The sequence below is a fragment of the Streptomyces shaanxiensis genome (assembly GCF_039537145.1).
In the GTDB taxonomy this organism is placed as follows: domain Bacteria; phylum Actinomycetota; class Actinomycetes; order Streptomycetales; family Streptomycetaceae; genus Streptomyces; species Streptomyces shaanxiensis.
In genome coordinates, this window is record NZ_BAAAZY010000012.1 from 875,814 (window position 1) to 931,684 (window position 55,871).

Genomic DNA, 55,871 nt, shown 5'->3' on the forward strand with positions numbered 1-55,871 from the left:
CACCCCCCGGCACGGCCCCGACCCACAACCCACCCGCAGGCGCTACGCGAACCCCCACCCCACCCGCACAGGCCGCCGCAGGCACCCCACCCTCAACCGCCGGAGGCCACCGCAGGCACCCCACATCCCACCCGCACCCAACCCACCGAAGGCCCGCGCACCGCGGCGAACTGGCGCCCCCGCATGCCTTCGCGAACCCTTGACAGTGCCCCTGTGCGCGTCAAATCTGGGCGCAGAGCCGCTCGTCCCCGGGAGGCGATGATGCCTGCAGCGCGGGAATCTCTGTTGGACGCCGCTTATACGGCGCTGGCGCGTCGGCCGTGGTCCGCCGTGCGGATGGTGGACGTGGCCGCGGCGGCCGGAGTGTCCCGGCAGACGCTGTACAACGAGTTCGGGAGCAAGGAGGGCCTCGCCCGCGCGCTGGTGAGGAGAGAGGCCGACGGCTACCTCGCCGGCATCGACCGCGCCCTCGCCACGCACAGCGACGCCCGCGAGCGACTCACCGCCACCGCGGAGTGGACCGCCGCCCTCGCCCGAGACAACGCCCTCGTCCGCGCGATGCTCACCGGCTGCTGGAACGAGCGCCTGCCCTCACCGACGCTGTCGGCCGTACCGTCCTCCTCGGCCGTGCCGGCCCAGCGGCGGGCCGACGGGCCACTGCCCTCGCCCGGCGACTTCGTGGCCATCGTGCGCGACCGCGCCGTAGCCATCCTCTCCGGCCCCGGCAGCAACAAGTCCGACGCCGCCGACCTCTCCCGCTCCTGCGAGTTGGTCGTCAGGCTGGCCCTGTCCTGCGTCGCCGCCCCACCCGGCGAAGGCGGCGTCTCCGACCTCGTACGCAGCGCCCTGCACCGGCAGTTGACCGCCTGACCTGACCAGGCCATGCCAGGCCAGACCGCACCAGCCGCATCAACCGCACCGCACCGCACCGCACCGCGCCTGGCCAGGTCCGGCCTCCGGAGGAAACCGCCTCAGTGCGCCGCCCCCGACAACTGCAGCCCGACGATCCCCACGATCACCAGCGAGATCGACACGATCTTCAACGTCGACACGACGTCCCCGAGGAAGATCATCCCGTAGATCGCCGTACCCGTCGCCCCGATCCCCGTCCACACCGCATACGCCGGCCCCACGTCCAGCTTCCGCAGCGCCAGCGTCAGCAGTCCGAAACTGCCGAGGGCGAAGATGCAGAAAGCGACGGTCGGCCAGAGCCGGGTGAAGCCGTGCGACAGCTTCAGACAGACGGCGAAGCCGGTTTCGAGCAGCCCCGCCACGATGACCAGCAGCCACGCCATGTGCTGTCCTCCCGTATGCCCACGTTCTGTGACCGCTTCGTCAGGCTTGGATCCGGCTCGGTGCGATTATGCCCTTACCGGACTCGGCGCCGGACAAACAACGCGGAGGTCAGTCGCCTTCCTCGGCCCCTCCTCAGTCGCCGTCCGTGCGCTCGCGCGTGGCCAGGAGCCGCCGCAGTGAGTACAGCCGCGCCTGATCGGCGTGGCCCTCCGCCACCCACGCGTCCAGCGCACAATCGGGCTCGTCATGACTGCACGCACGCGGGCAGCCCTCGGTTCCCGATTCGAGGTCGGGGAACGCTTGGATCACACGGGACGGGTCGACATGAGCCAGGCCGAAGGAGCGCACACCCGGGGTGTCGATCACCCAGCCGTCCACGTCCGGCAGCGGCAGCGCCAGCGCCGACGTCGTCGTGTGACGGCCGCGACCGGTCACCGCGTTCACGTGGCCCGTCAACCGGCGCCGTTCCACCGACACCAGCGCGTTCACCAGCGTCGTCTTGCCCACCCCGGAGTGACCGACGAACGCCGTGACCCTGCCGTCCAGTTGCTCCCGCACGCGACCCGCCGCACCGCCGTTCTCCAGCTCCTCCCGGCTGGTCACGACGTACGGGATGTCCAGATCGCCGTACAGCTCAAGGAGCTTGTCCGGCGGCGCCAGGTCCGACTTCGTCATCACCAGCAGCGGCTCGAGACCCCCGTCGAACGCCGCCACCAGACAGCGGTCGATCAGCCGAGGACGGGGCTCGGGGTCGGCGAGGGCGGTGACGATGGCGAGTTGGTCGGCGTTGGCGACCACCACCCGCTCGTACGGATCGTCGTCGTCGGCCGTCCGTCGGAGCACCGACGTCCGCTCCTCGATCCGTACGATCCGCGCGAGGGTGTCCTTCTTGCCGGACATGTCGCCGACCAGCGCCACCCGGTCACCGACCACCGCGGCCTTGCGGCCCAGCTCGCGGGCCTTCATGGCCATCACGACCCGGTCCTCGACGAGGCAGGTGAGCCGCCCCCGGTCGACGGTGAGGACCATGCCCTCGGAGGCGTCCTCGTGCTTGGGCCGGATGTGTGTCCGCGGCCGGTTGCCCTTGCGGTTCGGGCGGCTGCGGATGTCGTCCTCGTCGGTGTGCTTGCCGTAGCGGCGCATGGCGTGAGTCCCTATGCCCCGAGCATCCCGGTCCACAGCTCGGGGAAGTCCGGCAGGGTCTTCGCCGTCGTCGCCACGTTCTCGATCCGTACGCCTTCGACCGCGAGGCCGATGATCGCTCCGGCCGTCGCCATGCGGTGGTCCTCGTAGGTGTGGAAGACGCCGCCGTGCAGTCGGCGCGGGCGGATGTGCAGGCCGTCGGCGGTCTCGGTGACGTCGCCGCCGAGTTCGTTGATCTCCTTGGTCAGCGCGGCCAGGCGGTCGGTCTCGTGCAGCCGCAGGTGCGCGACACCGCGCAGGGTCGACGGGGAGTCGGCGAGGGCCGCGACCGCCGCGATGCCGGGGGTCAGCTCGCCGACCTCGCTCAGGTCCACGTCGATGCCGTGGACCGCACCCGAACCGGTGAACACGAGCCCGTACTCGGTGAGTTCGCAGGAACCGCCCATCTCGGTGAAGATCTCCCGCAGCCGGTCACCGGGCTGGGTGGTACGGGACGGCCAGTCCGGGACGAGGACCTTGCCGCCGGTCACCAGCGCCGCCGCCAGGAACGGCTGGGCGTTGGACAGATCCGGCTCGATGGTCAGGTCGCGGCCGAGCAGGGCGCCCGGCGTGACCCGCCAGACGTTCGGCTCGCCGCCCGACTCCGGGGTGTCCACCTGGGCGCCGACCGAGCGCAGCATGTCGACGGTCATGCGGATGTGCGGCATCGAGGGGAGCGCGGAGCCGATGTGGCGGACCTCCACGCCCTGGTTGAAGCGTGGTCCGGAGAGCAGCAGGGCCGACACGAACTGGGACGACGACGAGGCGTCGATCTCCACCGGGCCGCCCTCCAGGGCGCCCGAGCCGTGGACCGTCAGCGGCAGCGCGCCCCGGCCGTCGTCGTCGATGCGGGCGCCGAGCACGCGCAGGGCGTCGATCACGCCGTTCAGGGGGCGCTCGTACGACCTCGGGTCGCCGTCGAAGCGGACGGGGCCGTCGGAGAGCGCGGCGACCGGCGGCAGGAAGCGCATCACGGTGCCGGCGTTGCCGACGTCGACCGTGGCCGGGCCCCGCAGACCCGCGGGGAGGACCCGCCACGCCTCGCCGGTGCCCTCGGGGCCCACGCCCTCCTCGATGCCGACGCCCATCGCGCGCAGGGCGCCCGCCATGAGCAGGGTGTCGCGGGAGCGCAGCGGGCGGCGCAACCAGCCGGGCTCGCTCGCCAGGGCGGCGAGGACGAGGGCGCGGTTGGTGACCGACTTGGACCCGGGCACGTGGACCGTCGCGTCGACGGCTCCGCTCGCGTGCGGGGCGGGCCAGAGGGCGGTGTGTGCGTCGTTCGGGGCCATGGGCCCCACTCTATAAGGAGGGGGTTGGGTCGGCCGTCTGTCGTCTGCGGGTCCGTTGTGGCTGGTCGCGCCCACGCGGCGGAGCCGCAGATCGACACAGCCCTGCCCCTTCAGGTTGGCTGTCATACCGCCAGTAGCCAGCGGCCGCCCCCTATCAATGAGCACAACGACACCGCGTGGAACAGGAACAGCCACAAGCCCGCCGGTACGTGTGTCAGCCGCGACAGTTGATCCGCGTCGGAGTCCCCGGCACCCCCACGCGACCTCTTCGCCTGCAGCTCGAACGCCGGCCTGACCCCGCCCAGCAGCAGGAACCACACCACCACGTACGCGAACGCCGCCTGCACCTGAGGCCCGGTGAGCCAGGACACCAACACGAACGTGCCGCCCGTGACGAACACCGTCAGCGCCCCGTACGCGTTCCGGATCATCACCAGCATCGCCACCAGCAGGGCCGTCGCCAGCCACAGCAGCAGGGTGATCCGGCCGGCGCCGAGCAGTGCGGCGCCGCCCAGGCCCAGCAGCGGGGGAGCCGTGTAGCCGGCGGCCGCCGTGAGGATCATGCCGAGGCCGTGCGGCTTGCCGCGGCTGACGGTGAGGCCGCTGGTGTCGGAGTGCAGGCGTATGCCGGTCAGGGTTCGGCCGGTCAGCAGGGCCACCAGGCCGTGGCCGCCCTCGTGGGCGATGGTGATGGCGTTGCGGGAGACGCGCCACAGGGTGTGCGGGACGACCACGGCGAGGGCGACGACCATCGTGGCGAGTACCACCCACAGATCCGGGTCGGGCTGGGTGCCGGAGACCTCGTCCCAGAGGGAGGCGAGCGATGCGGATGCGGTGCTGTCCATGTAAGGCGATGGCTCCCTGTGGTCGGATGGAATCTGGCAGTGTTGCACGTATGTGCGGACGGTATGCAGCGAGTCGTGGACCCGAGGATCTCGCAGGAATCTTTGAGATCGAGAAGTGGGAGCCCGAGGAGACCCTGGAGCCGGACTACAACGTGGCCCCGACCAAGGAGGTCCACGTCGTCCTCGACCGTCCTTTGAAGGACGTGACCACTGCGTCCAACAGTTCCTCCGTCCCGGCTCGGCCGGTTCGGCAGCTGCGGAAGCTGAAGTGGGGGCTGGTGCCGAGCTGGTCCAAGACCCCCGAGAGCGCCTTCAAGATGATCAACGCGCGCGCGGAGACGGTGCACGAGAAGCCGTCGTACCGGAGGGCCTTCACCTCCCGGCGCTGCATCATCCCCGCCGACGGCTACTACGAGTGGGTCACCGGCAGTCAGGAGCGGGACCTGGAGGTCGAGGGGAAGCGGAAACGGCCGCGCAAGCAGCCGTACTTCGTGCTGCCCGCCGACGGGTCGGTGTTCGCGATGGCCGGGCTGTACGAGTTCTGGCGGGACCGCACGCTGCCCGACGACCACCCTCAGGCCTGGTGGGTGACCTGCTCCGTCATCACGACGGAGGCGGAGACGACCCCGCTCGCCGTGGCTCCGGCCGAAGGCCCGAACTCGCTGGCCGACATCCATCCCCGGATGCCGCTGATGCTGACCCCGGACCGCTGGGACACCTGGCTGGACCCGTCCCGCACGGACCCCGAGGAGCTGCGTTCGCTGCTCGACCCGCCGCCTGCCGGACTGATGCGTGCCTACCCCGTCTCCACCCTGGTCAGCAATGTCCGCAACAACGGCCCGGAGCTGCTCAAGGAGCTGGACGGGCCCGAAGAGGGCACACTCTTCTGACGTGACGAACGAGTCCTACGTGAACGAGTCCGACGTGACGACACAGACCATCGGTACGGACGCGGGGGACGCCCGCATCACCTGGCACCCGGCGGAGAAGCCCCGGCTCGTGCTGGCCGTGAGCCACGGCGCCGGCGGGGGCATCGAGGCCCGGGACCTGAAGGCGCTGGCCGCCGTCCTCCCGGCCCACGGCGTCACCGTCGCCCTCGTCGAGCAGCCCTGGCGCGTGGCCGGCAAGAAGGTGGCGCCCGCGCCCAGGACACTGGACGTCGGCTGGCGGGGCGTGTGGCCCGCCCTCGCCGCGCCCGGGCTGCCCGTGATCTCCGGCGGCCGCAGTGCCGGGGCCCGGGTCGCCTGCCGTACGGCCGTCGAACTGGGCGCCCATGCCGTCCTCGCCCTCAGCTTCCCCCTCCATCCGCCGGGCAAGCCCGAGAAGTCCCGCGCAGCCGAACTGCTCGGGGCCGGGGTGCCCACCCTCGTCGTACAGGGCGGGAACGATCCCTTCGGCAAGCCGGAGGAGTTCCCGGACGGGGACCACGAGCTGATCGAGGTGCCGTACGGCGATCACGGGTTCGCCGTCCCCAAGCGGGCGCCCCTCGATCAGGCCGAGGCCGTGGCGATCGTCACCGACAGTGTCGTGAAGTGGGTCGAGTCACTCGGGTAAAGGTTCGGGAATGTGGCGGCCCCGCCCTCTGTTGTGGCGGACAGCGGTGCTGAACGAGCAGCGCAGACGTCGTAGGAGAGGAAGTCCGCCGCATGGGTTCGACCTACTGCCCGAGCCGCAGCAGCCGTGCCGACCTGGACTGGACTGTCCTGCACGCGGCCCGGACCGCTCCTATTCGAGCGGCGGCAGGTACGGCAGGTCGTCTATCCTCCGATTCAGGTGGGACCGGTTTCGGTCCTGCCCGGAATCTTGAGGAGGTGGGTCCGGTTCCCGGTACCGACGCAGGGACCGACAACGGCCAGGCGGAGCAGCCCGAGGGCCTGGGCACGAGCGCGGCGACGTCCACCGAGACGACCGCCGAGCGCAGCGCGCGCTTCGAGCGGGACGCGCTGGAGTACCTCGACCAGATGTACTCGGCCGCGCTGCGCATGACGCGCAACCCGGCCGACGCCGAGGACCTGGTGCAGGAGACCTACGCCAAGGCGTACGCGTCCTTCCACCAGTTCCGCGAGGGCACCAACCTCAAGGCCTGGCTGTACCGGATCCTCACCAACACCTTCATCAACTCGTACCGCAAGAAGCAGCGTGAACCCCAGCGCTCCGCGGCCGAGGAGATCGAGGACTGGCAGCTCGCGCGTGCCGAGTCGCACATGTCGACCGGCCTGCGTTCCGCCGAGTCGCAGGCGCTCGACCACCTGCCCGACTCGGACGTGAAGGAAGCACTCCAGGCGATCCCGGAGGAATTCCGTATCGCCGTGTACCTGGCCGACGTAGAGGGCTTTGCGTACAAGGAGATCGCGGACATCATGGGGACACCCATCGGTACGGTGATGTCCCGGCTGCACCGGGGCCGCCGTCAACTGCGCGGAATGCTGGAGGACTACGCCCGTGAGCGCGGGATGGTTCCGGCCGGCGCCGGAGAGTCGAACGAAGCGAAAGGCTCGGGCTCATGAGCTGCGGAGAGCCGCACGAGACGGATTGCAGTGAGGTACTCGACCATCTGTACGAGTTCCTCGACCGTGAGATGCCCGACGCCGACTGCACCAAGTTCGAGCAACACTTCGAGGAGTGCTCGCCCTGCCTGGAGAAGTACGGGCTGGAGCAGGCCGTGAAGAAGCTGGTCAAGCGGTGCTGCGGACATGACGACGTGCCGACCGACCTGCGCGCCAAGGTGCTGGGCAGGCTCGACCTGATCCGCTCCGGCCAGGCCGTGCCCGAGCACGACGTGACCGCCGCGCCCCAGGAGTCCTGAACTCCCCTCCCTGGAACGGGCTGTCGTCACTCGAACGTGCTAATCGGCGGGTGATAAGCCCACAGCCGCCCCTCTTGCCGACCTAGGCTCCCCTGTTGAGCTGAGCAGGTCATGGTGGGGGAGGGCGTCCAGATGGAGGCGATACCGGCACGGGCGCGCGCGTACGTCGCCTGTGTGGCGCTGTGCGCTCTGGCCCTCCTCCTGCCGCCGCTGCTCGAGAACCCAACGCCCTGGCGGGCGGTCGTTCTGCTCGCGGTGCTGTACGCGGCCGGCGAGCAGGTCGCCGCCCGATGGCGGTTCGGGGGCACCTTCTATCCCGTCCTGCTCGCCGGGGCCCTTCTGCTGTCGCCGTCGGCTGCCGCGCTGGTCGCGGTGCCGGGTGCGCTGCTGTCGCCGGCCGGGCAACGGCCGCTGTGGACCCGGCGGATCTGGCGGGCCGCCCAGCTCGTCGTGGCCGTCTGGGCGGCGGCCCGGGTGCACGGGGAACTGGGCGGGCGGGACGTCGTGGTTTCCGGCGACTTCCCGTACGCGCTGATTCCGGCCGGGGCGGCGGTCCTGGCGTTCTGCCTGGTCCTGACCGTGCTGGACGGCGGGATTCGCGCCTTCGCCGAGCGGGTGCCCCTGCGGCGCGCCTGGCGGGGGCTGTTCCTGCGCTCGCTCGCGCCCCTCGCCGTCCACGGTCTGGCCGGGCTGATGATGGCCGTGCTGTGGCGCAGCCCGTACGGGCCGGTCGCCGCGCTGCTCGTGCTGCTGCCGATGTGCGTGTCCTGGTGGGTGTTCGCCCAGTACCACCGGGAGCGCGCGGCACATCAGGCGACCATCCGGGCACTCGTCCAGGCCGTCGACATCAAGGACGGCTACACCCGCGGGCACAGCGAACGGGTCGGGCTGGCCTCGATGATGATCGCGCGCGAGCTGGGCATGGACGACGACCGCGTCGAGGTGGTGCGGTTCGCCGGGATCCTGCACGACGTGGGGAAGCTGGGCGTGCCCACCCGGCTGCTGCGCAAGGACGGCCCGCTCACGCCCGAGGAGCGGCGGGTGATCGAGCTGCATCCCGAGTACGGGCACGAGATGGTCCGGGGGATCTCCTTCCTGGGCGAGGCCCGGGCCGCCGTACTGCATCACCACGAGCGGCTGGACGGGAGCGGCTACCCCTACGGGCTGATGGGCAGCCAGATCCCGGAGCCGGCGCGGGTGGTGGCGGTCGCGGACGCGTTCGACGCGATGACGTCCACCCGGTCCTACTCGCGGGCCCGACCCGTGTCCGTCGCCCTGCTGGAGCTGGAGAGGTGCGCGGGCTCGCACTTCGACCCCCGGATGGTCACGGCCCTCGCCCGAGCCGTGGACCACCACGGATGGCATCCGGCCGTGACCGCCGACGACGCCCGTACGCCCGTTTCCCGCCCGCCGGTCTCCAGCGCCCCGGGAGCGCACCGATGAGGACCCCGAGGCCACCCCTCCTGCTCACCCTCGTCCACACCTGCGCCGCCCTCCTCGCCGCTGCCTGCCTGCTCGGCACCCTGTGGAGCGGCCTCGATCAACGCGGCACCGCACTCGCCTTCGGGGTTCTCGTCGCTCTGGGCGAGCTCACCCGGTGGACCGGGGCGGAGGGCAGGGAGGCGGCGCCGCTCGGGGCCGCCGCCGCGCTGTCGTACGCACTGCTGGGGGAGATGGGCAAGGAGCCCACCCGGCACGGTGTCGCGCAGGTCGTCGCCGTCGTCCTGGCCGCCTCGCTGCTCGGCAGCGTGCCGCACATCGCGCGCGGGCGCCCCGTCCTCGACCAGCTCGCCCGGCGCGTGCTCACCGTCGGCTTCGCCGCCGTGTGCTTCCAACCCCTGTACAACCAGGGCACGTTCCACGGCTGGGGCACCGCCTACGCGCTGCTCCTGGTCGCCATTCTCGCCCTCACCGCCCTGTGCGACGCCCTGCTCACCGCCGCGCTGGCGCACTCCCGCACCCGGTGGCCCTTCGGGCCGGTGCTGCGCGACGAGCTGCGGGCGACGCTCGGGATCGGGTCGGCCGTCTGCGCGACGGGCGCGGTGATGGCGCTCGCGGTCGCCGTGGTCGGGCTGTGGGCGCTGCCCGTCTTCTCGCTCCCCCTCCTGCTCACCCAGATGTCCCTGCGCCGGTACGCCGGAGTGCGGGCCACCTACCGGCAGACCATCGCCTCGCTCGCCCGGGCCACCGAGATCGCCGGGTACACACCGGCCGGACACGCCCGGCGGGTGGCCGCGCTCAGCCGGGAGGTCGGGCGGGATCTCGGCCTGTCCGAGGCCGAGCTCACCGTGCTGGAGTACGCGGCGCTGATGCACGACATCGGGCAGCTCAGCCTGGTCGACCCGGTGCCGGCCGGGGCCACCGCCGTGCTGCCCGTCGAGGAGCAGCGGCGGATCGCGCTGCTGGGCGGGGCCGTCGTACGGCAGACCGGCGTGAATCCGCAGGTCGCGACAGTCGTGGAGCGGCTGGCCGACCCCTGCCCGGAGCAGCCGGTCGCCGCCCGGATCGTGCGGGCCGTGAACGCGTACGAGGAGAAGGCGCGGGACGCCGGGCCGGGCGGGCCGCTCAAGGCGCTGGAGGAGCTGCGGCTGGGCACGGCCGGGGACTATGCGCCGGAGGTGGTCGGGTCGCTTGCCCGAGTGCTGGCCAGAGACAGTCTGGGTATGCCTGTGGGTGGGTAACCCATGGGTAATGAGCGCCCTTCCAGCCGTACGTGGTTGGATGCGAATGAGAGGGTGTCCGGGGGCGAGCACTAGCCAGCCCACTCCACGGAACTGGCAGGCGGGAATCGTGAGGATCTTCGGCAAGGGACGGCACCGGCCCTCCGCCTCCTGGCGGCAGGCCACCGACCGTGCGTTCACGCTGATCGGTGACGGTCGGTACGAAGACGCGGGGGCACTGCTGACACGTGCCGCCGACCTGGAGCCCTGGCTGTCCGAGTCCTGGTTCAACCTCGCCCTCCTCCACAAGTTCCGGCACGACTGGGAGCAGGCCCGGGCCGCCGGCCTGCGCGCCGTGGCACTGCTGGACCGCGAGACCGGGGCGCCCGACTGGTGGAACGTCGGCATCGCGGCCACCGCCCTGCAGGACTGGCCGCTGGCCCGGCGGGCCTGGCAGGCGTACGGGCTGCGGGTGCCCGGTGGTGCGACCGCGTCCGGTGAGCCGGTCGGGATGGACCTGGGCAGCGCGGCCGTACGACTGTCCCCCGAGGGGGAGGCCGAGGTCGTGTGGGGGCGGCGGCTGGACCCCGCCCGTATCGAGGTGCTGTCGATCCCGCTGCCGTCGTCCGGGCGGCGCTGGGGCGAGGTCGTGCTGCACGACGGGGTGCCGCACGGGGAACGGACCACGTCGGCCGGGCACGCCTACCCCGTCTTCGACGAGATCGAGCTGTGGGCGCCTTCACCGGTGCCGACGTGGGTGGTGCTGCTGGAGGCCGCCACCGAGGCCGACCGGGACGCCCTGGAGCAGCTCGCCGCGGACGCCGGGTTCGCCGCGGAGGACTGGTCGTCGTCCGTGCGGCTGCTGTGCCGGATGTGCTCGGAGTCGCGGATGCCGTCTGACGAGGGCGACGGGGAGCATCTGGATCCGCACGATCACAGCGAACCGGGGCACCCCGGGCCGCTGGGGCACCGGACCGATGGCCAGCTGTGGGTGCCGGAGCGGGAGTGTGGCGTGGCCGCGCCGGCCTCGCTGGTTCGGGGGTTGCTGGACGGGTGGGTCGCGGACAGCCCGGACTCCAGGGACTGGCGGGATCTCGAAGAGGTCTGCTGACCGTTCGCCGTACCCTGTATCAGCGTCACACCCTCTTTTCTTGTGCAGGAAGGCATACGTCGGTCATGGCCCAGCAGGACACCGAGCAGCAGCACGCGGGCGTGCTCCCCGTGGACGACGAGGGGTTCGTCGTCGACACCGAGGACACGGAGGAGCGCGAGAACGCCTGGCGTGAGCGCGGCACCTCGCGGCCGATCACCGTCGTCGGGAACCCGGTGCTCCACAAGGAGTGCAAGGACGTCACCGAGTTCGGCGCGGAGCTGGACCAGCTCGTGGCGGACATGTTCGCCTCACAGCGCACCGCCGAGGGCGTGGGCCTGGCCGCCAACCAGATCGGCGTCGATCTGAAGGTCTTCGTCTACGACTGCCAGGACGACCAGGGCGTCCGGCACGTGGGCGTGGTCTGCAACCCGAAGCTCGTCGAGCTGCCCGCGGACCGGCGCAGCCTGGACGACAGCAACGAGGGCTGCCTGTCCGTGCCGACGGCGTACGCGCCGCTGGCCCGCCCCGACTACGCCGAGGTGACCGGGCAGGACGAGAAGGGCAACCCGATCAAGGTACGCGGTACCGGGTACTTCGCTCGGTGTTTGCAGCACGAGACGGACCACCTCTACGGCTACCTCTACATCGACCGTCTCTCCAAGCGGGAGCGCAAGGACGCGCTCCGTCAGATGGCCGAGAACGAGCCCCGTTACCCTGTCGTCGCGAACGACTGAGGTCTGCCGGAAGGCCCCACAAGCCCCATGCGCACGGCGTCTGTTCAGGTTCACCGTCCTGACCGGGCGCCGTTCGCATGTCCGTCGCACGTTCGATCCCATACCCGCATGTCGTGATCCAGAACCAGTCACATAGGGGGAGATTCTCGGCACTGTGGGGTAGTGAATGAAGCAAATCCGTTCCCAGATCGGTCAGTTGTGGTGCTGAATGGAAGTGCGGGGATACGCAACGGCGCACGCCCGGCACAGCGGGAGGGGCGTGTACAACTGGCGGCTGAGAGGGGTTTGTTCGTGCATGCTTTCTCACACAGCACCACATCGACACCGACGGCGGTTCCAGTACCACCATCGCTCTCTCTCCCGGTGATCGAAGCAGCGTTTCCCAGGCAACTCCATCCATATTGGCCCAGGCTCCAGGAGAAGACCCGAACCTGGCTGCTGGAAAAGCGGCTGATGCCGGCCGACAAGGTCGAAGAATATGCCGACGGCCTTTGCTACACCGACCTCATGGCGGGGTACTACATAGGCGCCCCCGACGAGGTGCTCCAGGCGATTGCGGACTACAGCGCGTGGTTCTTCGTCTGGGACGACCGGCACGACCGCGACATCGTCCACTACCGCCCGGCCGCCTGGCGGCGGCTGAGGTTCCGGCTGCACGCGGCCCTCGACGCACCCGAGGAGCATCTGCACCACGGGGACCCGCTGGTCGCGGGGTTCGCGGACAGCATGGTGCGGCTGTACTCGTTCATGCCCCGCACCTGGAACATCCGGTTCGCCCGTCACTTCCACGCGGTGATCGAGGCGTACGACCGGGAATTCCGCAACCGTACCGAAGGAATCATCCCCACCGTCGAGGAATACCTCGCACTGCGTCGGCTCACCTTCGCGCACTGGATCTGGACCGATCTGCTGGAGCCGAGTGCCGAGCTGGAACTTCCGGACAGTGTGCGAAAACACCCGGCATATCGGCGGGCGGCGTTACTGAGCCAGGAATTCGCCGCCTGGTACAACGACCTCTGCTCGCTTCCGAAGGAAATCGCGGGCGATGAGGTGCACAATCTCGGAATCAGCCTCATAAAGCACGAGGGGCTGACTCTGGAAGAGGCGGTGATCGAGGTAAGGCAACGCGTCGAGACCTGCATATCCGATTTCCTCGACGCCGAGCGGCACGCCCTGGAATTCGCCGACTCCCTGGCCGACGGCACCGTACGCGGAAAAGAACTCAGCGCCGCCGCGCGTGCCTGTGTCTGCAATATGCGCAACTGGTTCAGCTCGGTCTACTGGTTCCACCACGAGTCCGGCCGGTACATGGTCGACAGCTGGGACGACCGGTCCACGCCCCCGTACGTCAACAACGAAGCGGCAGGTGAGAAATGACCGTCGAGTCCGTCCGCCCCGAAGCCCAACCCCGTGAGGCTTCGGAGTTGCGTGAACCGCCCCTCGCGGGCGGAGGAGTTCCACTTCTCGGCCATGGCTGGAAGCTGGTCCGAGATCCCCTGGCCTTCATGGCCGCGCTCCGGGACCACGGAGACGTCGTACGGCTGAAGCTCGGCCCGAAGACGGTGTACGCCGTCACCACCCCGGAGCTCACCGGGGCCATGGCGCTGAGTACCGACTTCAAGATCGACGGGCCGCTGTGGGAGTCCCTGGAAGGCCTGCTCGGCAAGGAGGGCGTGGCCACCGCGAACGGCCCCCGGCACCGGCGTCAGCGGCGCACCATCCAGCCGGCCTTCCGGCTCGACGCGATCCCCGCGTACGGGCCGATCATGGAGGAGGAGGCGCATGCGCTGACCGAGCGCTGGAAGCCCGGCGAGACCGTCGACTGCACCTCCGAGTCGTTCCGGATAGCGGTGCGCATCGCCGCCCGCTGCCTGCTGCGCGGCGAGTACATGGACGAGCGGGCCGAGCGGCTGTGCAACGCGCTCGCGACCGTCTTCCGCGGTATGTACCGGCGGATGGTGGTCCCGCTCGGGCCGCTGTACAAGCTGCCTCTCCCGCCGAACCGCGAATTCAACCGGGCCCTGGCCGATTTGCATCTCCTGGTCGACGAGATCGTCGCCGAACGCCGGGCATCTGGTCAAAGGCCGGACGATTTGCTGACGGCATTGCTGGAGGCAAAGGACGAGAATGGCGACCCCATCGGGGAACAGGAGATCCACGACCAGGTCGTCGCGATTGTCACCCCGGGCAGCGAAACCGTGGCCTCCACGATCATGTGGCTGCTGCATGTGCTCGCGGAACATCCGGAACACGCCGACAAGGTGTGCGCGGAGGTCGAATCCGTCACCGGCGGTCGGCCCGTGGCATTTGCGGATGTCCGTAGCCTCAGGCACACGAACAATGTTGTCGTGGAGGCGATGCGTTTGCGCCCCGCGGTCTGGATTCTCACGCGACGGGCGGTGACCGATACGTCACTCGGTGGCTATCGCATTCCGGCCGGGGCGGACATCGTCTACAGCCCCTACGCGATCCAGCGTGACGGGAAGTCGTACGTGCACAACCTCGAGTTCGACCCCGACCGCTGGCTTCCGGAGCGCGTCAAGGACGTGCCGAAATACGCCATGAGTCCGTTCAGCGTCGGCAACCGCAAGTGCCCGAGCGACCACTTCTCGATGGCGCAGCTGACGCTGATCACCGCGGCGCTGGCCACCAAGTACCGCTTCGAGCAGGTGCCCGGCTCCAACGACGTGACCCGCGTGGGCATCACACTGCGTCCGCACAAGCTGCTGCTGAGGCCGGTGCCGAGGGACTAGTGCCGAGAGGAGGGCCTACGCCGCGTTCGGTCCCTGGAACGTCCTCCGGTACGCGTTCGGGGTCGTCCCCAGGGCCCGTACGAACTGGTGGCGCAGTGCCGCCGCCGTGCCGAACCCCGTTCGACCGGCGATCGCGTCCACCGTCTCGTCCGTCGCCTCCAGCAACTCCTGTGCCAGCAGCACCCGTTGGCGCAGGATCCAGCGGTAGGGGGTCGTGCCGGTCTCCTGCTGGAAGCGGCGGGCGAAGGTGCGCGGGGACATGAGCGCGCGCTCGGCGAGCTGCTCGACGGTGACCTCCTCGTCGAGGTGCCGCTCCATCCAGGCCAGCACCTCGCCGACCGTGTCGCACTGGGAGCGGGGCAGCGGGCGCTCGATGTACTGGGCCTGCCCGCCGTCCCGGTGCGGCGGCACGACCATGCGCCGGGCGATTCTGTTGGCCACCTCGGGACCCTGCTCCTGCCGCACGATGTGGAGGCAGGCGTCGATGCCGGCGGCGGTGCCGGCGCTGGTGATCACCGGCCCCTCGTCGACGTAGAGGACGTCCGGCTCGATGACGGCCCTCGGATTCCTCAGGGCCAGCTCCTCGGCCTGCCGCCAGTGCACACTGCACCGCCGCCCGTCGAGGAGCCCGGCCGCGCCCAGCACGAAGACGCCGGAGCACACGCTGAGCACCCGGGCGCCCCGCTCGACGGCCCTGACCAGGGCGTCCAGCAGCTCGGCCGGATACTCCCGGGTGACGTAGTCGCTCCCCGCCGGCACGGCGATCAGGTCGGCCTCCTCCAGCCGCTCCAGGCCGTACGGCGTGGAGACGCAGAGCCCGCCGACATGGGTGCCCAGCGTCGGCCCTTCCGCCGAGACGACGGCGAAGTCGTACGTGGGCAGGTCCTCGTCGCTGCGGTCGATGCCGAACACCTCGCAGACGACGCCCAGTTCAAAGGGGTGCACACCGTCGAGGAGGACGGCGGCGACGTTTTTGAGCATGCTGCCAGTGTGCCTCGGATGTGGCAGTAAATCGAGGGTGTGCGGCAGTCCTGCCACTGTTCGTAAGGAGTGTCCGGCGTGACAGTGGTGTCATGACTACGGAACAGACACAGACACTGCTCGCGATGATCGCCGTCCTCGGGATGTTCGTGCTCCTGGTCCTCCCGTCACTGATCGGCGCGGCGCGCGACCGGCGCATCGACCGTCAGATCAGGGAGGCCCAGGAACGCGACCGGAGCGAGGCTCAGAAGTCCTCGTCCAGGTCGACGGTGCCCTCCACCGCCACCTGGTACGCCGACGGACGCCGCTCGAAGAAGTTGGTCAGCTCCTGAACGCCCTGCAGCTCCATGAAGGAGAAGGGGTTCTCGGAGCCGTACACCGGAGCGAAGCCGAGCCGCGTCAGACGCTGATCGGCGACGCACTCCAGGTACTGCCGCATCGACTCGGTGTTCATGCCGGGGAGGCCGTCACCGCACAGGTCGCGCCCGAACTGGAGCTCGGCCTCGACGGCCTCCCGCAGCATGTCGGTGACCTGCTGCTGGAGTTCGTCGTCGAAGAGCTCCGGCTCCTCCTTGCGGACGGTGTCGACGACGTCGAAGGCGAAGCTCATGTGCATCGTCTCGTCGCGGAACACCCAGTTGGTGCCGGTGGCCAGGCCGTGCAGCAGGCCCCGGCTGCGGAACCAGTAGACGTACGCGAAGGCGCCGTAGAAGAACAGGCCCTCGATGCACGCCGCGAAGCAGATCAGGTTGAGCAGGAAGCGACGCCGGTCGGCCTTGGTCTCCAGGCGCTCCAGCTTCTCGACTTCGTTGATCCACTTGAAGCAGAACTCGGCCTTCTCCCGGATGGAGGGGATGTTCTCGACGGCGTCGAAGGCCGCCGCCCTGTCCTCCGGGTCGGGCAGATAGGTGTCGAGCAGCGTCAGGTAGAACTGGACGTGCACGGCCTCCTCGAAGAGCTGCCGGCTCAGATACAGCCGCGCCTCGGGGGAGTTGATGTGCTTGTACAGCGTCAGCACCAGGTTGTTCGCCACGATCGAGTCGCCCGTCGCGAAGAACGCGACCAGCCGGCCGATCATGTGCTGCTCGCCCTCGGACAGCTTCGCCAGGTCGGCGACGTCCGAGTGGAGGTCGACCTCCTCGACGGTCCAGGTGTTCTTGATCGCGTCCCGGTAGCGCTCGTAGAAGTCCGGGTAGCGCATGGGGCGCAGGGTCAGCTCGAAGCCCGGGTCGAGGAGATTGGCGTTACGGGTGGTCATTACTGGCAGGCCTCGCAGGACTCGGGGTTTTCCAGGGAGCAGGCGACGGCGTCGGGCTCGGCGACCTGCTGGACGGGGATGGTCTTCTCGGGCTGCGCCTGGCCCTGGGCGGCGCGGGCGATGCGGGTCGCCGGGCGTGAGCGCAGGTAGTACGTCGTCTTCAGGCCCGACTTCCAGGCGTACGCGTACATCGAGGAGAGCTTGCCGATGGTCGGCGTCTCCAGGAAGAGGTTCAGGGACTGGGACTGGTCGAGGAACGGGGTCCGCGCCGCCGCCATGTCGATCAGGCCGCGCTGGGGGATCTCCCACGCCGTGCGGTACAGGGCCCGTACGTCCGCCGGGATCCAGGCGAAGTCCTGCACCGAGCCGTTCGACTCGCGCAGCGCCTCGCGGGTGCGGGCGTCCCAGACGCCCAGGTCCTTCAACTCCTGCACCAGGTAGGAGTTGACCTGGAGGAACTCGCCGGACAGCGTCTCGCGCTTGAACAGGTTGGAGACCTGCGGCTCGATGCACTCGTAGACGCCGGCGATCGAGGCGATGGTGGCGGTGGGCGCGATCGCGAGCAGCAGGGAGTTGCGCATGCCGGTCGTGGCGATACGGCTGCGCAGCGCGGCCCAGCGCTCCGGCCAGGTCAGCTCGACACCGTAGTGGTCGGGGTGCAGGACACCCTTGGCCGTACGGGTCTTCTCCCAGGCCGGGAGCGGGCCGTTGCGCTCGGCGAGGTCGGCGGAGGCCTCGTACGCGGCGAGCATGATGCGCTCGGCGATACGGGTGGAGAGCGCCTTGGCCTCCGGCGAGTCGAAGGGCAGCCGCAGTTTGAAGAAGACGTCCTGCAGGCCCATCGCGCCCAGGCCCACCGGCCGCCACTTCGCGTTCGACCGGCCCGCCTGCTCGGTCGGGTAGAAGTTGATGTCGACGACCCGGTCGAGGAACGTGACGGCCGTGCGGACCGTGGCGTCGAGCCGCTCCCAGTCGATGTCGCCGGTCATCGTGTTCACGAAGGATCCGAGGTTGACCGACCCCAGGTTGCAGACCGCCGTCTCCCCGTCGTCCGTGACCTCCAGGATCTCCGTGCAGAGGTTGGAGGAGTGGACGACATGGCCGGGCAGCGCCGTCTGGTTGGCGGTGCGGTTGGCGGCGTCCTTGAAGGTCATCCAGCCGTTGCCGGTCTGCGCGAGGGTACGCATCATGCGGCCGTACAGGTCACGGGCGGGGATGGTCTTCTTGGCGAGCCCGGCCGCCTCCGCCTTGCGGTAGGCCGCGTCGAACTCCTCGCCCCACAGGTCGACCAGCTCGGGCACGTCCGACGGCGAGAACAGCGACCACGGCTGGTCGGCGTTGACCCGGCGCATGAACTCGTCCGGGATCCAGTGCGCGAGGTTCAGGTTGTGCGTACGCCGGGCGTCCTCACCGGTGTTGTCGCGCAGCTCCAGGAACTCCTCGATGTCGGAGTGCCAGGTCTCCAGGTAGACCGCGGCGGCACCCTTGCGCCGGCCGCCCTGGTTCACGGCGGCGACGGAGGCGTCGAGCGTCTTCAGGAACGGGACGATGCCGTTGGAGTGGCCGTTGGTGCCGCGGATCAGCGAACCGCGGCTGCGGACGCGGGAGTACGCGATGCCGATGCCGCCGGCGTGCTTCGAGAGGCGGGCGACCTGGTGGTAGCGGTCGTAGATGGAGTCCAGCTCGTCGAGCGGGGAGTCGAGGAGGTAGCAGGACGACATCTGGGGGTGCCGGGTGCCGGAGTTGAAGAGGGTGGGGGAGGAGGGGAGGTAGTCGAGGCGGCTCATGAGCCCGTAGAGCGCGGCGACTTCATCGACGGAGCGGACGGTGTCGTCCTCGGCGAGACCGGCGGCGACGCGCAGCATGAAGTGCTGGGGCGTCTCGATGACCTTGCGGGTGATCGGGTGCCGGAGCAGGTACCGGCTGTGCAGGGTGCGCAGGCCGAAGTAGCCGAAGCGGTCGTCGGCGCCGGTGTCGATCAGGGCGTCGAGGCGGGCCGCGTGGATCCGCGCGAACTCGGCGGTCCGGTCGGCGACGAGGCCCTCGCGGTGCCCGACCGCGACCGACTCGGTGAAGGACGTGACGCCCTGCGAGGCGGCCTCGGCGGCGATGGAGATGGTCAGCAACCGGGCGGCCAGCCTGCTGTAGGCGGGGTCCTCGGAGATGAGGCCGGCCGCCGCCTCGGTGGCCAGCTCGCGCAGCTCCGCCTCGTCGGCGCGGGCGGACCGGCCGCGCAGCGCGGCGGCGGCGACCCGGCCGGCGTCGGCGTCGGGGAGGTCGGCGGTCAGCTCGGTCAGGGTCCGCAGCAAGGCGGTTCCCGGGGCGTCCTCGTCGATGGCGACGGTCGGGACGGCTGAGGCCGGATCTGCTGGCGCGATGGTCACGTGGGGGCTCTCCCTCGCTCGGCACGGGGGCCTTGCGGAGGGCAGGGGGCAGCACACGAGCGCACGCGGCGTCGCGTCCACCGACCCACTCCACGAGGCCCGGACGTCAGAGCGCACCGGCCGGGTGGCCGGGCGCGCTGTCGGCAGGTCCTCGGACTGACTCCTGTGCGCGCCGTGTCCCGGGAACCGCGTCCCGGGAGCAGACATGCACAAGTACACCGTTGCGGGACAGTTCCGGATTCGCACCGGATTCCCCTGCGGCGACAGCGAGGACGAGCATACATCTTGTGCTCACCCGCCACGCCACCCCCAGATGTTGTGTCGCGCTGGTTTCAGAGCGTCAACTCATAGGTGAGAAGAGTGATGTCGGTGAGGTGCGGGATCGGATTCCAGTCCCGATCCGGTGTGCGGACGAAGCCCAGACGTTCGTAGATGCGGTGGGCGCCGTGCATGGTGCGCTGGGAGGACAGGACGATGCGTACGCAGCCCTCCGTGGCCCGTGCGCGTTCGACGCAGGCGCGTACGAGGGCCTCGCCGGCTCCGCGTCCCCGCGCCGTGTGATCGACGGCGAGCATCCGGATCTCGGCCTCGCCGGAGCGGGCTATGTCGGCCATGGGGCCGCCGGACGGGACGAAGGTGACGCCGCCCAGGAGCTTGTCGCCGTCGGTGGCCACCAGTACCTCGGCGGCGGCCGCCCGCCTTGCCACGTCCTTCAGTACGCCGAGGTACTCGTCGTGCTCGCCGAAGTCGAGGAGGCCGTCCTGGAGGTAGGCCTGGGCGGTGATCTCGCCGAGTGCCTCGTACTCGGCGGGTCTCGCCTGCCGGATCACGATGTCCATGCGGCCGAGTCTGCCGGACCGGTACGGCGGCGGCCTGGGGTTTTCGCCGAGGGCCGCCGGGTTGCGGGGAGTTCCGGGAGTGCTTCCATGGAGGTAGGTGTCGGCGCCCGCGGTCCCTCCGTTTCGAGAGCCTTCTCGGAAGGAGACGCACGATGACGAGGGTCGTCCGATGACGAGGGTCGTCCGTCACCCGCCCGGCAAGGAGCGGCCGCGCAACGCGCCGATGGCGACACTGGCTCCGAGGCGGGCGGGCAGCTGGGCCAGGCGGGGGTTCGTGGGCCACTGGCACCGGCTGACGATCCGTCTGGAGGCCCGCCGCGGCACCACCCGCCCCAGGAAATGGCGCCGCTGGATCTCCTACACCAACGTCACCCGGGCCGTCTGGATCGTGGCCGCGCTCGCCCTGCTCGCCTGGGCCGTGCAGGGCCTGTACATCGTGATCACGAGTAACACGACCCGCTTCGAGAAATGGCGGCAGGACAGCGAGGGGTTCGACGCCGTCATGCGCTTCGTCGGCCCGGTGCTCGGCGCGTCGATCGCCGCCACCCTCTTTCTGTTCTGGTGGTACCGGTGGACCAAGCGGCGCTATCTCGCGAAGGCGCGGGACGACCCCCACCGGCTGGTGCTCACCGCCGGCCCGGACACCGCCGAGATCGTGGGCCGGGAGGAGATCGCCCAGGTCATCGCCGAACGGCTGCGGGAGCGCGACACACGCCGGCCCTATCTGCTGGTCGGCGGCGTCGGCGTGGGCAAGACCGCCGTCCTGGTACGGCTCACCGAACTGCTGGCCGAGCAGAACGCCGTGCCCGTGCCGATCCGGTTGCGGGACGCGACCGGCGACCTGAACTTCGAGCGCATGGCCAGGCAGCGCTTCGCCGAGGAGGCGCCCCGGGGCATCCTCGCGCGCAGCAAGACCGACCGGGTCTGGCAGCAACTGCTCGCCGACGACAAGCCGGTCGTCATCGCCGACGGGCTGGAGGAGGCCCTCCTCGGCGACGGCCTCCAGCAGAACCGGGACAACATCATCCGGCGGGCCATCGAGCGGGCCCACGCCGAGAAACTCCCCCTCGTCATCGCCTCCCGGCCGCACAGCCCGCTGGAGAGCACTCCGGCCGCGATCGTGGAGTTGGAACCGCTCAGCGAGGAGGAAGCCCTGCGCTTCGTCCAGGCGCGGGTCCCGGAGACGGACGAGCGCCGCGTGGACTGGATCGTGGAGACGGCCGAGGTCACCGAGTCACCCGTCTACCTGCAGATAGCCCGTGAACTGCACCGCCACGGAGCCCTGGAGCACGATCGGCCGGACGACGACCCGCAGCACATGAACACCCGCAGCCGTGACCGCGGCACACTGCGGCTCTGGCTGCTGCAGACCTGGGACGAGGCGCTGTGCGAGGGCCGGCTGCGCGAGGATGTCACCCTGTCCCGGCAGGAGCGCCGCGACACCCTCGAAGTGGTCTCCGCGCTGGCCTGCGTAGGACTGCTCCAGGACCGTCTGGAGGTCGGCTTCGGGGAGCTGCTCGACACGGACGTCCACCCCGGTCCGGTGCGGCGCGCGCAGGCCCGGGCCGAGCACCTGTGGTCCAGCGGACGCGGCTTCGACCGGTACGGCAGGCGGGGCAACGTCTTCTCCGAGTGGCACCGGCAGCAGATCTGGGACGTGCTCTGCCGGCGGCTCGGCCCGGAGGAGCGCAGGAGGCTGCGACGGGGCAACATGGACCAGTGCCGTGCCGCCCTCGCCCGGATCGCGCGCAACGCGGACAAGCTCGGGCTGGTGGAGGGCTTCGAACGCAGGGTCCGTTTCCCGCACAGCATCATCCAGGCCTACTTCGGCTACCGCGTCCTGAACCACCTGGGCGAGCGGGGCGCCGGAGAACTCGTCGAGCAGGCACTGCAGCCCCCCGGCCCCAGCCGCGAACTCCTCATGGCCCTGGTGCTGTTGTCACGTCGGCGGACGGGGGCGCTCAGGGCCCCGCGGGACGGTGTCCGGGCCGAGGCGAAGTCGGAGATCGAGGAGTTGCTCCGCCGGTCGCCCGTGGGCGGACACAGCCTCGCCCGCCGGCTCTGCACGGCCGCGCGCCGCCGCACCGACGACTCCAAGGCCCTCGATCTCTACACGGCGGCCGTGGAGATCGAGAGCGTGGAGGAGGTCCCCAGGCTGCTCGACGACATCGTCGGCGAAGTCCGCAAGAGGTGGACCGGTTTCAAGGGGGACCGGCGCACCCTCGACGACGCCAAGCTGAGGCTGCTCAGGCAACTGGGAGCCGCACTGCGGAGCGTCTCCGCCAGGATCGACACCACTCCGCTCTACGAGGACCTCGTCGAGATCGGCATCAAGGAACCCTCCTACTCCATACGCCTGGCCGCGGCCCAGGAGTTCGGCACCGGCGGCAACGCGGCGTTCGCCGTGATCCGCGGGCGGGTCGGGCTGAACAGCGACCCCGTGAAGGAGTACAACGACAGACTCGCCGAACTGAAGGCCTGGAAGCGGCAGGAGTACGAGCGATGGGCCGAGCGCATGTCCAGGGCGAGGGCCGCCGGCGCGCCCTCACGGGCCAGGTCCGCGCGCATCGGCCGACTGCAGCAGGACCGGCGCCGACTCAACCAGGACTACCGCCGCAAACGGGTCGACCTCTTCCGGGAGTTCGTGATGCGTGCCTGGATGATCCCCATGCTGCTGGGCTCGGTCGACGAGGCGCACCGAGACGAGGTCCGGGAACGCCTCACCAAGTGGCTGCGCCACCTCGACCCGAACGCCACCGACGGCGCCCCCGACCTGCCGCTCGCCCTGGAGGCCGCGCTCGCCCAGGGCTTCAAGTACGCGGCCAACCGTCGCAAACGGCACCCGGACGTCTACCCGGCCGGCCGCGCCGACCTGATCCGGCAGGCGGAGACCGTGCTGCAGCAGTCCCGGTGCTGGTACGCGCAGCTCATCCTGCTCCAGGCGCTGTGCCTGTGGGAGCTCCCGGACACCGTGGGCGCCCACGAGCGGGGCGCGCACGCGAGGTCCGGCAAGGACGGCAGCGACGGCACGCGTGAGCCGTCCCGGGCGATGGGCGGGACGAGCGCCATACAGACCGTGCAGCGGTGGCTGTCGATGGCCGGCACGGTGAACCGGGCGCCCGGGCCTTCCGGGGGGAACGGTGACGCGCCCCGGCGGCTCCTGCATCCGTTCGTCGCCGAGGCGGGAGACCTGGTGGCCCTCGCGCTGGAGACCGGGCAGCCTGAGCGGTTCCTCTGGATCGACGAGAAGGGCGTCGCCGACAACATCGGCGCGCGCACCGGCAACTCCGAGGCGTACCGCAAGCACAACCTGTGGATTCCGCCCTCGGTCGGATGGAGCACCCTCGACGCGCGCGCCCAGCGCCTGGTCGCCGACGTGCTGGTGATGCTGAACCTCATCGACCGGGACGGACATCCGGACGAGGTCGAGGAGCGGATGGCCCGCGTGGAGCAGCCGGGAATGCCGCTCCCACCGTGCATCCGCAGCGACCGCGGCCCGCTGCGGCCCGGTCTGCGGGCCGGGATGTCGGACCCGCCCACACCCGGCTCGACCTGTCTGCCCGACTGCAAGTTCCAGCTCTGCCCGTACCCGCCCCGGGGCTGTGTGCCCAGGGGAGAGATCCGGGAGCCGTTCTGCCGCCAGCAGCAGGCCCTGCTGCCGGGACGCGTGCGGCGCCACCTGCCCAGGGGCCTGCGCAGGAAGACACCGCACTGGGTCAGCATGCGGGTGACGGAACTCGACGGCTTCTGGCAGCAAATGGCCGGGCGTACGCGCAGCTAGTGCTGCCGCGGTACGCCCGGCCTCCGAGCAGGTGAACTAGTGCTTCGCCACCGGAAGTTCCACCTTTACTCCGGGGTCGCCCGCGTCCGCCGTGTAGTCCTCCGGCTTCGTCTCGTCGACGCCCTCCGGGGCCTTCACGGCCTTCAGGACGAAGGTCAGAACCACGGTGACCACCACGTTCAGCACGAACGCCGTCAGGCCGATGTAGCCGATCTCCCCGATGCCCGGGATCTCCTTCGCCGAGCCGCCGAAGTGCTTCTGCGTCGGGGAGGCGACACCGTACGCGGCGATCGTGCCGTAGAGCATGCCGACCGCCCAGCCGGCCAGCAGGGCCCAGCGGTGGAACCAGCGCGTGAACAGGCCGCCGACCAGGGCCGGGAAGGTCTGCAGGATCCAGATGCCGCCGAGGAGCTGGAAGTTGATCGCGACCGTCTTGTCCATGGTCAGGACGAAGACCAGGGCGCCCACCTTCACCAGCAGGGACACGAGCTTGGAGACCTTGGTCTCCTGCGCGGGCGTCGCGTCCGGCTTGATGAAGTCCTTGTAGATGTTGCGGGTGAAGAGGTTCGCCGCCGCGATCGACATGATCGCCGCCGGCACCAGAGCGCCGATGCCGATCGCCGCGAAGGCGACGCCCGCGAACCAGTCCGGGAACATCGTCTCGAACAGCTGCGGGATCGCCAGCTGACCGTTCTGCACCTTGATGCCGGCCGCGATCGCCATGAAGCCCAGCAGGGCCAGCAGGCCGAGCATCAGGGAGTACAGCGGCAGGATCGTGGTGTTGCGGCGGATCACCTCACGGCTCTTCGAGGAGAGCGTCGCGGTGATCGAGTGCGGGTACATGAAGAGCGCGAGCGCGGAGCCCAGCGCCAGCGTGGCGTACGTCCACTGCCCCGCCTCGGCCGGGACGAGCGCACCGCGCGGCGCGCCCGTGGCCGGGTTGGTCTGGTTGTACGCCTCGCCCGCCCTGGCGAAGATCTCGTCGAAGCCGCCGAGCTTGATCGGGATGTAGATGATCGCCACCGCGATGACGATGTAGATCAGCGTGTCCTTCACGAACGCGATCAGCGCGGGAGCGCGCAGACCCGAGGAGTACGTGTACGCCGCCAGCACACCGAAGGCGATGAGCAGCGGCAGGTCCTTGATGAACCAGTTCGTGTTCTCGCCGCCGCCGACGCCCATCACGTCCAGCACGGCCTGGATGCCGACGAGTTGGAGCGCGATGTACGGCATCGTCGCCAGGATGCCGGTGAGGGCCACGGCCAGCGACAGACCCTTGGAGCCCCAGCGGCCGCGTACGAAGTCCGACGTCGTCACGTAGCCGTGCTTGTGCGACACCGACCACAGGCGCGGCAGGAACGTGAAGATCAGCGGGTACACGAGGATGGTGTACGGCACCGCGAAGAAGCCCGCGGCGCCCGCCGCGTAGATCGCCGCCGGGACCGCCACGAAGGTGTACGCCGTGTACAGGTCGCCGCCGAGCAGGAACCAGGTGACCCAGGTGCCGAACGACCGGCCGCCCAGGCCCCATTCGTCGAGGCTGTGCTCGTTCTCGGCCTTGCGCCAGCGCGCGGCCAGGAAGCCCATGACCGTGACGGCCAGGAAGAAGAAGATGAAGACGCCGAGTGCGACGCCGTTCACGCCGTCCTTCATTCCGACGCACCGCCCTTCCGAGCGGCGCGGGCGCGCTGGTCACGCTGCCACAGCTTGTACGCGACCATCGTCAGCAGCGTGGAGAGCAGGACCCACAGCATCTGGTACCAGTAGAAGAACGGGATGCCGGCGAACGCCGGATCGGTCTTGGCGTACGAACCGACCCACAGCATCGCCACGAAGGGCGCGACGAGACAGAGCGCGATGACGACGCGCACGGGCGTCACCACCTGCCCTCTGTTCACTTCTGGCGCATCTGACATCTGACGGCTCCGTCCCCTCGCTGATCACCTGAGAAACGCGCAGGCAATGTAGGTGACGGTGCATCGACAGCGGAAGCCCCTGTCCGCATATCGGATGTGGAGGATTGGTGTGTGCGGCAACGGTGTGCGGGCGCGCGGCTCAGCAGCAGCGGAACCCCTGGCGCGGGTCCGCCTCCTGACGGTCCGTCCGCATCCGCTCGAAGTCGCGCCGGGAGGGCACCTCGGCGTCCGGATGCCCATGCCGTACGTGGGCGACATAACGGTCGTACGCCGACTCGTCGGTCAGCTCACGCACGTACCAGCGCACGCTACGGAGCACCCGCCGAAGACTGACTGCCCACCGAAGCGACCGCACGGCGCTCCTCCTCCTTCTCCTCCTTGGTCGGGAACAGCCCGGCCGGAGCGGTGATCTTCGACTCGACGTACGGTGCCTCGCTGAGCGTGGACAGGGCCGGGCGGCGGACGTGCCGGACGCAGACGCGGGTGGCGTCGACGATCACGACGACGATCAGGAGCGCGAGCACCGCCGTGAGGACGCCGTCCACCGTGGAGTTGGTGACCACGGTGTGCATGTCGTCCATGCTCTTGGCGGGCGGCAGGACCTCGCCGCGGTCGATGGCGTCCTGGAAGACCTGACGCTGCTTGAAGAAGCCGACCTTCGGATCGCTGGAGAACACCTTCTGGTAGCTCGCGGTGAGCGTCACCGTGGCGTCCCACACGAGCGGAACCCCGGTGATCCAGGCCCACTTGAGGCGCCCCGACTTCACCAGCAGGGTCGTGCAGACGGCGAGGGCGACGGCAGCGAGCAGCTGGTTCGAGATGCCGAAGATCGGGAACAGCTGGTTGATGCCGCCGAGGGGCTCGTGGACGCCGACCCACAGGAAGTACCCCCACAGGCCGCACACGATCGCGCTGGTGATGACCAGGCCGGGCTTCCAGCTGACGTTCTTGAAGGGCCGGTGGACGTTGCCCAGCATGTCCTGCAGCATGAACCGGCCCACGCGCGTGCCGGCGTCCAGCGCGGTCAGGATGAACAGCGCCTCGAACATGATCGCGAAGTGGTACCAGAAGGCGCGCAGGCCGTCCCCGGTGACCTGCGAGAAGATCTCCGAGACGCCGATCGCGAGGGTGGGCGCACCGCCGGTCCGGGAGAGCAGGGACGCCTCCTCGACGTTCTCCGCAGCGCGCGCGAGCGCCTCCGGGGAGATCTGGTAGCCCCAACTCCCCACCACCTGCGAGGCGTTCTGCACCGTGTCGCCGATGACCCCGGCGGGCGCGTTCATCGCGAAGTACAGGCCCGGGTCGATGATGCTCGCCGCCACCAGAGCCATCACCGCGACCGACGACTCCATCAGCATGGAGCCGTAGCCGATCATCCGGACCTGCGTCTCCTTCTGGATCATCTTCGGCGTCGTACCGGACGAGATGAGCGCGTGGAAGCCGGACAGGGCGCCGCAGGCGATGGTGATGAAGACGAAGGGGAACAGGGACCCCGCGAAGACCGGGCCGTCGCCGCGCGAGGCGAAGTCCGTCACTGCGTCCATCTTCAGCGTCGGCAATGCGACGACCACGCCGAGGGCGAGCAGGAAGATCGTGCCGATCTTCATGAACGTCGAGAGGTAGTCGCGCGGCGCCAGCAGCATCCAGACCGGCAGGATCGACGCGATGAAGCCGTACGCCACCATCCAGACGACCAGCGTCGAGGGCGCGAGGGTGAAGGTGTCGGCCCACGACGACTCGGCGACCCAGCGGCCCGCGACCAGGGCGAGCAGCAGCAGCGCCACGCCGATCAGCGAGACCTCGGCGACCCGGCCGGGGCGCAGCACCCGCAGGTAGAAGCCCATCAGCAGGGCGATCGGGATCGTCATCGCGATGGAGAAGGTGCCCCAGGGGGACTGCGCGAGGGCGTTGACGATCACCAGGGCCAGCACGCCGAGCAGGATGATCATGATGACGAAGGTGGCCAGCAGCGCGGCCGCGCCGCCGAACGGCCCGATCTCCTCGCGCGCCATCTGGCCGAGCGAGCGACCGTTGCGGCGGGTGGAGAAGAACAGCACCACCATGTCCTGGACCGCGCCCGCGAAGATGACACCGGCGATGATCCAGATCGTGCCGGGAAGGTAGCCCATCTGCGCGGCGAGCACGGGCCCCACCAGTGGTCCGGCGCCGGCGATCGCCGCGAAGTGGTGGCCGAGCAGGACGCGGCGGTCGGTGGGGTGGAAGTCGATGCCGTTGTTGAGGCGTTCGGCCGGGGTGGCCCTGGTCTTGTCGACCTTCAGGACCTTGTACGCGATGAACTTGGCGTAGAAGCGGTAGGCGATCGCGTACGTGCCGAGGGCGGCCGCGACCATCCAGGCGGCGGAGACCTCCTCACCGCGGGACAGCGCGAGCACGGTCCAGCCGGCGGCACCGACCAGCGCGACCAGGGTCCAGATGACGATGGTTCGGGGATTCGCGGTACGCACCGGGTGGTCCTCCCGTCCATGCGGCGACGGGAGGAACGTAGAGCAGGTTGGGGACAGGCGCTACACCGCGTGCGGGAGTTGTTGTCCCTTCACCTTCCCGAACCGGCTCAATCCTGCGGCCTCTTCAACCTCGCCACGAACTTGTACCGGTCCCCCCGGTACACCGAGCGCACCCACTCCACCGGCTGCCCCTCCCGGTCCAGTGAGTGCCGGGACAGCATCAGCATCGGCAGGCCCACGTCGGTGCCGAGCAGGCCGGCCTCGCGCGGGGTGGCCAGGGAGGTCTCGATGGTCTCCTCGGCCTCGGCGAGATGGACGTCGTAGACCTCGGCGAGCGCGGTGTAGAGGGAGGTGTACTTGACGAGGGACCTGCGCAGGGCCGGGAAGCGCTTCGCGCTCAGGTGCGTCGTCTCGATGGCCATCGGCTCGCCGTTCGCCATGCGCAGCCGCTCGATGCGCAGCACCCGGCCGCCGGCCGTGATGTCGAGCAGGTCGGCGAGGCGGTCGTCGGCGGTGATGTAGCCGATGTCCAGCAGCTGGGAGGTCGGTTCCAGGCCCTGGGCGCGCATGTCCTCGGTGTACGAGGTGAGTTGGAGGGCCTGCGAGACCTTCGGCTTGGCGACGAACGTGCCCTTGCCCTGGATGCGCTCCAGGCGCCCCTCGACGACGAGTTCCTGAAGGGCCTGGCGGACGGTCGTGCGGGAGGTGTCGAACTCGGCGGCCAGCGTGCGCTCGGGCGGGACCGGGGTGCCCGGGGCCTGGGTCTCCGTCATGTCGAGGAGGTGCTTCTTCAGGCGGTAGTACTTGGGCACGCGGGCGGTACGGACAGTGGTGCCGTTCTCGTTCTCCGCACTGCTGACGTCGGTGCTCATGCTCCGCCTTCCCGGCTCCGGCTGCGGCTCACATCGTGGCACGGCAGCGTACGGCATGTCCCCGTACGCTCCGTGATCTCTTCTGTATACCCTCGGCGGCCCGTTTGGTCTAGTCCACAAGGTTCAGTGGTCTACCGGAGCCGCGATGCCCGGGGCTGTGTTTTCGAGGGTTTCTTACTTAAAGGTTCCTGCATATGTAGGTCGCATAACGGCTGGTCGGAGCCTATTCGAGCACCCTTGACACGCTTTCTGGTCTGGTCCAAGCTCCCGGTACTGGTCTACACCATTGGTCCAGGTCCCGGCCCAACGCTCGTGCGGGGAGGCAGGGGGGTTTGCAGCATCCCTGAGGAGGGTGGCGTGAAGCGCAAGCTGATAACCGCGATCGGTGTCGCGGGCATGATGATCTCCCTGGCGGCGTGCGGGGGCGACAACGGCGACGGCGGCGACAAGGCCGGGGCCGACGGCTACGCGGGCGAGACGCTCACGGTGTGGGTGATGGACGGATCCTCCCCGGACCAGTGGCAGAAGGACGTCGCAGCGGCCTTCGAGAAGAAGACCAAGGCCAAGGTCAAGTTCGAGATCCAGCAGTGGAACGGCATCCAGCAGAAGCTGACCACCGCCCTGTCCGAGGAGAACCCGCCGGACGTCTTCGAGATCGGCAACACCCAGACCCCGGCCTACGCCAAGACCGGCGGCCTCGCCGACCTCGCCGACCTCAAGACCGAGATCGGCGCCGACTGGACCGAGTCCCTCAACGAGTCCTCGATCTACGACGGCAAGCAGTACGCGGCGCCGTGGTACTTCGCCAACCGCGTCGTCCTCTACAACAAGAAGATCTGGGCCGAGGCGGGCATCAAGGACACCCCCAAGACCCGCGACGAGTTCTACGACGACCTGAAGACGATCGGCGAGAAGACCGACGCCGAGCCGATCTACCTGCCCGGCCAGAACTGGTACCACTTCGTCGGCCTGACCATCGGTGAGGGCGCCGAGCTGGTGAAGAAGGACGGCGACAAGTACGTCTCCAACCTCGCCGACCCCAAGGTCGCCGCCGCCATGGAGACGTACAAGAAGTTCCAGGAGCTCTCCAAGGCCCCCAAGGACAAGGACGAGGCCACCCCGCAGCAGGGCGAGGTCTTCGGCAAGGGCAACGTCGGTGCCTTCATCGGCATGGGCTGGGAAGCCGGCATCGCGATCGAGGCCAACAAGAAGATCGAGAAGGAGATCGGCTACTTCACCATCCCGGGTGCCACGGCCGACAAGCCCGAGGGTGTCTTCCTCGGCGGCTCCAACCTCGCGGTCGCCGCGGGCAGCAAGAAGCAGGAGCTGGCCAAGGAGTTCCTGCGGATCGCCCTGAACGACACGTACGAGGGCGAGCTGGCCAAGCTCAACGGCGTCATCCCCAACAAGGAGTCGCTGCAGACCAACCTCAAGGGCAACGTCGTCGCCGAGGCCGCCGCGCCGGCCGCCGCGGGCGGTGGCACCACGCCGCTGATCCCGGAGTGGGCAGCCGTGGAGAACGCGCCCAACCCGATCAAGACGTACATGACCGCCGTGCTGAACGGTAAGTCGCCGGCCGACGCGGCCAAGCAGGTCGAGGACGAGTTCAACAAGCGTCTGGCCCAGCAGCAGTAACGGCACCGGGTTCGCGCCGGGGTGGGGGATGCGCATGCCGCCTCCCGCCCCGGCGACCGTACGCGGGTCCACGTACGTAGGTCGAGAAGAGAGATCGCGAGCATGACCGTGCAGACCGAACGGCCGCCCTCCGGCCCGGTGGACGCAGTCGAGAAAGCCGAGAGCGGACCGGCCGGCCCGGGGCCCCGAGCCGCGTCCCGCGTCGGCGCGCTCACCCCGTACCTCCTGCTGCTGCCGGCCTGCGCGGCCACCGTGCTGCTGCTCGGCTGGCCGCTGGTGAAGGACGTCCTGCTGTCGTTCCAGAACCTCAACATGGGGCAGCTGATCCAGCACGTCACCGAGTGGAACGGCATCGACAACTACAAGGAGGTCCTCACCGGCGAGGACTTCTGGCGCGTCACCCTGCGCTCGATCCTGTTCACGGCGGTCAACGTCGTCCTCATCATGATCGTGGGCGCCCTGGTCGGTCTGCTGCTCGCCCGCCTCGGGACGCGGATGCGGGTCATGCTGATGATCGGGCTGGTGCTGGCCTGGGCGATGCCCGTGGTCGCCGCGACCACCGTCTACCAGTGGCTGTTCGCGCAGCGCTTCGGCGTCGTCAACTGGGTCCTGGACAAGCTGGGTTGGCACTCCATGGCCGACTACAGCTGGACCAGCAGCCAGATGTCGACGTTCTTCGTGGTCACGGTGCTGATCGTCTGGCAGTCGATCCCGTTCGTCGCGATCAACCTCTACGCGGCGACGACCACGATCCCCGACGAGCTGTACGAGGCCGCGGCGCTGGACGGCGCGGGCGCGTGGAAGTCCTTCACCACGGTGACGCTGCCCTTCCTGCGCCCCTTCCTCTACGCCACGACCTTCCTGGAGATCATCTGGGTCTTCAAGGCGTTCGTGCAGGTCTTCACCATCAACGGCGGCGGCCCGGACCGGCTCACCGAGATCCTGCCCGTCTACGCCTACATCGAGGGCGTCGGCAACCAGCACTACGGCATGGGCGCGGCCATCGCCGTCCTGACCATCCTGATCCTGCTCGGCCTGACCGCCTACTACCTCAGGATCGTGCTCAAGCAAGAGGAAGAGGAGGCCGGGCTGTGAAGCGCTCGCTCTTCGGCCGCCTGTGGCCCAACGTCACGGCCGTCGTCCTGTTCATCGGCTTCGTCTTCCCCGTGTACTGGATGTTCGCCACGGCCTTCAAGCCGACCGGCGACATCATCTCGGAGGACCCGGTCTGGTTCCCGACCGACGTCACCTTCGAGCACTTCAAGCGGGCGACCGGCGTCGACCACTTCTGGACGTACGTCTCCAACTCGCTGATCGTCACGCTCTGCGCGGTCGCCCTCGCCCTGGTCGTCGCGCTGGCCGGCTCCTTCGCCCTGGCCCGGATGCGGTTCAAGGGGCGGCGCGGGTTCGTCATCGGCTTCATGGTGGCCCAGATGGCACCCTGGGAGGTCATGATCATCGCGATGTACATGATCGTCCGAGACGCCTCGATGCTGAACAGCCTCGTGCCGCTGACGGTCTTCTACATGATGATGATCCTGCCCTTCACCATCCTGACCCTGCGCGGCTTTGTCGCCGCGGTGCCCCGGGACCTGGAGGAGGCCGCGATGGTCGACGGCTGCACCCGCGCCCAGGCCTTCCGCAAGGTCATCCTGCCGCTGCTGGCACCGGGCCTGATGTCCACGTCCCTGTTCGGCTTCATCACCGCATGGAATGAATTCCCCCTGGTCCTGGTGCTGAACAAGGAGGCGGAGGCGCAGACCCTGCCACTGTGGCTGTCCAGCTTCCAGACCGCCTTCGGCAACGACTGGGGCGCGACGATGGCGGCGTCCTCCCTCTTCGCCATCCCGATCCTGATCCTCTTCGTCTTCCTGCAGCGCAGGGCTGTCAGCGGCCTGACGGCCGGCGCCGTGAAGGGATAACGCCACCCGATGACGACATTCGCCAGCGGCACCGACACTCTGACGCGCGATGCCCTGACCGTTCTGCAGCCCGGCTTCACCGGCACCAGCGCCCCCGACTGGCTGCTGCGCCGCCTCGGTGAGGGCCTCGCCTCCGTCGGCCTGTTCGGCCGCAACATCGCCTCGCCCGAGCAACTGGCCGCGCTGACGGCCCAGTTGCGCGCCGAGCGGGACGACGTGCTGGTCGCGATCGACGAGGAGGGGGGTGATGTGACGAGGCTGGAGGTGCGGACCGGCTCCAGCTTCCCCGGCAACCACGCCCTGGGCGCGGTGGACGACGTGCAGCTGACCCGGGAGGTGGCCGCCGAACTCGGGCGCCGCCTGGCCGCCTGCGGGGTGAACCTCAATTGGGCCCCGTCGGCCGACGTGAACTCCAATGCCTCCAACCCGGTGATCGGCGTACGGTCCTTCGGCGCCGATCCCGCCCTGGTCGCCCGGCACACCGCGGCCTACGTCACCGGCCTCCAGTCGGCGGGCGTGGCCGCCTGCACGAAGCACTTCCCGGGCCACGGCGACACGGCGGTCGACTCCCACCACGCCATGCCCCGCATCGACGCGGACGCCTCGGTCCTGGCCGACCGTGAACTCTCCCCGTTCCGCGCGGCGATCGCCGCCGGCACCAGGGCGATGATGAGCGCGCACATCCTCGTCCCCGCCCTGGACCCCGACCACCCGGCGACCCTCTCCCGCCCGGTCCTGACCGACCTGCTGCGCGGCGACCTCGGCTACACCGGCCTGATCGTCACCGACGGCATGGAGATGCAGGCCATCGCCGCCACCTACGGCATCGAACGCGGCAGCGTCCTCGCCATCGCGGCCGGCGCCGACGCGATCTGCGTCGGCGGCGGGCTGGCGGACGACGAGACGGTACGGCGTCTGCGGGACGCCCTGGTCGCGGCGGTCCGCACCGGCGAACTCCCCGAGGCCAGGCTGGCGGAGGCGGCGGAACGGGTCCGCGAACTCGCCCGTTGGACGGCGACGGTTCCCCGGGCCGAGGGTGATTCCCGTCCGGACGTGGGCCTCGTCGCCGCCCGCCGCGCCCTGCGGCTGACCGGCCCGGGGGGAGCAGCGGCCACGGAGCCCTTCACCCCCCTCACCGAACCGCCGTACGTCGCCGCCTTCACCCCGGTCGCGAACATCGCGGTCGGCGACGAGACCCCCTGGGGTGTCGCCGCCGAACTGGCCCACCTGCTCCCCGGCACCGAGACGGGCAGCTTCGCGGGGGAGGAGGCGGGGCGCGCGGCCCTGGCCGCGGCCGCCGGCCGGCGCATCGTGGCCGTCGTCCGCGACGAACATCGCCACCCCTGGATGGCGGCGGCTCTCGACACCCTGTTGCGGTCCCGCCCGGACACGATCGTGGTCGAAATGGGCGTCCCGCAGGCGAACCCCCGGGGCGCGCTGCACATCGCCACGTTCGGCGCGGCCCGCGTATGCGGGCGGGCGGCGGCGGAGGCCATCGCCGGAGCGTGAGACCGCCCTCGCGTCACTCGACGTGTGCCGGTTGCAGCCCTCCCTCCAAATGTAGTACTTCTTATACATGAGCGAGCAGGTGCACAACAGGTTGGCGATGGTGCGTGCCGAACGGAAAGTGTCGCGCCAGAGCCTGGCCGAGGCAGTGGGAGCCCACTACCAGACCATCGGCTACATCGAGCGGGGGCAGTACAACCCGAGCCTCGACCTGGCGTTGAAGATCGCGAAGTTCTTCGATCTGCCGGTCGAGGCGCTGTTCTCCCTCGAACCGTTCCGGCCGCTCACGGACGAGGTCTACGGGAGGAAACAGCCATGACGACGACGCGGATGACGCGCTACGACCGGACCATGCTGCGGGTGATGAACGACCCCCGAGGGCGGCAGCTGCGCGCCACGGCCGCACGTCGGCGATCGACCGTCGCCGCGCATGTCGCGCTCACGGCGGCCATCGTCGCGCTGCTCACGCACTTCTGCCTCTCGCGTGCGGAGCCGACGTGGGCCGCCGTCGCTGTGGTCGTGCTCCTGCTGCCCTGGATGGTGGCGCAAGGGCTGATCAACAGCGCCACCCGAGGCTTGCTGGAACTGCGCGAACGCGCCCTGGACGAGCGGCAGTTGGCCGAACGCAGCCAGGTACTCGCCCGCGCCCACCGCGCGACGACCGTTCTGCTGGCCGTGGCCGTGCTCGGCCTGTTCGCGGCAGGCACGGCTGACGGTGACGCCCTCCGCACCTATGCGCCGCCCGCCCTGGCCGCCGGCCTGGTGGTCCACTTCCTGATGCCGGTGTGGGTGGCCGGCCTGACCGCCAAGGACGAGCCGGCCGAGGACGAGCCGGCCACTCTCTAGAGCCCCCTCCGGCACGCCTCGCCGACGGGGTAGGTGCCCTAGATCCCCTGCCACTCCGGCTTGTTGACGTAGGTGTGCCGGAAGTAGTCGGCCAGCTTCAGCTTCGACGCGGCGGCCTCGTCGACGACGACCGTGGCGTGCGGGTGCAGTTGCAGCGCCGAGGCCGGACAGACCGCCGCGACCGGGCCCTCGACGGTCGCGGCGACCGCGTCCGCCTTGCCCTCACCGGTGGCCAGCAACACCAGGTGCCGCGCCTCCAGGATCGTGCCGATCCCCTGCGTGATCACGTGATGCGGCACCTGCTCGATGTCCCCGTCGAAGAACCGCGCGTTGTCGACCCGGGTCTGCTCGGTCAGCGTCTTGATGCGCGTCCGCGACGCCAGCGACGAACACGGCTCGTTGAACCCGATGTGCCCGTCGGTCCCGATCCCGAGCAACTGCAGATCGACGCCCCCGGCCTCGGCCAGCGCCGCGTCATACGCCTCGCACGCCCCCTGCACGTCCTCGGCCGTGCCGTCCGGCCCGATGAACGCGTCCATCTCGATCCCGAGCGGCTCCAGCACCTCGCGCCGCAGCACCGACCGGTACGACTCCGGATGCTCGGCGGGCAGCCCCACGTACTCGTCGAGCTGGGCGATCCGCGCCCGCGAGGCATCCACCGCACCGGCGCGCACCTTGGCCACGAGCGCCGCGTAGATGGGCAGTGGCGTCGACCCGGTGGCCACCCCGAGCAGGGCGTCGGGCTTGCGCCCGAGCAACTGGGCCATGGCCTCGGCTATCAGCTCGCCACCCGCCTTGGCGTCCGGAACGATGACAACTTCCACGCTGGGCCTGCCGATCTGAAGAGGGACTCGAAGGGCACCCTGAAGGGGTATGTGGTTTAGACCAATCTAACAGAGCGGGACTCCCGGGCCCAGGTGCACTCAAGCCCCATGGACATTTCCGGAGACCGTCGGGCAGGCGTCATTCCCCGTGGGGGAGTGGAATGGAGACTGACCGCCGAAGCGACAGGAGCGCTCGGCCGACCGGCTCCGCCCGGCATGACAGACGGAGGGCTCGGTACGACGAGTGGGAGCACCTGGCACGACGAGCCGCTGATCCCGGCACGACGGCACGACGAGCCGCTGATCCCGGCACGACGAGCGCCCGGCACCACACGAGCGCGAGAGCAGGAAGGGCCCCATGACCACCACCACGACCCCCTACCCTCCCGACCCGCACGCCCCCCACAACGACGCACCCGGCCGGATCATGGCCCGCGAGATGGCCGAGCAGCCCACCGTGCTGCGCCGGATCCTGTCCGACGGCACCCCCGCCATCCGCAAGGTCGCGCAGGAGATCGCCGCCCGCGAGCCCCGCTTCGTCCTGCTCACCGCCCGCGGCACCTCCGACAACGCCGCGCTCTACGCCAAGTACCTCCTCGAAATCCGCCTCGGCCTGCCCTGCGGCCTGACCTCGATGTCGACCACCACCGCCTACGGAGCCCGCCCCGACCTCACCGACGTCCTCGTCGTCACCGTCAGCCAGTCCGGCGGCTCCCCGGACCTGGTGGCCTCGACCCGGGCCGCCCGCGAGGCCGGCGCGATCACGCTCGCGGTGACCAACAACCCCGACTCCCCACTGGCCGGCGTCTCCGAGTACCACCTCGACATCATGGCCGGACCGGAGCGGGCCCTCCCCGCGACCAAGACCTATACGGCCTCCCTTCTCGCCCTGTACCTCTTCGTCGAAGGACTGCGCGGCGGCGACGGAACCCCCGCCCAGGTGCTCCCGGACCTCGCCGCGAAGCTGCTCGCCCGGCAGGACGAGGTCCGCACCCTCGCCGCCCGGTACCGCTTCGCCGAGCGCATGGTGATCACCTCCCGCGGCTACGGCTACCCCACGGCCAAGGAAGCCGCCCTCAAGCTGATGGAGACCAGCTACATCCCGGCGCTCGCCTACTCCGGCGCCGACCTCCTGCACGGCCCGCTCGCCATGGTCGACAACGTCTCCCCGGTCATCGCGGTCGTCACCGACGGCAAGGGCGGCGAGGCACTCCAGCCCGTCCTCGACAGACTCCGCGGCCGCGGCGCCGACCTGGTCGTCATCGGCCCCCGGCACCAGGTCGAGCAGGCCTCGGCAGGCTTCGTCCTGCCCACCGAGAACGTGGCCGAGGAGGTCCAGCCCATCCTGGAGATCCTCCCCCTGCAGCTCCTGGCCCACGAGGTCACCATCGCCCGGGGCCAGGACCCGGACGCGCCCAGGGCGTTGGCGAAGGTGACGGAGACGCGCTGAACCCCGCGGGTCCCTAGGGTGGGTCGCTACGTCAGTGAGCCGCCCGTCGCGTCCACCCAGCTCCCCGTCACCCACCGCCCCGCATCCGACGCCAGGAACGCCACCACGTCGGCGACATCGGCCGTCTCGCCCACCCGGCCGAGTGCCGACAGTGCGGCGGCCTGTGCCCACCCGCCCTCGGTGCCGTGCAGGAGCTCGGCGGTGTTGTCCGTGTCGATGATCCCCGGCGCCACCGAGTTCACCGTGATTCCGCGAGGGCCCAGCACCTTGGACAGGTCACGCGTGAAGACGTCGAGCGCCCCCTTGCTCATGGAGTACGCCATCAGCTCCGGCATCGCCGCGGTGCGCGCCAGCCCCGAGGAGATGTTGATGACCCGCCCGCCGTCGCGCAGCCGGCCGAGGCCGCGCTTGACGATGAAGTGGGGTGCCTTCACGTTCACCGCGAAGACTCTGTCGTACTCCTCCTCGTCGATCTGCCCGAGCGACGACGACGTGCCGATACCCGCGTTGTTGACCAGGACGTCCACCCCGTCCGCGTGCCGGTCGAACTCCTCCCACAACGCCTCCGCATCGCCCGGCAGCCCCAGCTCGACGCCGATCAGGAAGGCCGAGCCGCCCGCCGCCTCGATCGCGGCGACCGTCTCCTTCGCCGCCGCCTCGTTCCTGCCGTAGTGCACGCCGACCCGCGCGCCGTCGCGCCCCAGCCGCTCGGCGATCCCTCGCCCGATCCCCCTGCTCGCCCCCGTGACCAGAGCCGTCCTGCCCGCAAGCGCACCCATGTCGGCGCCCCCTTCGTAATTCTCTAGCGGTCGCTACAAAAATGACCGTAGATCACGCCGCGGACGTTTGTCTAGTGTCCGCTATAAAATGCACTCCATGGTGAGCAGCATGGCGACCGAGGAGGCCGGAGAAGCCGGGAAGGCCGGCAAGACCGGAGCGAAGGGCCGTCCCGCGTCCAAACCCCGTGGCCGCCCCCGCTCCTTCGACCGCGAGACCGCCCTCGAGAAGGCGATCCTCGCCTTCTGGGAGCGCGGTTACGAGGCGACGTCCGTCTCCGACCTCACGCGCGTCATGGACATCGGTGCCCCGAGCCTGTACGCCGCCTTCGGCGACAAGCAGTCCCTCTTCGAGGAGGTGGTCCGCGAGTATGGCGTGCGGTACGGCTCGTTCACCGAGCGTGCCCTCGCCGAGGAGCCCACCGCCCGCGCCGCCGTGGCGCGGATACTGCGCGAGGCGGCCGTGGAGTACACCGATCCGGCCCATCCGCACGGCTGCCTCGTCGTCCACGCGGCCACCAACTGCTCGACACCCGAGGTCGAGGAGTCCCTGCGGGTACGGCGCAACGCCAGCATCGCCGCCATCCGGAGCCGTATCGAGGCGGACATCGCCACCGGCATGCTCCCGCCCCACGCGGACGCCGCCGTCCTCGCCCGGCACGCCGGCGCGATGATCCAGGGCATGTCACAACAGGCGCGCGACGGGGCGAGCCGGGAGGAACTGGAGGCACTCGCGGAAATTGCCATGGCCAACTGGCCCCGCACATGAACCCACACGGGTTAGGCTGCGTGGTGGTTGCCAGGGCGTCCTATTAGTTGTCCGACTGGTCGGAGCCCGCGAAGAAGCGTCAACAGCAAACAGGCTCCAACGCATGGACACATCAGAGTGGTCTAGTCCACAATGCGAAGGAGTGCGTAGGAGAAGAACGCACTGACTTCCGTCTTCCCCGCACAGGAAGACGGACCGAGGAACCGGAGCTCTCTGCCCTGACTGCCCCGGCTCCTCATCCTTCGGCCGACCGGGACCGCACACCCCACGGCCGATATTGCTCCGGGCTGCGGTGCCGGGAGGGTTGAGGGTCCCTCTCAGGCGCCGCGGCCCGCGGGTGTTTTCGGGCCCCGTAGGCCCTTGAAGTGGCTGGTTTCGAGTCATGTCCGTACCGCCAGGTACGCTCGGCCACGTGCCCTCCATGAACGAACTCGTACGCCAGCACACGGCCCTCGACGACTCCGACCTCGAGTGGCTGCACCTGCTGGTCTCGGAGTGGCAGCTGCTCTCCGACCTCTCCTTCGCCGACCTCGTCCTGTGGGTCCCCACCAGCGACGGCACCCGCTATGTCTCGGTGGCGCAGATGCGGCCCAACACCGGCCCCACCTCGTACCAGGACGACATGGTCGGCCACCTCGTCCCGCGCGGCCGCCGCCCGATGCTGGACGCCGCGCTCGACGAGGGCCGCATCGTGCGGGAGGGCGACCCCGAGTGGCGCGAGGAGGTGCCGGTCCGCGTCGAGTCGATTCCGGTACGACGGGAAGGGCGCGTCCTCGGTGTCATCGCGCGCAACACCAACCTGCTGACCGTCCGCACCCCGAGCCGCCTGGAGTTGACGTACCTCCAAAGTGCCTCGGACCTCGCGCAGATGATCGCGGCCGGCGCGTTCCCGTTCGCGGGCCAGCAGGTCGACATGGACGCCTCGCCGCGTGTCGGCGACGGCCTGATCCGCGTCGACGCCGACGGCCTCGTCCAGTACGCCTCCCCGAACGCGCTCTCCGCCTACCACCGCCTCGGCCTCGCCGCCGACCTCCTCGGCCACCACCTGGGCATGACCACCGCCGAACTCGCCCCGACGCACGGCCCGGTGGACGAGGCGCTCGCCAAGGTCGCCAGCGGCTGGGCGCCCCGCAACTTCGAGATCGAGTCCGGCGACGGGGTCATCCAGTTCCGCGCGATCCCGCTCAGCCCCAAGGGCACCCGCATCGGTTCGCTGGTCCTGCTCCGGGACGTCACCGAACTGCGCCGCCGCGAGCGCGAGTTGATCACGAAGGACGCGACCATCCGGGAGATCCACCACCGGGTGAAGAACAACCTCCAGACCGTGGCCGCCCTGCTCCGCCTCCAGGCCCGGCGCATCGAGTCCGACCGTGGCCGCGAAGCACTCGAAGAGGCGGTACGGCGGGTCGGCTCGATCGCGATCGTGCACGAGACGCTCTCGCAGAACCTCGACGAGCGCGTCGAGTTCGACGAGATCGCCGACCGGGTGCTGGCGATGGTCGCCGAGATCTCGCCCGGCAAGGTCCATGGCCGGCGCACCGGCCGCTTCGGCATCCTGGACGCCGAGGTCGCCACCCCGCTGTCGATGGTCCTGACCGAGATCCTCCAGAACGCCCTGGAGCACGGCTTCCGCGAGGGCGAAACCGGCACGGTCGAGGTCACGGCGGTCCGTGGCGGTACGACGAAGCAGTCCCGCCTCCTGGTCACGGTCCAGGACGACGGCGTGGGCCTCCCCGAGGGCTTCGACCCGCACACCGCGGGCAACCTCGGCCTGCAGATCGTACGGACCCTGGTCGAGGGCGAGTTGGGCGGCACGTTCGACATGGTGCCGGCGCCGGAGCGGGGGACTCGGGTGATCCTCGACATTCCGGTGCGGGCGCCCAAGTAGGTCCGGTGGGCGACGGGGAGCTGCACCGAACAGCAAAGAGCCCCAGTGAACAGCAAAGAGCCCCAGCCCGTTCAGGGGGCTGGGGCTCAACATGCTCGTTGCCAGCATTCGCTGCGCATCGGGGGTACTGCGCGCTGCGGCTCGGGGGCGGGAGATGCGTACTCGCTGTACGCGCCGCCAAGCTCAGGCTGTTTGCGGGGCGGGTGTTGTCAGGCGGAGGCCTGACGGGCCCGGTTGCGGGCGGCGCGGCGCTTCATGGCGCGGCGCTCGTCCTCGCTGAGACCACCCCAGACGCCGGAGTCCTGGCCGGACTCGAGCGCCCACTGCAGACACTGATCCATAACGGGGCAGCGACGGCAGACGGCCTTGGCTTCCTCGATCTGCAGCAGCGCAGGACCGGTGTTGCCGATGGGGAAGAAGAGCTCGGGGTCTTCCTCGCGGCAAACGGCGTTGTGACGCCAGTCCATGGCTGCTACCTCTCCTTGGTATTACGTGCAAGTTGCTTGTGAATGTGAACGCTTTCACGAATCCCTCAACAAGTGAAGGGCCGACCGCCAGGTTCCCTGGCGAGGTCCTGTGATTTGAAGAGGGGTTCCGGTGATCAGTGGAGGCCGGTCTTGCGGGCCGTCCCGATCGCCACGTAGAGACTCGCAAACCTCAGCGACGGATACAACCCCTTCCGGAAAGTTTTTTTTGATTCCTCGGTGTCTACTAGGTCACAGCCGTACTTCCATGGGGTGGATCCTGGCCTAAACGTTCGAGTGAAAGGACTTTAGCCCGTTCCGCTCACACAATCACACGCAGTGCACGGCGTACGCCTGTGAACGTCACGCTCGTACGCAGCCCGAGGTGGTCGCCGTCCATCTGGAGGGGCAACGGCACCTTCGAATGCAAGGTGAACTGGTCCAGGTCGTGCAGGGAGGCCGCGTGCTTCCCGTGGGGTCCGCGCTCGGGGGACGAAGTGAGCAACTGGGTGCCATATCGGGCAACCGCGGCGGTCGTCATTCGGCTGAGACCGAGTACGTCGAGGCCTTTATCGAACGAGGCCTTAGGCGACGCGTACATCGGATGATTGCCCAAGAAGGTCCACGGGGACGTGTTCGAGACTATGGAGAGGACCAGATCGGTCACCGGCTCCGCGTCCGGACGCTCCAGGGTGATCGTTCCGTGGCGGCGGTGCGCCTCGCCGAAGAACTGGCGCAGGGCCTGGCGGACGTAGAGAGCGTGTGTGGATTTTCTGCCGCGCTCGCGCTGCTGCTCGACGCGCCCGACCACGCCGGCATCGAAGCCGAGGCCCGCGTTGAAGGTGAACCAACGTCCCGGTACCCCTTCGTCCTCCGTGCCCGGGGTGCCGGTGGTCAGCCCCAGGCCGACCGTACGTTCGCTGCCCTCGCGCAGGGCGTCGAGCAGGGCGCCGGTCGCCTCCACGGCGTCGTTGGGCAGGCCGAGGGCGCGGGCGAAGACGTTGGTGGAGCCGCCGGGGACCACGGCGAGGCGGGGGAGGTGGTCCGGGTCGGGGCCGTTGTGCAGCAGTCCGTTGACGACCTCGTTCACCGTGCCGTCGCCGCCGAGGGCGACCACCAGGTCGACGTCGTCGCTGTCGGCCGCCTGTCGACCCAGGTCGCGGGCGTGGCCGCGGTACTCGGTGGTGACCGCCTCGAGTTTCATCTCGCTGGCGAGCGCATGGATCAGGACATCGCGCGTACGTGCGCTTGTGGTGGTTGCTGCCGGATTGACCACGAGAAGTGCACGCATGACTGGCAGCGTACCTACTGGGGGGTACCGGGCACAGGTCGAGGTTGGGATCTAGTAAGAGAACGGGCGTGAGTCTCGACACGGGGGACTGCGTCGGGCTTGGCCGTGGTTTTGGTGCGGCCGGTTTTCGGGGGTGCCCGGCGTTGGTGCGGGCCCTGCTGGGGGCTGCCGCCCCCAGGCCCCCGCTTCGGCCCGGAAGGGGCCTCGTCCTCAAACGCCGGACGGGCTGACATGCCTGGGCCGGCGCCGAGACGTCGGGCCGGGAGCTCGTCCTCAAACGCCCGACGGGCTGAAAATGGCTGACCTGGCCGCGCACAGGTGTTGGCGGGGAGGGCGATGTTGCCTGGGGCTACCCTTCAGAGGTGACCAAGGAGCAGACCCCCACCACCCCTGAAACCACCGGTCCGCGTCCGCGGCGGCTGACGTATGCCGCGGTGCTCACCGCGCTCGAAGGGCTGGGGCTTGCCGTCGGCGGGCTGTGGGTGCTCGTGCGGGGGCTCGCCGGTGACCCGGACGACCGGCAGCAGGCCGTCACGCTCGGGGTGACGCTCGTCGTGCTCGCCCTGTTGCCGTTGCTCGCCGCGCGGGGGCTCCTCGCTCAGCGCAGTTGGAGCCGGGGGCCGTCCGTCATCACGCAGATTCTGGCGCTGCCGGTGGCCTACAGCCTGTTGCAGGCCGACAGCATCGCCATTCCGGCGGGGATCGCGATCGCCGTGGTCGCGATCACCACCCTGGTATTCCTGGTCAACCCGGCGACGACCCAGGCCCTCGGGATCCGGGGGCCCGGCGACGCGCAGGATCAGAAGTAGCCGTCGGCTCCGGTAGTCGTCGGCTCCGAAGGGGTCGTCACTCCTCCACCAGCAGCTTTTCCCGCAGCTGAGCCAGCGTGCGGGCCAGCAGCCGGGAGACGTGCATCTGGGAGATGCCGACCTCCTGCGCGATCTGCGACTGGGTCATGTTGCCGAAGAAGCGCAGCAGCAGGATCCGCTTCTCGCGCGGCGGCAGGTCCTCGAGCAGCGGCTTCAGGGACTCGCGGTACTCGACGCCCTCCAGCGCCTCGTCCTCCGCGCCGAGGGTGTCGGCGACCGCCGGGGACTCGTCGTCCGTGTCGGGGACGTCCAGGGACAGGGTGGAGTACGCGTTGGCGGACTCCAGGCCCTCCAGGACCTCCTCCTCCGAGATCGACAGCTTCTCGGCGAGTTCATGGACGGTGGGGGAGCGGCCGTGCTGCTGGGACAGCTCCGCGGTGGCCGTCGTAAGGGCGAGACGCAGCTCCTGGAGGCGCCGCGGTACCCGCACCGCCCAGCCCTTGTCGCGGAAGTGCCGCTTGATCTCGCCGACGACCGTCGGGGTCGCGTAGGTCGAGAACTCGACGCCGCGCTCCGGGTCGAACCGGTCGACCGACTTGATCAGGCCGATGGTGGCGACCTGGGTGAGGTCGTCGAGCGGCTCGCCGCGGTTGCGGAAGCGGCGCGCGAGGTGCTCGACGAGCGGCAGGTGCATACGGACCAGCTTGTTGCGCAGCTCGGCGTACTCCGGGCTGCCGTCCTTCAGCTTGCGCAGCTCGATGAACATCGCGCGCGCCCCGCTGCGGTCCTGAGGGGCGTGCTGCGTCGCCTGTGCGCTGTGCGCGCCCATCGCCTCGTCCTCGGCGTTTCGCTCGTGCTCGCTCATCGTCCTGCCCGTCGCCCTCTCCCGAGCCCGCGCCTCTACTCGGGCAGGGGAGACCCCGATCCGCCCGCCCAGAGGCGCGCCCTGCACGGCACCTTCGTCATCCCGCCTGTCGCCCAGGAGGCCCGCCTCCACGGAGTCGTCCTCCGGGTGAGGCCGCGCCTGCTCGGGGATGCCGTCGATGCCGTCGACCATGCGTCGGGATCCGCTCGGGCCGTCAGGGCCCGCCCCCTGGCTCTCGGCTCCGTCCGAGCAGGGGGGAGTGCTTTCCGGCAGCTCCCGTGTGCCGCGCTCTTCGTCCCGCACCGGCCCGTCCCCGTTCCTCACGCCGGCCCGGGTCCCGCGCCGCGCTGTTTGTAGAGGCTGATCGAAACGGTTTTGTCCTCGTCCACGGCGGAGGAGACCTTGCCCGCGAGAGCGGACAGGACGGTCCAGGCGAAGGTGTCCCTGGAGGGGGCGTGGCCGTCCGTGGTCGGGGCCGAGACGGTGACCTCGAGCGAGTCGTCGACGAGTCGGAAGACGCAGCTGAGCACCGAGCCGGGCACGGCCTGCTGGAGCAGGATCGCGCAGGCCTCGTCGACCGCGATGCGCAGGTCCTCGATCTCGTCGAGGGTGAAGTCCAAACGGGCCGCGAGACCGGCAGTCGCCGTACGCAGCACCGACAGGTAGGCACCCGCAGCCGGCAGCCGGACTTCCACGAAGTCCTGGGTCGCGGGCTCGCCTGCGATCTGGGACACCCTCACCTCCAAGGTGGTACAAGCTTCTCGGGGCCGAGGGTCGCCCCCCGGGGTAACGCGATGTGTGGTTCAGCGGTGACGCTATCGCGCTCTGAACTTTCCTGTCCCCAGGACCCCAACCCCTTGCCGTCACTCACAGTAAACCTGTGGATACGCTCCGTGTCTAGGGGTCTGCGGCTCCAATTGGGAAGAGCGCGCGCCGGGTTGACGTACCCAGGCGTCAGACGGTCGAACCGTCCGGATCCCCGGTCGTCCAGCGTACGTCGCCGTCACACCAGTACGTGGTCGACGAAGCACCACCGCCAGCGCTCGCCGGGCTCGAACGTCCGCATGACCGGGTGCCCGGACTCCTTGTGGTGCCCGGTGGCGTGCCGTCCCGGCGAGGAGTCGCAGCAGCCGACGTGACCGCAGGTGAGGCACAACCGCAGTTGCACCGGGTGCCAGCCCTCCGCCAGACACTCGGGACAGGTCTCGCTGAGCGGACCTGGTTCCGGGTGCGGCAGCGCGTCGGCGTGCGTGCACTGTTTCATGATTGCCAGGTTACGACGGGCACGCGCGCGAGGGCGCGGAAAATCGAGGGCGGGCTGCGGCGACCATGAACGACGGCGGGCGAAGACCATGAACGGGTCGCCGGTGGGGCGGCGCGGACTCGGGCGAGCGGTGATGGGTGGGCGAGGCGCATGGATGTGATGCCGCTGTTGTTGCTGGTGGCGGGGAGCGCGGTGGTGGCCGCGGCGGCACGGCGGACGCCCGTGCCTGCACCCCTGCTGCTGGTGGCCGCCGGACTGGCGATCTCCCAGGTGCCGGGCGTGCCCGACTACACCCTCGACCCGCACATCGTCCTGCCCCTGGTGCTGCCCCCGCTGCTGCACAGCGCGGCGACGGACAGCTCCTACCTCGATCTTCGGGCTCAGCTGAGGCCCGTGATGCTGCTGTCGGTCGGCTACGTCCTCTTCGCGACCTTCGCGGTCGGCTGGATCGCGTATCTCGTCGTCCCGGGACTGCCGCTGACGGCGGCGCTGGTGCTGGGTGCGGTCGTCGCGCCGCCGGACGCGGTCGCGGCGACGGCGGTCGCACGCCGGGTGGGCCTGCCGTCCCACATCACCACGATCCTGCAGGGCGAGTCCCTGGTGAACGACGCCACCGCGATCACCGCCTACCGGGTCGCCCTCGCGGCCGCCGTAGGCGAGGGCGCCACCTGGGCCGGCGGCATCGGCGAGTTCCTGCTCGCGGCGGTCGGCGGCATCGGCGTGGGGCTGGTGCTGATGGTGCCGATCCACTGGCTGCGCACGCACCTCAAGGAGGCGCTGCTGCAGAACACGCTCTCCCTGCTGATTCCGTTCGTCGCGTACGCCGCCGCAGAGCAGGTACACGCGTCCGGCGTGCTGGCCGTCGTGGTCGTCGCGCTGTTCCTGGGACATCGCGCGTGGGAGGTCGACTTCGCCACCCGGCTCCAGGAGGAGGCGGTGTGGCGGATGGTCGCGTTCGTGCTGGAGTCGGCGGTGTTCGCGCTGATCGGACTGCAACTGCCGGTGGTCCTCAAGGGCCTCGGCGAGTACGAGGGCAGCCGCGCCGCCTGGTACGCCATCGCCGTCTTCGCCGTGGTCGTCGTCTCGCGCTTCGTCTGGGTCTACCCGGCGACCTTCCTGCCGCACCTGCTGTCGGCGCGGATCCGCGAGCGCGAGGCGGACCTGACCTGGAAGGGCCCGTTCATCATCTCCTGGGCCGGCATGCGGGGCGTGGTCTCACTGGCCATCGCCTTCTCGATCCCGCTCACGGTGAACGGCGGCGAGCCGTTCCCCGAGCGCAACCTCATCCTCTTCCTGACCTTCACGACGGTCATCGGCACACTCGTCGTCCAGGGCGTGACCCTGCCACCCCTGATCCGTGTGCTGAAGCTCCCCACCCCCGACCCACAGGCCGCGACCCTCGCCGAGGCGAACGCCCAGGCCCAGGCCTCCCGCGCAGCCGAACGACGCCTCGAGGAACTCCTCTCCGACGAAGCCAACGCCCTGCCCGCACCCCTCGCCGACCGCCTGCGAGCGGTCCTGGAACGCCGCCGCAACTCCGTCTGGGAACGCCTGGGCCAGGCCAACCCCCTCACCGGGGAGTCCGTCGACGACACCTACCGCCGGCTGTCCCGTGAGGTGATCGGCGCCGAGCGGGCGGTGTTCGTGAGGTTGCGGGACGGCCGCTACATCGACGACGAGATGCTGCGAACACTCCTGCGCAGGCTGGACCTGGAGGAGGCGGCGGCCTATCGGGAAGCCCAGTGAGGCCCGGTCACCCGCTGAACGGCGCCCCGGAGACGACGGCAGCGATCACCGTCCCGCGCGGGAAGGCCCCCTCCTCGGCAAGGACGACAAGTCCGTACAACAACTTGGCGACATAGAGACGCTCGACGGCCACCCCGTGCCGCTCCTCGAAGTCCGCGGCAAAGGACTCCAGTGAGGGGGGCGTCCGGGCATACCCCCCGAAGTGGAACCGCTCGTCCAGCCACCACTCACCCCGAGGCCCCCCGAACGCCGAGGCCTGCAGCCCCCGCACCTCATCCGCCAGGAAGCCACCCTTGAGGACGGGCACGCCCAAGGCCCGCTGACCGTGCTCGAGCCCGGCGGCGAGCCCCGCCAGCGTCCCGCCCGTACCGCAGGCGACCGCGACCACGTCGGCCTGCCCGCGCAACTCCTCACCGAGCGCCTGGCACCCCCGTACCGCAAGGGCATTGCTCCCGCCTTCGGGCACGACGTAGGCGTCCTCGGCGCCGATGCCGCGCAGAACGGTCCTCAGCGTTTCCGGCTCGGACTTGCGCCGATACGTCGACCTGTCGACGAAATGCAGCCGCATACCGTCGGCCGCACACCGCGCGAGCGACGCGTTGAGCGCCCGGTCGGCCAGCTCCTGACCACGCACCACCCCCACCGTGGACAGCCCGAGAAGCCGCCCCGCGGCGGCGGTGGCACGCAGGTGATTGGAGTAGGCACCACCGAAGGTGACGACGGTGCGCCCCGCGGCAGCAGCCAGATTCGGCGCGAGCTTGCGCCACTTGTTGCCGATCAGCTCCGGGTGGATCAGATCGTCGCGCTTGAGAAACAGCCGCACACCACGACGCCCGAACCGCGGGTCGGCCACCTCCTGCAAGGGGGAGGGAAGCCGCGGACGGAGGACGGCGAGATCGGGCACGGCGTCGGGGCTGTTCACCTGCCCATTGTCGCCCGGCGCCCTACGCGGGGGATGCCGCGTAACCCCACCCACCGCCCTACTTCAACCGCTCCCGAATCCGCTCCCGCATCCAAGCCATGGTGAACCCCCGCGGATCCACCTTCCCCGGCTGCCACTCCAGATGCCCGATCACCGACCGCTCGGTCCACCCGTGATGACGGCAGATCGCCGCCGAGACCCGCTCGATCGCGTCCAGCTGCGGCTCCGGCCAAGGATCCTGGCCGTCCCCCAGGTTCTCGCACTCGAAGCCGTAGAAGTGCCGATTGCCGTCGGTGTTCGCCTCGTTGTCGGGCGGCAGCGCCTTCTCCGCGATGACCGCGCGCAGGACGTCGTCGTCGCCGAGACCGGCGTGGTTGGCACGGCCGTAGCCGACCAGGTGGACCCGGCCGTCCTTGGTGATCACACCGTGGCACAGCGGCCCCGGCAACCCCTCGTAGCCGTTGCGGCAGAGCTCCACCGTGTGCGCGCTGCCCTTGGTCACGGTGTGATGGATCATCACGCCGTGGACAGGACCCCAAGGGCCCACATGATTGCGATTGTGGTGCTCCCAGTCGCCGACTTCGACGACAGTGACACCTTCGGCCCCAAGTCTCTCCAGGAATCTGCTCGCGGGCATGGGTGAGGCCATGACCGCCTCCTTCGCACCGTGCGTCGGCCGCCTCGCGCAGCCGCCCCGTACCCACCCCTTACCGAAAACGGCAGGAAACGACTCCTCGAATCGCACGGCGTGCGAGCCGTTTTGGCCAGGTGGAGGTCGGTGGCGGCCACGACACGACTGGACAGGCGGCCCCTATTTGCCCAGTGGCCCGGTGATCCATTCCCGCTCTTTCGGGTAATAGCACAGACACACTCCGTGATGAAAGGCTCGTACCGCAGATCGCGATGCGCGGCGCCAGATCGGTGCCGGGGCATGACCGGGAGGGCAATTCCTTATGTCGGTAGGCGAAGAGGTCCGCACGGAGCAGGGCAAGCCGCAGCAGAGTCTCGGCACTGCGGCCGCGCGGAACCTGGCCACCACGACCAAGTCCGCACCCCAGATGCAGGAGATCAGCTCCCGCTGGCTGCTGCGCACCCTGCCATGGGTGAACGTTCAGGGCGGCACGTACCGCGTGAACCGGCGTCTGACCTACGCCGTTGGGGACGGACGCATCACGTTCGTGAAGACCGGCGACCGCGTCGAGGTGATCCCCGCAGAGCTGACCGAACTGCCGGCGCTGCGGTCCTACGAGGACGAGGACGTGCTGTCGGAGCTCGCCCAGCGCTGCCAGCAGCGCGAGTTTGCGGCGGGTGCCGTGATCGCCTCGTTCGGCAGCCAGACCGACGAGGTGTACCTGCTGGCGCACGGCAGGGTGGAGAAGCTAGGCACGGGGCCCTATGGGGAGGACGAGTCCCTGGGCGTCCTCGCCGACGGCGCCTACCTCGGTGAGCAGTCGTTGCTCGACTCCGACGCCATCTGGGAGTACACGGTCCGCGCGGTCACCGCCTGCACGGTGCTCGTCCTGCCCCGCCAGGACGTCGAGCGGATCGCGGAGCGCGCCGACTCCCTGCGGGCGCATCTCGAAAGTCTGCGGGCCATCCCCGAGCAGCGCACCAACAAGTACGGCGAGAAGGAGATCGACCTCGCCGCCGGCCACAGCGGCGAGCCCGACATCCCGCACACCTTCGTCGACTACGAGGCCAGGCCCCGCGAGTACGAACTGAGCGTCGCCCAGACCGTACTGCGCATCCACACGCGCGTGGCCGACCTCTACAACCAGCCGATGAACCAGACCGAGCAGCAGCTCCGGCTGACCGTGGAGGCCCTGAAGGAGCGGCAGGAGCACGAGCTCATCAACAACCGCGAGTTCGGGCTCCTCAACAACTGCGAGTACGACCAGCGGCTCCAGCCGCACGACGGCGTGCCCAGCCCCGACGACATGGACGAACTGCTCTGCCGGCGGCGCGGTACCAAGCTGTTCCTCGCCCACCCGCGCGCGATCGCCGCGTTCGGCCGCGAGCTGAACAAGCGCGGACTCGTCCCCGAGACCATCGAGATCGCCGGCAACCGCATCCCCACCTGGCGCGGCGTGCCGATCTACCCGTGCAACAAGATCCCGGTCACCGAGGCCCGTACGACCTCGATCATCGCCATGCGTACGGGCGAGGCGGAGCAGGGCGTCATCGGGCTGCAGCAGGCGGGCATCCCGGACGAGATCGAGCCGAGCCTGTCCTGCCGGTTCATGGGCATCAACGAACAGGCCATCATCAAGTACCTGGTGACGGCCTACTACTCGGCCGCGGTTCTGGTGCCGGACGCCCTCGGTGTGCTGGAGAACGTCGAGATCGGGCGCTGGAGGTGACGTTTCCGCACCTGGAGGCCGTGTCCCCGCGGGGAAGGGCGGGTAGACCCCCGTCGTATGCGCCCAGCCGCAGCGGAAGCGCCACCGTCCGCGGACTCTCCGAGGGGGATCCCATGGCCGAGTCGACGACGCGAACGACGCGGCGCACCAGCGTGACCGGTCCGCTCGACGGGCCCGAGGCGGCGGTGATCCTGGAGCGGGTCCGGGCGTCGGTCGACCCCGAACTGCGCGCCGCGGTCGATTCGTTGCCGGGTTCCATGCGCCGGATCGCGCGCTACCACTTCGGCTGGGAGCACGCGGACGGCACTCCGGCGGCGGGCAACGCGGGCAAGGCGATCCGGCCCGCACTCGTCCTCACCGCGGCCGCAGCGCTCGGCGGACCGCCCGCGCGGGCGTCGGCCGTACCGGCGGCCGTCGCGGTGGAACTGGTCCACAACTTCACGCTGTTGCACGACGACCTGATGGACCGGGACACCACTCGTCGGCACCGGCCCACCGCATGGACCGTGTTCGGCGACGCCGACGCGATCCTCGCCGGGGACGCTCTCCAGGCGCTGGCCCTGCGACTGCTCGCCCAGGACACGAACCCGGCGTCCGCGGCGGCCGCCGCCCGGCTCGCGGACTGCGTCGTCGAACTGTGCGCCGGCCAGCACGCGGACACGGCGATGGAGAAGCGGGGCCCCGGCGACGTCGCCCTCGACGACGTTCTTGCCATGGCCGAGGCCAAGACAGGTGCCCTGCTGGGGTGCGCCTGTGCCCTCGGGGCGCTGTACGCGGGGGCGGCGGACGAGGACGTGGCGGCGTTGGACGCGTTCGGCCGTGAGGCCGGGCTCGCCTTCCAGCTCATCGACGACGTGATCGGTATATGGGGCGACCCGAGCCACACCGGCAAGCCGGCCGGCGCGGATCTCGCCGCCCGCAAGAAGTCCCTGCCGGTCGTCGCCGCGCTGACCTCCGGTGGTCCGGCGGCGGCGGAACTGGCCGCGCTGTACGCAGTGCCGTACGACGGCGAGGACGAGGAGGGCGTCGCACGGACCGCGCTCGCCGTCGAGCGAGCGGGTGGACGCGACTGGGCACAGGCCCAGGCCGCCGACCGGATGGCCCGCGCCATGCAGGAACTGGCCCGCGCGGTCCCCGACCCGGAGGAGGCGGGCGGACTGCTGTCCCTGGCGGAGTTCGTGACCCGACGGAGCAACTGAGCGGCAGCCGCAGCCGCAGCCGCAGCCGACGACCGCACTGATCGTTGATCGAGGCCACGGCGCCGGACAGCTCCCGGCACCTGCGGCCGTAAGAGCAAGGCGGCGACTGACGGTCGACGACCAAGGCCACGGCGGCCGACGGCCGCGAGACCTGAAGCCGCGGCGACTGACGGCCGCAAGACCCGAAGCCACGCGGCTGACGGCCGCAAGACCCAAGGCCACGCGGCTGACGGCACAAGACCCAAGGCCACGCGGCCGACGGTCGTCCAGACCCCCGGGCCCCCCGGGGCCGTACGGTTCCTGACCCCGTACGGCCGCCGAAGGGCTCCGGGCCGGCGGGTCCCGCACATCCCCACGGTGTGCGGGGCCCGTTCTCGTGCACCGCATCGCACCGCACCGTCCCGCCCACCGGCCAGATCTCGACAAAACCGGGTCCGCGGACGGCGCCGACGCGCCAATCCCCCTACGATCAAGGCCGGTTGACGCGAAGGGGCGGGTGTACATGGGCGTGGCGATCCGGACGGCGGGCGAGGGGGACCGGGAGCTGGTGGTGCGGCTGCTGGACGCGGCCTTCCAGGACGATCCGGTCAGCGGCTGGGTGTTCCCGGGTGCGGAGCGCCGCCGTATCAGGCACCCCGGGCTCATGGCCGCGTTCACCGACATCGTGCTCGACGACGGCCGTATCGACGTCACCGAGGACGGCACGGCCTGCGCGCTGTGGTTGTCCATACCGGCGCAGGACCACGGACTCGATCCCGAGCACGCCGACGACGAAGGCCCCGCCCGACTGCGCGCCGAGGTCGATCCGGACAACGAGCGGGTGGAGCAGATCGCCCGGCTCACCGCCGGCATCCACCCCTCCGGCGCCGCTCACGCCTACCTGTGGATGATCGCCGTCGCCCCCGAGCACCAGGGCCAGGGCCTCGGCACCGCCCTCATCACCTCGGCCCTCGACCGCTGCGACCGGGACGGCCTGCCCGCCTACCTGGAGGCGAGCAACGCCCGCAGCCGGAAGCTGTACGAGCGCCTCGGCTTCGACCTCAAGGGCCGTCCCCTCGACCTCCCGGAGGGCCCCCGCATGTGGCCGATGTGGCGGGAACCGCGCGGCTGAGTCACCGCCCCCACCACACCGCCCCGCCGCGCCGCCCCCTCTACCCCTCCGGTACGACCGTCGCCACGATCCGCTCGACCAGTCCCTCCGGCACACCCACCCCGGGCAGGACGCCGTCCAGCACGCCCGGCAGGGTCAGGTGCTCCAGGATCAGCCCGAGCATCGCGAGATAGAGCACGGTGACGGTCTCGTCGCCGCCGGGCAGCCCGGCGTCCCGGTGGAACTCCATGCCGTACTCGAGGTCGCCGCGCACCGACTTGGTGAAGGAGGCGCGCAGTTCGGGGCGCCGGGTGGCCTCCAGGCGCATCTCCAGCAGGGCCAGATAACCCGTGCGGTCGCGGGTCGCGCGGGCCATCAGGTCGTGCATGAACGCCGTGACCAGCGAGCGGTCCTTCGGTCTCGTCAGCAGCCCGGCCAGTACGTCCGGGTCGGGCGCGAGCCGGACGTGCAGCCGGGCGTCGATCTGGCGGAGCAGGTCGTCGCGCCCGGTGAAGTAGTTGGAGGCGGTGCCGACCGGCACCCCTGCCTCGGCGTCCACCGCACGGAACGTCAGTCCCCGCGCCCCCTGACGGGCGAGCACCTCGACGCCCGCGTCGACGAGGGCGGCCCTGCGCTCCGGATTGCCCGCCATTCGGAATCCCCTCTCTCACTTTCACCCGGTCCTGGAAATACCCTTGCAACCACTACAAGCGAAGTACTACAACTGAAGCACTGCAACCGGAGTGGTTGACCAGCCTACGGAAAGAGACCGGCTTGCGAAAGCTCACGTACTTCATCGCCTGTTCGATCGACGGCTTCATCGGCGACCCGAGCGGCGACGCGTCGGCGATGTTCGCCTTCCTCGACGCGGAGTTCCTGGAGTTCCTCAAGGCGGAGCACCCGGAGACCATCGCGACGCACGGCCGCCGTGCCCTCGGCTGCGACGACCTGGCCAACAGGCGGTTCGACACCATCGTCCAGGGCCGGGGCAGCTACGACCTGGCCCTGAAGGAGGGCATCACCAGCCCGTACGCCCATCTGCGCCAGTACGTAGCCTCGCGCACCCTGGCCGAGTCGCCCGACCCGCAGGTCGAGATCGTCTCGGACGACCTGCTCGGCAAGGTCCGCGAACTCAAGGCGGAACAGGGCGAGCTGGGTATCTACCTGTGCGGCGGCTCGCAGCTCGCCGGCGCGCTGCTCGACGAGATCGACGAGCTCGTCATCAAGACCTACCCCATCGTGTACGGCACGGGCATGCCGATGTTCGGCTCGGAATTCGCCGTCACGGAGTTCGCTCTCGACGGTGTGCGGACCTTCGGCAACGGCGTCGTGGTTCGTACGTACAGCAGGAAGCGCTGAGCGGTCTCCCGCCCTACTCTGAGGACATGGGCAGCGAAGAGCACGTCTGTCCCGCCTGCGGACAGCCCGTCGATACGGTCGTCCGGCGCCACAAGACGCTGGGCGCATGGGTCCCCACCTGGGTGGCCGGCCCCTGCCGGAACCCCGAGTGCGAGGAGTACGCCGAGGAAGGCGCCGAGCACGAGGAGAAGCGCGAGCCGAGGCACGAGCCGAAGCGCGAGCAGACCGGCTCACCCGGCACACCCACCGCGCAGAATTCCTAGCCGAAGAATTCCCGAGCCCTGTGTCGAGAATCTCCGTCCGGCTCCGACGTCCCCTGTGAAAGCCGCCCACGAGGGTGGCGAGCCGACGGAAACCGAAGGAGTTCAGTCATGAAGTACCTGGTCATGGTGCAGGGCACGCAGGCGGACTACGAGGCGATGCAGGGCAAGGCGTCCGAGCACTCCGTGGCCTGGAGCCAGGAGGACGTCCAGGCGATGTACGCCCACATGCAGGCCATCAACGACGACCTCGCCGAGACCGGCGAGATGGTCGACGGGCACGGTCTGGCCGAGCCCGCGAAGGGCCGGCACGTCACGCTGGGCGACGACGGCAAGGCAGTGATCACCGACGGGCCGTACAGTGAGACCAAGGAGCTACTGGCCGGCTTCTGGGTGCTGGACTGCGCGAGCCTGGAGCGGGTCACCGAGATCGCCGAGCGCGTCCTGCGCTGCCCCCAGCCCGCGGGTGCCCCCGAGTACCCCGTGGTGATCCGGCCCATCGACGACGGCGCCGGGGACGTCTGAGCCGTACACCTCGGACGCCAGAGCAGTAGAACCGGAGACCTCCGAGTCGTAGATGAGCGCCACACCCGAGACCGAGGACCTGCTGCGCCGCCACGCGCCGCAGGTCCTCGGCGCGCTGGTGCGGCGGTACGGCCATTTCGACACCGCCGAGGACGCCGTACAGGAGGCCCTGCTCGCGGCGGCCGAGCAGTGGCCGGGGACCGGCGTCCCGGACAACCCGCGCGGCTGGCTGATCAGGGTCGCCGCACGTCGGCTGACCGACGCCCTGCGCGCCGAGGAGGCCCGCCGGGCCAGGGAGGACAAGGTCGCGGCGCTGACACCACGTGACGCCTTCACCGCCCCGCCGCCGGGAGCCGAGCGCGCTCCCCGCGAGGACGACACCCTCACCCTGCTCTTCCTCTGCTGCCACCCGACCCTGACCCCGCCCGCCCAGATCGCCCTCACCCTCCGCGCCGTCGGCGGTCTGACCACGGCCGAGATCGCCCGCGCCCACCTCGTGCCCGAGGCGACGATGGCCCAGCGCATCAGCCGGGCCAAGCAGAAGGTCCGCGGCGTGCGCTTCGGACGGCCCGACAACTGGGAGGACCGGCTGCCCGCGGTCCTGCAGACCCTGTACCTGATCTTCAACGAGGGCTATACGGCGACCTCGGGCGCCGGCCTCCAGCGCCGGGACCTCGCCGGTGAGGCGATCCGGCTGACCCGCGAGGTCCACCGCCTCCTCCCCGGCGACGGCGAGGTGGCCGGTCTGCTGGCCCTGATACTGCTCACCGACGCCCGCCGCGACACGCGCACCGGCCCGCACGGCGAGCTCGTCCCCCTCGACGAACAGGACCGCGACCGCTGGGACAAGGCCGCGATCGAGGAGGGCGTCGCGCTGGTCACCCGCGCCCTGTCCCGGGGGCCCGTCGGCCCGTACCAGCTGCGCGCCGCCATCGCCGCCGTCCACG

Annotated in this window: 54 protein-coding genes and 1 riboswitch (1 of these 55 only partly in view); of the genes, 31 read left to right on the top strand and 23 right to left on the bottom strand. The window is 70.0% G+C overall.

Features of this window, described 5'->3' with window-relative positions; translation table 11 throughout:
- Positions 1-258 precede the first annotated feature (258 nt).
- A complete protein-coding gene (locus ABD932_RS26975; protein ID WP_345016117.1) occupies positions 259-870 on the top strand; it encodes a TetR/AcrR family transcriptional regulator in 612 nt (203 codons plus the stop codon).
- A 101-nt stretch (positions 871-971) separates the two neighbouring features.
- Here ABD932_RS26975 and ABD932_RS26980 read toward each other — a convergent pair whose 3' ends face one another.
- The 4 genes from ABD932_RS26980 to ABD932_RS26995 form a co-directional block, all read right to left on the bottom strand.
- Entirely contained in the window at positions 972-1,295 is a 324-nt protein-coding gene (locus ABD932_RS26980; protein WP_345016119.1) for a DMT family transporter, read from the bottom strand.
- 133 nt (positions 1,296-1,428) lie between these two features.
- Positions 1,429-2,439 (bottom strand): ribosome small subunit-dependent GTPase A, encoded by a 1,011-nt coding sequence (gene rsgA, locus ABD932_RS26985; protein ID WP_345016121.1) that lies wholly within the window; start codon positions 2,437-2,439, stop codon positions 1,429-1,431.
- A gap of 11 nt (positions 2,440-2,450) precedes the next feature.
- Entirely contained in the window at positions 2,451-3,767 is a 1,317-nt protein-coding gene (aroA, locus tag ABD932_RS26990; RefSeq protein ID WP_345016123.1) for a 3-phosphoshikimate 1-carboxyvinyltransferase, read from the bottom strand.
- A 122-nt stretch (positions 3,768-3,889) separates the two neighbouring features.
- The gene (locus ABD932_RS26995; protein ID WP_345016125.1) at positions 3,890-4,612 is read right to left on the bottom strand and encodes a M50 family metallopeptidase; all 723 of its coding nucleotides are present in this window, start codon (positions 4,610-4,612) and stop codon (positions 3,890-3,892) included.
- 50 nt (positions 4,613-4,662) lie between these two features.
- Here ABD932_RS26995 and ABD932_RS27000 point away from each other — a divergent pair, with 50 nt between their 5' ends.
- The 10 genes from ABD932_RS27000 to ABD932_RS27045 all read left to right on the top strand — a co-directional run bounded on the left by ABD932_RS27000 (position 4,663) and on the right by ABD932_RS27045 (position 14,658).
- Positions 4,663-5,502, top strand: coding sequence for an SOS response-associated peptidase (locus tag ABD932_RS27000; protein ID WP_345016127.1), 840 nt, complete (start codon positions 4,663-4,665; stop codon positions 5,500-5,502).
- 34 nt (positions 5,503-5,536) lie between these two features.
- Complete coding sequence (locus ABD932_RS27005; protein WP_345016428.1) at positions 5,537-6,166, top strand: alpha/beta hydrolase family protein; 630 nt, start codon at positions 5,537-5,539, stop codon at positions 6,164-6,166.
- 257 nt (positions 6,167-6,423) lie between these two features.
- Entirely contained in the window at positions 6,424-7,119 is a 696-nt protein-coding gene (locus ABD932_RS27010; RefSeq protein WP_345016129.1) for a sigma-70 family RNA polymerase sigma factor, read from the top strand.
- Positions 7,116-7,418, top strand: a complete 303-nt coding sequence (gene rsrA, locus ABD932_RS27015) for a mycothiol system anti-sigma-R factor (RefSeq protein ID WP_250088736.1) — start codon at positions 7,116-7,118, stop codon at positions 7,416-7,418. Before ABD932_RS27010 ends, rsrA begins: the two co-directional genes overlap by 4 nt.
- Before the next feature lie 132 nt (positions 7,419-7,550).
- Positions 7,551-8,861 carry an HD-GYP domain-containing protein gene (locus ABD932_RS27020; RefSeq protein WP_345016131.1) on the top strand — a complete coding sequence of 437 codons (1,311 nt, stop codon included), beginning with the start codon at positions 7,551-7,553 and terminating at the stop codon, positions 8,859-8,861.
- A complete protein-coding gene (locus ABD932_RS27025) occupies positions 8,858-10,099 on the top strand; it encodes an HD-GYP domain-containing protein (RefSeq protein ID WP_345016133.1) in 1,242 nt (413 codons plus the stop codon). The genes ABD932_RS27020 and ABD932_RS27025 overlap by 4 nt, the downstream gene beginning before the upstream one ends.
- Positions 10,100-10,208: 109 nt before the next feature.
- Positions 10,209-11,189, top strand: a complete 981-nt coding sequence (locus tag ABD932_RS27030; RefSeq protein ID WP_031479428.1) for a tetratricopeptide repeat protein — start codon at positions 10,209-10,211, stop codon at positions 11,187-11,189.
- Positions 11,190-11,254: 65 nt separating this feature from the next.
- Positions 11,255-11,905 (top strand): peptide deformylase, encoded by a 651-nt coding sequence (gene def, locus ABD932_RS27035; protein ID WP_126394959.1) that lies wholly within the window; start codon positions 11,255-11,257, stop codon positions 11,903-11,905.
- Between the two features lie 291 nt (positions 11,906-12,196).
- Positions 12,197-13,282: an epi-isozizaene synthase gene (gene cyc1 / locus ABD932_RS27040; RefSeq protein ID WP_345016430.1), complete on the top strand. Its 1,086-nt coding sequence runs from the start codon at positions 12,197-12,199 to the stop codon at positions 13,280-13,282.
- Positions 13,279-14,658 (top strand): bifunctional albaflavenone monooxygenase/terpene synthase, encoded by a 1,380-nt coding sequence (locus ABD932_RS27045; protein WP_345016138.1) that lies wholly within the window; start codon positions 13,279-13,281, stop codon positions 14,656-14,658. The genes cyc1 and ABD932_RS27045 overlap by 4 nt, the downstream gene beginning before the upstream one ends.
- A 15-nt stretch (positions 14,659-14,673) precedes the next feature.
- Here ABD932_RS27045 and ABD932_RS27050 read toward each other — a convergent pair whose 3' ends face one another.
- On the bottom strand, positions 14,674-15,639 hold the full coding sequence (locus tag ABD932_RS27050) for a helix-turn-helix domain-containing protein (RefSeq protein WP_345016140.1): 966 nt from the start codon (positions 15,637-15,639) through the stop codon (positions 14,674-14,676).
- Positions 15,640-15,731: 92 nt separating this feature from the next.
- Here ABD932_RS27050 and ABD932_RS27055 point away from each other — a divergent pair, with 92 nt between their 5' ends.
- Positions 15,732-15,971, top strand: coding sequence for a hypothetical protein (locus ABD932_RS27055; protein ID WP_345016142.1), 240 nt, complete (start codon positions 15,732-15,734; stop codon positions 15,969-15,971).
- Here the strand turns inward: ABD932_RS27055 and ABD932_RS27060 are convergent.
- From ABD932_RS27060 to ABD932_RS27070, 3 genes are all read right to left on the bottom strand, one after another.
- On the bottom strand, positions 15,884-16,897 hold the full coding sequence (locus tag ABD932_RS27060; protein WP_345016144.1) for a ribonucleotide-diphosphate reductase subunit beta: 1,014 nt from the start codon (positions 16,895-16,897) through the stop codon (positions 15,884-15,886). The genes ABD932_RS27055 and ABD932_RS27060 overlap by 88 nt on opposite strands.
- Positions 16,897-19,281 (bottom strand): ribonucleoside-diphosphate reductase subunit alpha, encoded by a 2,385-nt coding sequence (locus ABD932_RS27065; RefSeq protein WP_345016146.1) that lies wholly within the window; start codon positions 19,279-19,281, stop codon positions 16,897-16,899. The genes ABD932_RS27060 and ABD932_RS27065 overlap by 1 nt, the downstream gene beginning before the upstream one ends.
- A 125-nt stretch (positions 19,282-19,406) precedes the next feature.
- Positions 19,407-19,561, bottom strand: a riboswitch (cobalamin riboswitch).
- A 52-nt stretch (positions 19,562-19,613) separates the two neighbouring features.
- Positions 19,614-20,120, bottom strand: a complete 507-nt coding sequence (locus ABD932_RS27070) for a GNAT family N-acetyltransferase (RefSeq protein ID WP_345016148.1) — start codon at positions 20,118-20,120, stop codon at positions 19,614-19,616.
- A gap of 169 nt (positions 20,121-20,289) precedes the next feature.
- On the opposite strand from ABD932_RS27070, the gene ABD932_RS27075 reads away from it, so the two are divergent.
- Positions 20,290-23,901 (top strand): NACHT domain-containing protein, encoded by a 3,612-nt coding sequence (locus ABD932_RS27075; RefSeq protein ID WP_345016150.1) that lies wholly within the window; start codon positions 20,290-20,292, stop codon positions 23,899-23,901.
- A 36-nt stretch (positions 23,902-23,937) separates the two neighbouring features.
- On the opposite strand, the gene mctP is transcribed toward ABD932_RS27075, so the two are convergent.
- The 5 genes from mctP to ABD932_RS27100 form a co-directional block, all read right to left on the bottom strand.
- Positions 23,938-25,554, bottom strand: coding sequence for a monocarboxylate uptake permease MctP (gene mctP / locus ABD932_RS27080; protein ID WP_345016152.1), 1,617 nt, complete (start codon positions 25,552-25,554; stop codon positions 23,938-23,940).
- Positions 25,551-25,817 (bottom strand): DUF3311 domain-containing protein, encoded by a 267-nt coding sequence (locus ABD932_RS27085; protein WP_345016154.1) that lies wholly within the window; start codon positions 25,815-25,817, stop codon positions 25,551-25,553. Before ABD932_RS27085 ends, mctP begins: the two co-directional genes overlap by 4 nt.
- 139 nt (positions 25,818-25,956) lie before the next feature.
- Positions 25,957-26,136 carry a YbdD/YjiX family protein gene (locus ABD932_RS27090; RefSeq protein WP_345016156.1) on the bottom strand — a complete coding sequence of 60 codons (180 nt, stop codon included), beginning with the start codon at positions 26,134-26,136 and terminating at the stop codon, positions 25,957-25,959.
- The gene (locus tag ABD932_RS27095) at positions 26,126-28,282 is read right to left on the bottom strand and encodes a carbon starvation CstA family protein (protein ID WP_345016158.1); all 2,157 of its coding nucleotides are present in this window, start codon (positions 28,280-28,282) and stop codon (positions 26,126-26,128) included. The genes ABD932_RS27090 and ABD932_RS27095 overlap by 11 nt, the downstream gene beginning before the upstream one ends.
- 107 nt (positions 28,283-28,389) lie before the next feature.
- A complete protein-coding gene (locus ABD932_RS27100; RefSeq protein WP_126394972.1) occupies positions 28,390-29,154 on the bottom strand; it encodes a GntR family transcriptional regulator in 765 nt (254 codons plus the stop codon).
- Positions 29,155-29,511: 357 nt separating this feature from the next.
- On the opposite strand from ABD932_RS27100, the gene ABD932_RS27105 reads away from it, so the two are divergent.
- The 6 genes from ABD932_RS27105 to ABD932_RS27130 all read left to right on the top strand — a co-directional run bounded on the left by ABD932_RS27105 (position 29,512) and on the right by ABD932_RS27130 (position 35,063).
- On the top strand, positions 29,512-30,789 hold the full coding sequence (locus tag ABD932_RS27105; RefSeq protein WP_345016161.1) for an extracellular solute-binding protein: 1,278 nt from the start codon (positions 29,512-29,514) through the stop codon (positions 30,787-30,789).
- Between the two features lie 102 nt (positions 30,790-30,891).
- Complete coding sequence (locus tag ABD932_RS27110; RefSeq protein ID WP_345016163.1) at positions 30,892-31,884, top strand: carbohydrate ABC transporter permease; 993 nt, start codon at positions 30,892-30,894, stop codon at positions 31,882-31,884.
- Positions 31,881-32,711 (top strand): carbohydrate ABC transporter permease, encoded by an 831-nt coding sequence (locus ABD932_RS27115; RefSeq protein ID WP_345016165.1) that lies wholly within the window; start codon positions 31,881-31,883, stop codon positions 32,709-32,711. The genes ABD932_RS27110 and ABD932_RS27115 overlap by 4 nt, the downstream gene beginning before the upstream one ends.
- A 9-nt stretch (positions 32,712-32,720) precedes the next feature.
- Positions 32,721-34,220: a glycoside hydrolase family 3 protein gene (locus ABD932_RS27120; protein WP_345016167.1), complete on the top strand. Its 1,500-nt coding sequence runs from the start codon at positions 32,721-32,723 to the stop codon at positions 34,218-34,220.
- Positions 34,221-34,287: 67 nt separating this feature from the next.
- Positions 34,288-34,536 carry a helix-turn-helix transcriptional regulator gene (locus tag ABD932_RS27125; RefSeq protein WP_030949243.1) on the top strand — a complete coding sequence of 83 codons (249 nt, stop codon included), beginning with the start codon at positions 34,288-34,290 and terminating at the stop codon, positions 34,534-34,536.
- Positions 34,533-35,063: a hypothetical protein gene (locus tag ABD932_RS27130; protein ID WP_345016171.1), complete on the top strand. Its 531-nt coding sequence runs from the start codon at positions 34,533-34,535 to the stop codon at positions 35,061-35,063. The genes ABD932_RS27125 and ABD932_RS27130 overlap by 4 nt, the downstream gene beginning before the upstream one ends.
- 38 nt (positions 35,064-35,101) lie before the next feature.
- On the opposite strand, the gene nagB is transcribed toward ABD932_RS27130, so the two are convergent.
- Complete coding sequence (gene nagB / locus ABD932_RS27135; protein WP_345016173.1) at positions 35,102-35,887, bottom strand: glucosamine-6-phosphate deaminase; 786 nt, start codon at positions 35,885-35,887, stop codon at positions 35,102-35,104.
- Positions 35,888-36,245: 358 nt separating this feature from the next.
- Here nagB and ABD932_RS27140 point away from each other — a divergent pair, with 358 nt between their 5' ends.
- On the top strand, positions 36,246-37,337 hold the full coding sequence (locus ABD932_RS27140; protein WP_345016175.1) for an SIS domain-containing protein: 1,092 nt from the start codon (positions 36,246-36,248) through the stop codon (positions 37,335-37,337).
- A 26-nt stretch (positions 37,338-37,363) separates the two neighbouring features.
- Here the strand turns inward: ABD932_RS27140 and ABD932_RS27145 are convergent, their stop codons facing one another.
- Positions 37,364-38,116 (bottom strand): SDR family oxidoreductase, encoded by a 753-nt coding sequence (locus ABD932_RS27145; RefSeq protein WP_345016177.1) that lies wholly within the window; start codon positions 38,114-38,116, stop codon positions 37,364-37,366.
- A 97-nt stretch (positions 38,117-38,213) separates the two neighbouring features.
- Between ABD932_RS27145 and ABD932_RS27150 the strand changes: the two genes are divergently transcribed.
- Positions 38,214-38,882: a TetR/AcrR family transcriptional regulator gene (locus tag ABD932_RS27150; protein ID WP_345016179.1), complete on the top strand. Its 669-nt coding sequence runs from the start codon at positions 38,214-38,216 to the stop codon at positions 38,880-38,882.
- 421 nt (positions 38,883-39,303) lie between these two features.
- On the top strand, positions 39,304-40,770 hold the full coding sequence (locus ABD932_RS27155) for a sensor histidine kinase (protein ID WP_345016431.1): 1,467 nt from the start codon (positions 39,304-39,306) through the stop codon (positions 40,768-40,770).
- A gap of 209 nt (positions 40,771-40,979) precedes the next feature.
- On the opposite strand, the gene ABD932_RS27160 is transcribed toward ABD932_RS27155, so the two are convergent.
- Together ABD932_RS27160 and ABD932_RS27165 are read right to left on the bottom strand one after the other, a co-directional pair.
- A complete protein-coding gene (locus ABD932_RS27160; RefSeq protein WP_006142322.1) occupies positions 40,980-41,237 on the bottom strand; it encodes a WhiB family transcriptional regulator in 258 nt (85 codons plus the stop codon).
- A 319-nt stretch (positions 41,238-41,556) separates the two neighbouring features.
- Positions 41,557-42,525: a diacylglycerol/lipid kinase family protein gene (locus ABD932_RS27165; RefSeq protein WP_345016182.1), complete on the bottom strand. Its 969-nt coding sequence runs from the start codon at positions 42,523-42,525 to the stop codon at positions 41,557-41,559.
- Positions 42,526-42,887: 362 nt separating this feature from the next.
- Between ABD932_RS27165 and ABD932_RS27170 the strand changes: the two genes are divergently transcribed.
- The gene (locus ABD932_RS27170; protein WP_345016184.1) at positions 42,888-43,334 is read left to right on the top strand and encodes a hypothetical protein; all 447 of its coding nucleotides are present in this window, start codon (positions 42,888-42,890) and stop codon (positions 43,332-43,334) included.
- 37 nt (positions 43,335-43,371) lie between these two features.
- Here ABD932_RS27170 and ABD932_RS27175 read toward each other — a convergent pair whose 3' ends face one another.
- The 3 genes from ABD932_RS27175 to ABD932_RS27185 form a co-directional block, all read right to left on the bottom strand.
- The gene (locus ABD932_RS27175) at positions 43,372-44,502 is read right to left on the bottom strand and encodes an RNA polymerase sigma factor SigF (RefSeq protein ID WP_345016186.1); all 1,131 of its coding nucleotides are present in this window, start codon (positions 44,500-44,502) and stop codon (positions 43,372-43,374) included.
- Positions 44,503-44,519: 17 nt separating this feature from the next.
- Positions 44,520-44,933, bottom strand: a complete 414-nt coding sequence (locus ABD932_RS27180; RefSeq protein WP_004925829.1) for an ATP-binding protein — start codon at positions 44,931-44,933, stop codon at positions 44,520-44,522.
- 269 nt (positions 44,934-45,202) lie between these two features.
- Positions 45,203-45,463, bottom strand: a complete 261-nt coding sequence (locus tag ABD932_RS27185; RefSeq protein ID WP_345016188.1) for a UBP-type zinc finger domain-containing protein — start codon at positions 45,461-45,463, stop codon at positions 45,203-45,205.
- A gap of 150 nt (positions 45,464-45,613) precedes the next feature.
- On the opposite strand from ABD932_RS27185, the gene ABD932_RS27190 reads away from it, so the two are divergent.
- Positions 45,614-47,209, top strand: coding sequence for a Na+/H+ antiporter (locus tag ABD932_RS27190; RefSeq protein ID WP_345016190.1), 1,596 nt, complete (start codon positions 45,614-45,616; stop codon positions 47,207-47,209).
- A 7-nt stretch (positions 47,210-47,216) separates the two neighbouring features.
- Here ABD932_RS27190 and ABD932_RS27195 read toward each other — a convergent pair whose 3' ends face one another.
- Positions 47,217-48,131: a 1-aminocyclopropane-1-carboxylate deaminase/D-cysteine desulfhydrase gene (locus ABD932_RS27195; protein WP_345016192.1), complete on the bottom strand. Its 915-nt coding sequence runs from the start codon at positions 48,129-48,131 to the stop codon at positions 47,217-47,219.
- Between the two features lie 58 nt (positions 48,132-48,189).
- Positions 48,190-48,780 carry an N-acetylmuramoyl-L-alanine amidase gene (locus ABD932_RS27200; protein ID WP_345016194.1) on the bottom strand — a complete coding sequence of 197 codons (591 nt, stop codon included), beginning with the start codon at positions 48,778-48,780 and terminating at the stop codon, positions 48,190-48,192.
- A gap of 304 nt (positions 48,781-49,084) precedes the next feature.
- Here ABD932_RS27200 and ABD932_RS27205 point away from each other — a divergent pair, with 304 nt between their 5' ends.
- From ABD932_RS27205 to ABD932_RS27215, 3 genes are all read left to right on the top strand, one after another.
- Positions 49,085-50,491 (top strand): family 2B encapsulin nanocompartment shell protein, encoded by a 1,407-nt coding sequence (locus tag ABD932_RS27205; protein WP_345016196.1) that lies wholly within the window; start codon positions 49,085-49,087, stop codon positions 50,489-50,491.
- A gap of 113 nt (positions 50,492-50,604) precedes the next feature.
- Positions 50,605-51,690: a family 2 encapsulin nanocompartment cargo protein polyprenyl transferase gene (locus ABD932_RS27210; RefSeq protein WP_345016198.1), complete on the top strand. Its 1,086-nt coding sequence runs from the start codon at positions 50,605-50,607 to the stop codon at positions 51,688-51,690.
- Positions 51,691-52,192: 502 nt separating this feature from the next.
- A complete protein-coding gene (locus ABD932_RS27215) occupies positions 52,193-52,801 on the top strand; it encodes a GNAT family N-acetyltransferase (protein WP_345016201.1) in 609 nt (202 codons plus the stop codon).
- A gap of 40 nt (positions 52,802-52,841) precedes the next feature.
- On the opposite strand, the gene ABD932_RS27220 is transcribed toward ABD932_RS27215, so the two are convergent.
- Entirely contained in the window at positions 52,842-53,432 is a 591-nt protein-coding gene (locus tag ABD932_RS27220) for a TetR/AcrR family transcriptional regulator (protein ID WP_345016203.1), read from the bottom strand.
- Positions 53,433-53,554: 122 nt separating this feature from the next.
- Here ABD932_RS27220 and ABD932_RS27225 point away from each other — a divergent pair, with 122 nt between their 5' ends.
- From ABD932_RS27225 to ABD932_RS27240, 4 genes are all read left to right on the top strand, one after another.
- Positions 53,555-54,139, top strand: coding sequence for a dihydrofolate reductase family protein (locus tag ABD932_RS27225; RefSeq protein ID WP_345016205.1), 585 nt, complete (start codon positions 53,555-53,557; stop codon positions 54,137-54,139).
- Positions 54,140-54,165: 26 nt separating this feature from the next.
- Positions 54,166-54,402, top strand: coding sequence for a hypothetical protein (locus ABD932_RS27230; RefSeq protein WP_345016207.1), 237 nt, complete (start codon positions 54,166-54,168; stop codon positions 54,400-54,402).
- 108 nt (positions 54,403-54,510) lie between these two features.
- Positions 54,511-54,924: a YciI family protein gene (locus ABD932_RS27235; RefSeq protein ID WP_345016209.1), complete on the top strand. Its 414-nt coding sequence runs from the start codon at positions 54,511-54,513 to the stop codon at positions 54,922-54,924.
- A 52-nt stretch (positions 54,925-54,976) separates the two neighbouring features.
- On the top strand, positions 54,977-55,871 hold the 5' portion of the coding sequence (locus ABD932_RS27240; RefSeq protein ID WP_345016212.1) for an RNA polymerase sigma factor. The gene runs 332 nt beyond the window's last position; 895 of the gene's 1,227 nt are visible here — the first part of the coding sequence; its start codon is at positions 54,977-54,979; its stop codon lies off the right edge, out of view.

What these genes read in the sequence shown, in the direction of transcription:
- ABD932_RS26975 (WP_345016117.1), top strand. Translation starts at nt 259, where the DNA reads ATGATGCCTGCAGCGCGGGAATCTCTGTTGGACGCCGCTTATACGGCG.
- ABD932_RS26980 (WP_345016119.1), bottom strand. Translation starts at nt 1,295, where the DNA reads ATGGCGTGGCTGCTGGTCATCGTGGCGGGGCTGCTCGAAACCGGCTTC.
- rsgA (WP_345016121.1), bottom strand. Translation starts at nt 2,439, where the DNA reads ATGCGCCGCTACGGCAAGCACACCGACGAGGACGACATCCGCAGCCGC.
- aroA (WP_345016123.1), bottom strand. Translation starts at nt 3,767, where the DNA reads ATGGCCCCGAACGACGCACACACCGCCCTCTGGCCCGCCCCGCACGCG.
- ABD932_RS26995 (WP_345016125.1), bottom strand. Translation starts at nt 4,612, where the DNA reads ATGGACAGCACCGCATCCGCATCGCTCGCCTCCCTCTGGGACGAGGTC.
- ABD932_RS27000 (WP_345016127.1), top strand. Translation starts at nt 4,663, where the DNA reads ATGTGCGGACGGTATGCAGCGAGTCGTGGACCCGAGGATCTCGCAGGA.
- rsrA (WP_250088736.1), top strand. Translation starts at nt 7,116, where the DNA reads ATGAGCTGCGGAGAGCCGCACGAGACGGATTGCAGTGAGGTACTCGAC.
- ABD932_RS27020 (WP_345016131.1), top strand. Translation starts at nt 7,551, where the DNA reads ATGGAGGCGATACCGGCACGGGCGCGCGCGTACGTCGCCTGTGTGGCG.
- ABD932_RS27025 (WP_345016133.1), top strand. Translation starts at nt 8,858, where the DNA reads ATGAGGACCCCGAGGCCACCCCTCCTGCTCACCCTCGTCCACACCTGC.
- def (WP_126394959.1), top strand. Translation starts at nt 11,255, where the DNA reads ATGGCCCAGCAGGACACCGAGCAGCAGCACGCGGGCGTGCTCCCCGTG.
- ABD932_RS27045 (WP_345016138.1), top strand. Translation starts at nt 13,279, where the DNA reads ATGACCGTCGAGTCCGTCCGCCCCGAAGCCCAACCCCGTGAGGCTTCG.
- ABD932_RS27050 (WP_345016140.1), bottom strand. Translation starts at nt 15,639, where the DNA reads ATGCTCAAAAACGTCGCCGCCGTCCTCCTCGACGGTGTGCACCCCTTT.
- ABD932_RS27055 (WP_345016142.1), top strand. Translation starts at nt 15,732, where the DNA reads ATGACTACGGAACAGACACAGACACTGCTCGCGATGATCGCCGTCCTC.
- ABD932_RS27060 (WP_345016144.1), bottom strand. Translation starts at nt 16,897, where the DNA reads ATGACCACCCGTAACGCCAATCTCCTCGACCCGGGCTTCGAGCTGACC.
- ABD932_RS27070 (WP_345016148.1), bottom strand. Translation starts at nt 20,120, where the DNA reads ATGGACATCGTGATCCGGCAGGCGAGACCCGCCGAGTACGAGGCACTC.
- ABD932_RS27075 (WP_345016150.1), top strand. Translation starts at nt 20,290, where the DNA reads ATGACGAGGGTCGTCCGTCACCCGCCCGGCAAGGAGCGGCCGCGCAAC.
- mctP (WP_345016152.1), bottom strand. Translation starts at nt 25,554, where the DNA reads ATGAAGGACGGCGTGAACGGCGTCGCACTCGGCGTCTTCATCTTCTTC.
- ABD932_RS27085 (WP_345016154.1), bottom strand. Translation starts at nt 25,817, where the DNA reads ATGTCAGATGCGCCAGAAGTGAACAGAGGGCAGGTGGTGACGCCCGTG.
- ABD932_RS27100 (WP_126394972.1), bottom strand. Translation starts at nt 29,154, where the DNA reads ATGAGCACCGACGTCAGCAGTGCGGAGAACGAGAACGGCACCACTGTC.
- ABD932_RS27110 (WP_345016163.1), top strand. Translation starts at nt 30,892, where the DNA reads ATGACCGTGCAGACCGAACGGCCGCCCTCCGGCCCGGTGGACGCAGTC.
- ABD932_RS27120 (WP_345016167.1), top strand. Translation starts at nt 32,721, where the DNA reads ATGACGACATTCGCCAGCGGCACCGACACTCTGACGCGCGATGCCCTG.
- ABD932_RS27125 (WP_030949243.1), top strand. Translation starts at nt 34,288, where the DNA reads ATGAGCGAGCAGGTGCACAACAGGTTGGCGATGGTGCGTGCCGAACGG.
- ABD932_RS27130 (WP_345016171.1), top strand. Translation starts at nt 34,533, where the DNA reads ATGACGACGACGCGGATGACGCGCTACGACCGGACCATGCTGCGGGTG.
- ABD932_RS27140 (WP_345016175.1), top strand. Translation starts at nt 36,246, where the DNA reads ATGACCACCACCACGACCCCCTACCCTCCCGACCCGCACGCCCCCCAC.
- ABD932_RS27145 (WP_345016177.1), bottom strand. Translation starts at nt 38,116, where the DNA reads ATGGGTGCGCTTGCGGGCAGGACGGCTCTGGTCACGGGGGCGAGCAGG.
- ABD932_RS27150 (WP_345016179.1), top strand. Translation starts at nt 38,214, where the DNA reads ATGGTGAGCAGCATGGCGACCGAGGAGGCCGGAGAAGCCGGGAAGGCC.
- ABD932_RS27155 (WP_345016431.1), top strand. Translation starts at nt 39,304, where the DNA reads ATGAACGAACTCGTACGCCAGCACACGGCCCTCGACGACTCCGACCTC.
- ABD932_RS27160 (WP_006142322.1), bottom strand. Translation starts at nt 41,237, where the DNA reads ATGGACTGGCGTCACAACGCCGTTTGCCGCGAGGAAGACCCCGAGCTC.
- ABD932_RS27165 (WP_345016182.1), bottom strand. Translation starts at nt 42,525, where the DNA reads ATGCGTGCACTTCTCGTGGTCAATCCGGCAGCAACCACCACAAGCGCA.
- ABD932_RS27185 (WP_345016188.1), bottom strand. Translation starts at nt 45,463, where the DNA reads ATGAAACAGTGCACGCACGCCGACGCGCTGCCGCACCCGGAACCAGGT.
- ABD932_RS27190 (WP_345016190.1), top strand. Translation starts at nt 45,614, where the DNA reads ATGGATGTGATGCCGCTGTTGTTGCTGGTGGCGGGGAGCGCGGTGGTG.
- ABD932_RS27200 (WP_345016194.1), bottom strand. Translation starts at nt 48,780, where the DNA reads ATGGCCTCACCCATGCCCGCGAGCAGATTCCTGGAGAGACTTGGGGCC.
- ABD932_RS27205 (WP_345016196.1), top strand. Translation starts at nt 49,085, where the DNA reads ATGTCGGTAGGCGAAGAGGTCCGCACGGAGCAGGGCAAGCCGCAGCAG.
- ABD932_RS27210 (WP_345016198.1), top strand. Translation starts at nt 50,605, where the DNA reads ATGGCCGAGTCGACGACGCGAACGACGCGGCGCACCAGCGTGACCGGT.
- ABD932_RS27215 (WP_345016201.1), top strand. Translation starts at nt 52,193, where the DNA reads ATGGGCGTGGCGATCCGGACGGCGGGCGAGGGGGACCGGGAGCTGGTG.
- ABD932_RS27220 (WP_345016203.1), bottom strand. Translation starts at nt 53,432, where the DNA reads ATGGCGGGCAATCCGGAGCGCAGGGCCGCCCTCGTCGACGCGGGCGTC.
- ABD932_RS27230 (WP_345016207.1), top strand. Translation starts at nt 54,166, where the DNA reads ATGGGCAGCGAAGAGCACGTCTGTCCCGCCTGCGGACAGCCCGTCGAT.
- ABD932_RS27235 (WP_345016209.1), top strand. Translation starts at nt 54,511, where the DNA reads ATGAAGTACCTGGTCATGGTGCAGGGCACGCAGGCGGACTACGAGGCG.